49 protein-coding genes and 2 pseudogenes (1 of these 51 only partly in view) are annotated in these 57,671 nt (G+C 70.0%); 27 read left to right on the forward strand and 24 right to left on the reverse strand.

The annotated features are described in order from the left end of the window. The first annotated feature begins 160 nt into the window (after nt 1–160). The gene (locus KBO27_RS00785) at nt 161–1,351 is read left to right on the forward strand and encodes a DUF8462 domain-containing protein (RefSeq protein ID WP_210968091.1); all 1,191 of its coding nucleotides are present in this window, start codon (nt 161–163) and stop codon (nt 1,349–1,351) included. Between the two features lie 360 nt (nt 1,352–1,711). Here the strand turns inward: KBO27_RS00785 and KBO27_RS00790 are convergent, their stop codons facing one another. From KBO27_RS00790 to KBO27_RS00805, 4 genes and pseudogenes are all read right to left on the reverse strand, one after another. Beyond that, nucleotides 1,712–2,053, reverse strand: a complete 342-nt coding sequence (locus tag KBO27_RS00790) for a glycosyl hydrolase (RefSeq protein ID WP_307870225.1) — start codon at nt 2,051–2,053, stop codon at nt 1,712–1,714. A gap of 6 nt (nt 2,054–2,059) precedes the next feature. Then, on the reverse strand, nt 2,060–2,245 hold the full coding sequence (locus KBO27_RS00795) for a hypothetical protein (RefSeq protein ID WP_210968093.1): 186 nt from the start codon (nt 2,243–2,245) through the stop codon (nt 2,060–2,062). Nucleotides 2,246–2,425: 180 nt separating this feature from the next. Beyond that, on the reverse strand, nt 2,426–3,280 hold the full coding sequence (locus KBO27_RS00800; RefSeq protein WP_307870177.1) for a phosphotransferase: 855 nt from the start codon (nt 3,278–3,280) through the stop codon (nt 2,426–2,428). 247 nt (nt 3,281–3,527) lie between these two features. Further along, a pseudogene (locus KBO27_RS00805) lies at nt 3,528–4,652 on the reverse strand (MFS transporter); the annotation flags it as partial. On the opposite strand from KBO27_RS00805, the gene KBO27_RS00810 reads away from it, so the two are divergent. Further along, on the forward strand, nt 4,608–5,519 hold the full coding sequence (locus KBO27_RS00810) for a LysR family transcriptional regulator (protein WP_210968095.1): 912 nt from the start codon (nt 4,608–4,610) through the stop codon (nt 5,517–5,519). The pseudogene KBO27_RS00805 and the gene KBO27_RS00810 overlap by 45 nt on opposite strands. Nucleotides 5,520–5,521: 2 nt before the next feature. Here KBO27_RS00810 and KBO27_RS00815 read toward each other — a convergent pair whose 3' ends face one another. After that, a complete protein-coding gene (locus tag KBO27_RS00815) occupies nt 5,522–7,396 on the reverse strand; it encodes an arabinofuranosyltransferase (RefSeq protein WP_210968096.1) in 1,875 nt (624 codons plus the stop codon). Between the two features lie 175 nt (nt 7,397–7,571). Between KBO27_RS00815 and KBO27_RS00820 the strand changes: the two genes are divergently transcribed. The 9 genes from KBO27_RS00820 (at nt 7,572) to KBO27_RS00855 (ending at nt 18,874) form a co-directional block, all read left to right on the forward strand. Continuing rightward, nucleotides 7,572–9,416, forward strand: coding sequence for an NHL domain-containing thioredoxin family protein (locus KBO27_RS00820; RefSeq protein ID WP_307870178.1), 1,845 nt, complete (start codon nt 7,572–7,574; stop codon nt 9,414–9,416). Nucleotides 9,417–9,621: 205 nt separating this feature from the next. Then, nucleotides 9,622–9,942, forward strand: coding sequence for a GroES family chaperonin (locus tag KBO27_RS00825; protein ID WP_132672051.1), 321 nt, complete (start codon nt 9,622–9,624; stop codon nt 9,940–9,942). Between the two features lie 88 nt (nt 9,943–10,030). Beyond that, nucleotides 10,031–12,112, forward strand: coding sequence for a VanW family protein (locus KBO27_RS00830; RefSeq protein ID WP_210968098.1), 2,082 nt, complete (start codon nt 10,031–10,033; stop codon nt 12,110–12,112). 535 nt (nt 12,113–12,647) lie between these two features. Then, complete coding sequence (locus KBO27_RS00835; RefSeq protein WP_503454119.1) at nt 12,648–13,463, forward strand: transporter substrate-binding domain-containing protein; 816 nt, start codon at nt 12,648–12,650, stop codon at nt 13,461–13,463. A gap of 144 nt (nt 13,464–13,607) precedes the next feature. Next, entirely contained in the window at nt 13,608–14,405 is a 798-nt protein-coding gene (locus KBO27_RS00840) for an amino acid ABC transporter permease (RefSeq protein WP_210968594.1), read from the forward strand. Continuing rightward, the gene (locus KBO27_RS00845; RefSeq protein WP_307870179.1) at nt 14,402–15,154 is read left to right on the forward strand and encodes an amino acid ABC transporter ATP-binding protein; all 753 of its coding nucleotides are present in this window, start codon (nt 14,402–14,404) and stop codon (nt 15,152–15,154) included. The genes KBO27_RS00840 and KBO27_RS00845 overlap by 4 nt, the downstream gene beginning before the upstream one ends. Nucleotides 15,155–15,552: 398 nt before the next feature. Next, nucleotides 15,553–16,401: a hypothetical protein gene (locus tag KBO27_RS33350; RefSeq protein WP_246536085.1), complete on the forward strand. Its 849-nt coding sequence runs from the start codon at nt 15,553–15,555 to the stop codon at nt 16,399–16,401. Continuing rightward, entirely contained in the window at nt 16,398–17,828 is a 1,431-nt protein-coding gene (locus KBO27_RS33355) for a bactofilin family protein (RefSeq protein ID WP_246536086.1), read from the forward strand. The genes KBO27_RS33350 and KBO27_RS33355 overlap by 4 nt, the downstream gene beginning before the upstream one ends. Nucleotides 17,829–17,995: 167 nt before the next feature. Continuing rightward, nucleotides 17,996–18,874: an SGNH/GDSL hydrolase family protein gene (locus KBO27_RS00855; protein ID WP_307870180.1), complete on the forward strand. Its 879-nt coding sequence runs from the start codon at nt 17,996–17,998 to the stop codon at nt 18,872–18,874. 22 nt (nt 18,875–18,896) lie between these two features. On the opposite strand, the gene KBO27_RS00860 is transcribed toward KBO27_RS00855, so the two are convergent. Next, entirely contained in the window at nt 18,897–20,111 is a 1,215-nt protein-coding gene (locus tag KBO27_RS00860) for an ROK family transcriptional regulator (protein ID WP_210968099.1), read from the reverse strand. A gap of 121 nt (nt 20,112–20,232) precedes the next feature. Here KBO27_RS00860 and KBO27_RS00865 point away from each other — a divergent pair, with 121 nt between their 5' ends. The 3 genes from KBO27_RS00865 to KBO27_RS00875 are packed head-to-tail and all read left to right on the forward strand — an operon-like array spanning nt 20,233 to nt 23,284. After that, nucleotides 20,233–21,567 carry an extracellular solute-binding protein gene (locus KBO27_RS00865; protein ID WP_210968100.1) on the forward strand — a complete coding sequence of 445 codons (1,335 nt, stop codon included), beginning with the start codon at nt 20,233–20,235 and terminating at the stop codon, nt 21,565–21,567. Beyond that, entirely contained in the window at nt 21,513–22,445 is a 933-nt protein-coding gene (locus KBO27_RS00870) for a carbohydrate ABC transporter permease (protein ID WP_307870181.1), read from the forward strand. Before KBO27_RS00865 ends, KBO27_RS00870 begins: the two co-directional genes overlap by 55 nt. Then, the gene (locus KBO27_RS00875) at nt 22,445–23,284 is read left to right on the forward strand and encodes a carbohydrate ABC transporter permease (protein ID WP_210968101.1); all 840 of its coding nucleotides are present in this window, start codon (nt 22,445–22,447) and stop codon (nt 23,282–23,284) included. The genes KBO27_RS00870 and KBO27_RS00875 overlap by 1 nt, the downstream gene beginning before the upstream one ends. Before the next feature lie 51 nt (nt 23,285–23,335). Here the strand turns inward: KBO27_RS00875 and KBO27_RS00880 are convergent, their stop codons facing one another. The 3 genes from KBO27_RS00880 to KBO27_RS00890 form a co-directional block, all read right to left on the reverse strand. Continuing rightward, nucleotides 23,336–23,473, reverse strand: a complete 138-nt coding sequence (locus KBO27_RS00880) for a hypothetical protein (RefSeq protein WP_210968102.1) — start codon at nt 23,471–23,473, stop codon at nt 23,336–23,338. A 223-nt stretch (nt 23,474–23,696) separates the two neighbouring features. After that, a complete protein-coding gene (locus KBO27_RS00885; RefSeq protein WP_210968103.1) occupies nt 23,697–25,514 on the reverse strand; it encodes a phosphoenolpyruvate carboxykinase (GTP) in 1,818 nt (605 codons plus the stop codon). Nucleotides 25,515–25,948: 434 nt separating this feature from the next. After that, nucleotides 25,949–26,785, reverse strand: a complete 837-nt coding sequence (locus tag KBO27_RS00890; protein WP_210968104.1) for a DUF6802 family protein — start codon at nt 26,783–26,785, stop codon at nt 25,949–25,951. 280 nt (nt 26,786–27,065) lie between these two features. On the opposite strand from KBO27_RS00890, the gene KBO27_RS00895 reads away from it, so the two are divergent. Then, nucleotides 27,066–27,881: a S1 family peptidase gene (locus tag KBO27_RS00895; protein WP_210968105.1), complete on the forward strand. Its 816-nt coding sequence runs from the start codon at nt 27,066–27,068 to the stop codon at nt 27,879–27,881. 127 nt (nt 27,882–28,008) lie between these two features. On the opposite strand, the gene KBO27_RS00900 is transcribed toward KBO27_RS00895, so the two are convergent. The 3 genes from KBO27_RS00900 to KBO27_RS00910 form a co-directional block, all read right to left on the reverse strand. Continuing rightward, complete coding sequence (locus tag KBO27_RS00900) at nt 28,009–29,862, reverse strand: dynamin family protein (RefSeq protein WP_210968106.1); 1,854 nt, start codon at nt 29,860–29,862, stop codon at nt 28,009–28,011. A gap of 77 nt (nt 29,863–29,939) precedes the next feature. Beyond that, nucleotides 29,940–30,404 (reverse strand): nucleotide exchange factor GrpE, encoded by a 465-nt coding sequence (gene grpE, locus KBO27_RS00905; protein WP_372448818.1) that lies wholly within the window; start codon nt 30,402–30,404, stop codon nt 29,940–29,942. After that, nucleotides 30,404–31,888 carry a dynamin family protein gene (locus tag KBO27_RS00910; RefSeq protein WP_246536087.1) on the reverse strand — a complete coding sequence of 495 codons (1,485 nt, stop codon included), beginning with the start codon at nt 31,886–31,888 and terminating at the stop codon, nt 30,404–30,406. The genes grpE and KBO27_RS00910 overlap by 1 nt, the downstream gene beginning before the upstream one ends. A 180-nt stretch (nt 31,889–32,068) precedes the next feature. On the opposite strand from KBO27_RS00910, the gene KBO27_RS00915 reads away from it, so the two are divergent. The 3 genes from KBO27_RS00915 to KBO27_RS00925 all read left to right on the forward strand — a co-directional run bounded on the left by KBO27_RS00915 (nt 32,069) and on the right by KBO27_RS00925 (nt 34,705). Continuing rightward, nucleotides 32,069–32,866 carry an HAD hydrolase family protein gene (locus tag KBO27_RS00915; protein ID WP_210968108.1) on the forward strand — a complete coding sequence of 266 codons (798 nt, stop codon included), beginning with the start codon at nt 32,069–32,071 and terminating at the stop codon, nt 32,864–32,866. 172 nt (nt 32,867–33,038) lie between these two features. Continuing rightward, the gene (locus KBO27_RS00920; protein WP_210968109.1) at nt 33,039–33,983 is read left to right on the forward strand and encodes an ABC transporter ATP-binding protein; all 945 of its coding nucleotides are present in this window, start codon (nt 33,039–33,041) and stop codon (nt 33,981–33,983) included. Further along, the gene (locus KBO27_RS00925) at nt 33,980–34,705 is read left to right on the forward strand and encodes an ABC transporter permease (protein WP_132672038.1); all 726 of its coding nucleotides are present in this window, start codon (nt 33,980–33,982) and stop codon (nt 34,703–34,705) included. The genes KBO27_RS00920 and KBO27_RS00925 overlap by 4 nt, the downstream gene beginning before the upstream one ends. A gap of 571 nt (nt 34,706–35,276) precedes the next feature. On the opposite strand, the gene KBO27_RS00930 is transcribed toward KBO27_RS00925, so the two are convergent. Then, entirely contained in the window at nt 35,277–35,744 is a 468-nt protein-coding gene (locus KBO27_RS00930) for a universal stress protein (protein ID WP_307870182.1), read from the reverse strand. Nucleotides 35,745–35,977: 233 nt separating this feature from the next. Here KBO27_RS00930 and KBO27_RS00935 point away from each other — a divergent pair, with 233 nt between their 5' ends. The 4 genes from KBO27_RS00935 (at nt 35,978) to KBO27_RS00950 (ending at nt 40,735) form a co-directional block, all read left to right on the forward strand. After that, nucleotides 35,978–36,571, forward strand: a complete 594-nt coding sequence (locus KBO27_RS00935) for a hypothetical protein (RefSeq protein ID WP_246536088.1) — start codon at nt 35,978–35,980, stop codon at nt 36,569–36,571. 343 nt (nt 36,572–36,914) lie between these two features. Continuing rightward, a complete protein-coding gene (gene trmB, locus KBO27_RS00940; protein ID WP_246536171.1) occupies nt 36,915–37,559 on the forward strand; it encodes a tRNA (guanosine(46)-N7)-methyltransferase TrmB in 645 nt (214 codons plus the stop codon). A gap of 186 nt (nt 37,560–37,745) precedes the next feature. Continuing rightward, nucleotides 37,746–38,954, forward strand: coding sequence for a nitric oxide synthase oxygenase (locus KBO27_RS00945; RefSeq protein WP_210968111.1), 1,209 nt, complete (start codon nt 37,746–37,748; stop codon nt 38,952–38,954). Nucleotides 38,955–39,403: 449 nt separating this feature from the next. Then, nucleotides 39,404–40,735, forward strand: a complete 1,332-nt coding sequence (locus KBO27_RS00950; protein ID WP_210968112.1) for an amidohydrolase family protein — start codon at nt 39,404–39,406, stop codon at nt 40,733–40,735. Between the two features lie 48 nt (nt 40,736–40,783). Here KBO27_RS00950 and KBO27_RS00955 read toward each other — a convergent pair whose 3' ends face one another. Then, nucleotides 40,784–41,476: an SDR family oxidoreductase gene (locus KBO27_RS00955; protein WP_210968113.1), complete on the reverse strand. Its 693-nt coding sequence runs from the start codon at nt 41,474–41,476 to the stop codon at nt 40,784–40,786. A 131-nt stretch (nt 41,477–41,607) separates the two neighbouring features. Here KBO27_RS00955 and KBO27_RS00960 point away from each other — a divergent pair, with 131 nt between their 5' ends. Continuing rightward, nucleotides 41,608–42,909, forward strand: coding sequence for an MFS transporter (locus tag KBO27_RS00960; RefSeq protein ID WP_210968600.1), 1,302 nt, complete (start codon nt 41,608–41,610; stop codon nt 42,907–42,909). 141 nt (nt 42,910–43,050) lie between these two features. Here KBO27_RS00960 and KBO27_RS00965 read toward each other — a convergent pair whose 3' ends face one another. Beyond that, on the reverse strand, nt 43,051–45,108 hold the full coding sequence (locus tag KBO27_RS00965) for a PhoX family protein (protein ID WP_246536089.1): 2,058 nt from the start codon (nt 45,106–45,108) through the stop codon (nt 43,051–43,053). Nucleotides 45,109–45,617: 509 nt separating this feature from the next. Here KBO27_RS00965 and KBO27_RS00970 point away from each other — a divergent pair. After that, the gene (locus KBO27_RS00970; RefSeq protein WP_210968115.1) at nt 45,618–46,352 is read left to right on the forward strand and encodes a ribosomal RNA small subunit methyltransferase A; all 735 of its coding nucleotides are present in this window, start codon (nt 45,618–45,620) and stop codon (nt 46,350–46,352) included. Nucleotides 46,353–46,447: 95 nt separating this feature from the next. On the opposite strand, the gene KBO27_RS00975 is transcribed toward KBO27_RS00970, so the two are convergent. Then, nucleotides 46,448–46,672, reverse strand: a complete 225-nt coding sequence (locus KBO27_RS00975) for a hypothetical protein (protein ID WP_210968116.1) — start codon at nt 46,670–46,672, stop codon at nt 46,448–46,450. 34 nt (nt 46,673–46,706) lie between these two features. Here KBO27_RS00975 and KBO27_RS33360 point away from each other — a divergent pair. Further along, nucleotides 46,707–46,973: pseudogene (locus KBO27_RS33360) on the forward strand (Scr1 family TA system antitoxin-like transcriptional regulator); the annotation flags it as partial. A gap of 11 nt (nt 46,974–46,984) precedes the next feature. Further along, nucleotides 46,985–47,167 (forward strand): DUF397 domain-containing protein, encoded by a 183-nt coding sequence (locus tag KBO27_RS00980; protein WP_210968117.1) that lies wholly within the window; start codon nt 46,985–46,987, stop codon nt 47,165–47,167. Here the strand turns inward: KBO27_RS00980 and KBO27_RS00985 are convergent, their stop codons facing one another. The 8 genes from KBO27_RS00985 to KBO27_RS01020 form a co-directional block, all read right to left on the reverse strand. After that, nucleotides 47,168–49,198 (reverse strand): PhoX family protein, encoded by a 2,031-nt coding sequence (locus tag KBO27_RS00985; protein WP_210968118.1) that lies wholly within the window; start codon nt 49,196–49,198, stop codon nt 47,168–47,170. Nucleotides 49,199–49,260: 62 nt separating this feature from the next. After that, nucleotides 49,261–50,484: an MFS transporter gene (locus KBO27_RS00990; protein WP_210968119.1), complete on the reverse strand. Its 1,224-nt coding sequence runs from the start codon at nt 50,482–50,484 to the stop codon at nt 49,261–49,263. A 125-nt stretch (nt 50,485–50,609) separates the two neighbouring features. Continuing rightward, nucleotides 50,610–52,361 (reverse strand): hypothetical protein, encoded by a 1,752-nt coding sequence (locus KBO27_RS00995; RefSeq protein WP_210968120.1) that lies wholly within the window; start codon nt 52,359–52,361, stop codon nt 50,610–50,612. Nucleotides 52,362–52,492: 131 nt separating this feature from the next. Continuing rightward, on the reverse strand, nt 52,493–52,867 hold the full coding sequence (gene crcB / locus KBO27_RS01000) for a fluoride efflux transporter CrcB (protein WP_210968121.1): 375 nt from the start codon (nt 52,865–52,867) through the stop codon (nt 52,493–52,495). Beyond that, the gene (locus KBO27_RS01005) at nt 52,864–53,310 is read right to left on the reverse strand and encodes a fluoride efflux transporter FluC (RefSeq protein WP_210968122.1); all 447 of its coding nucleotides are present in this window, start codon (nt 53,308–53,310) and stop codon (nt 52,864–52,866) included. Before KBO27_RS01005 ends, crcB begins: the two co-directional genes overlap by 4 nt. 135 nt (nt 53,311–53,445) lie before the next feature. Next, on the reverse strand, nt 53,446–54,042 hold the full coding sequence (locus tag KBO27_RS01010) for an OmpA family protein (protein ID WP_210968123.1): 597 nt from the start codon (nt 54,040–54,042) through the stop codon (nt 53,446–53,448). A gap of 198 nt (nt 54,043–54,240) precedes the next feature. Beyond that, nucleotides 54,241–55,041: an ABC transporter permease gene (locus KBO27_RS01015; protein ID WP_210968124.1), complete on the reverse strand. Its 801-nt coding sequence runs from the start codon at nt 55,039–55,041 to the stop codon at nt 54,241–54,243. Continuing rightward, nucleotides 55,038–55,988: an ATP-binding cassette domain-containing protein gene (locus KBO27_RS01020; protein WP_210968125.1), complete on the reverse strand. Its 951-nt coding sequence runs from the start codon at nt 55,986–55,988 to the stop codon at nt 55,038–55,040. Before KBO27_RS01020 ends, KBO27_RS01015 begins: the two co-directional genes overlap by 4 nt. A 240-nt stretch (nt 55,989–56,228) precedes the next feature. On the opposite strand from KBO27_RS01020, the gene KBO27_RS01025 reads away from it, so the two are divergent. After that, nucleotides 56,229–57,671 carry the 5' portion of an acyl-CoA dehydrogenase gene (locus KBO27_RS01025; RefSeq protein WP_210968126.1) on the forward strand. It continues 399 nt past the right edge of the window, so 1,443 of the gene's 1,842 nt are visible here — the first part of the coding sequence; its start codon is at nt 56,229–56,231; the stop codon falls past the right edge of the window.

Raw genomic sequence — 57,671 nt, forward strand, 5'->3', positions numbered from 1 at the left:
CCGGAGACCGGTCCGGAGTTCCGCTGAAGTCGTGTTCCCGATTTCCACTGAGATCCGGGACCGCACCGGGACCGGCGCGGGTGGGGAGGCGAACACGCCTGTACCGGAATCTCGCCAAGTATCGAGTCTGAGCTAGAAACGCGGATACAGTCCGACGGTTATGGACCCGGTCCGCAATCCCTTCGCCCCCGGCGCCGGACAGCGACCGCCTGAACTGGCCGGACGCACTCGCGAGCTGGACGCCTTCGAGGTCGTGCTGGAACGCGTCGCCCGCGGCCGTCCGGAGCGGAGCCTGGTGCTGACCGGACTCCGCGGCGTCGGCAAGACCGTGCTGCTCGGCGAGCTGCGCTCGATGGCGGTCCGCCGCGGTTGGGGCGCGGGCAAGGTCGAGGCGCGTCCGGAAGCCGGTCTGCGCCGGCCGCTGTCGGCCGCCCTGCACCGCGCGATCCGCGACCTGGCCGTCCGCCACCGCGCCCCGGACCGGGTCGAGGAGGTCCTGGCGGTGCTGAAGGCGTTCGCGCTGAAGGCCAACCCGTCCGACGCGAAGCTGCGCGACCGCTGGCAGCCGGGCATCGACGTGCCCGCGGCGGTGGGTCGTGCCGATTCCGGCGACATCGAGATCGACCTCGTCGAGCTGTTCACCGAGGTCGCCGACCTCGCCGCCGACGTGGGCACCGGCATCGCGCTGCTGCTCGACGAGATGCAGGACGTGCAGGCCGAGGACGTCTCCGCGCTGTGCGCGGCGTGCCACGAGCTGTCCCAGTCCGGCGCGCCGCTGGTCGTCGTCGGTGCCGGCCTGCCGCACGTGCCCGCCGTGCTGTCGGCCAGCAAGTCCTACTCGGAGCGGCTGTTCCGCTACGTCCGCATCGACCGGCTGGACCGCTCCGACGCCGACCGCGCCGTGATCGCGCCGATCGAGCGCGAGGAAGCCGAGATCACCCCGGCCGCGCTCGACACGCTGTTCAACGTCTCGGGCGGGTACCCGTACTTCGTCCAGGCCTACGGCAAGGCGACCTGGGACGCGGCCGTGCGCGCCGCGATCGCCGAGGAGGACGTCCGGCTGGCCGCCCCGGAGGCGGAGTCGGAGCTGGCCGTCGGCTTCTTCGGCTCCCGCTACGAGCGGGCGACCCCGGCGGAGCGCGAGTACCTGCGCGCCATGGCGGAGCTCGTCGAGGGCAAGGACGAGCCCGCGCCCACGGCCAAGATCGCCGAGTACCTGGAGCGACGTCCGTCGTCGTTGTCCCCGGCCCGCGACGCGCTGATCAAGAAGGGGCTCGTCTACTCCGGCGAGCGCGGGCAGATCGCCTTCACGGTCCCGCACTTCGGCCGCTACCTGCTGACCCAGGACTAGCGGTCCATCGCGACCTCTAGCCTCGTATAGGAACAGCGCTAGATCGCCGAATACGAGGCGATGGACGGTCAACATCGACACGGGCCGTGCGGGTTCGGCGACCCTCCGCCGCCGGAGCGGGTGAATAACAGTGACCTGAGACACATCGTGCAACGTGTGTAACGAACCCAGGGTGGGTGTCGATATTCATGATGACCCCGCGGTGCTGTCGGACCCCCGACCTGGCAGCATCGCGGGGCTTTCCAATTTCCGGGGCCCTTCAACCCGGCTCCGAAGCTCAGGCAGATCCCCGCCGTGAGCAGCGCGTTCATCCCGGCTCCGGCCTCGTGCGCGGTGAACGCCGCGAGCATTTCGCCGCTGTCAGCCCCGCATCTCGTCGAGGACGAGGACTTGGTCGTCCCAGTAGGTGCGCTGGACCTCGGCGAGGTCGTTCTGGTCGAGGTACTCGGCCCAGAGCATGAAGTACGACCAGTCAGGCTGGGCGTCGAGGAGCTCGGGCGCGGGGACCGCACCGACCTCCCCGAGCGCGATCGGCCGACCGGCGGCGACCTGCCGCATCGCGTCGTAGTCGGCCTGCGACGGCGTCGACTTCTCCCAGACGTCGATGCTGGCGACGTCCACCCGGTCATCGGTGGGCCAGTAGTCCCGCAGCCCGGTGATGCTGGAGTCCTTGACGTTCCAGTTCCACACCAGGTTCGTCAGCCCCTGCTACAGGAAGTCCCCGGCCCACAAGCCCGGGTGGTCGCCGGTGATGTCGTGGATCTTCTGCGTCCACCGCGTCGGGTCCGACAGCGGTTCCTTGTTGTGCTGACCGGACAGCGTGGTGGTGCCGGAGATCGACTTCAGGTACTCCAGCGGGTCCGCCGGAGGCGCCGCGTTGGCCGGTGCCGACAAGACCGCCAGGCAGGCGGCGGATGCGAGCAGGGCGAGGCACGACGGCGCATGACGTCTCCTGATCTTCTCGGAGGACCAGGAGTCTCCGCAGCGCGCGCACGCCGGGGAACGGCGTTGGCGGGTATTCGCCGCGCACTGCTCCGATCGCCGCGCCGTGCCCGAGCGCGAGGGCTCACCGGTTCAGCCGCTCAGGCCCCCGGCGAACGGCGTGCTCCGCCACTGCTCGATGGCGGGACGCACCGCGTCGGCGAGCATCGGCAGCTGCGGCACGAGGGCCAGGCACGCCACCGACCGCAGCGCGCCGACGGCGTTGACGAACCGCAGCACGCGCTGGTCGAGCTGCCGCAGGCCCAGCGTCCGCGCGCGGGCGTCGTAGGCCGCTTCGCACTCGGGACCGAAGGCCGCCAGGTCCCATTCGACCGGACCGAGCGTGACCAGCTCGAAGTCGGCGCAGAGCTCGCCGTCGGGGGTGCTGACGATGTTGAACGGCGGCGCGTCACCGTGGATGGGCTGGAGCTCCGCTCCGAACTCCGCCTCGAACGCCTCGCGGGAGCTCACCAGCGGTTCCAGCACCGCCCACTCCCGCCGGGCGCGGTCGAGATCGGCCGGGTCCAGCAGATCTCGCCGCGCTTCGAGGTTGACCAGGGCATCGGTGATCATCTGCGGTTCGGCGGCCGACAGGAACGGCAGCTCGCCGGGGTAGCCGCGCAGCGCCCGGTGCAGGTCGGCGACCAGGCCGGCGTTGCGCGCGTAGTCGGGTTCGACGGCGTCGAGGATCTCGGTGAACCGCCAGAACGTCATCGAGAACCCGTCGCGCTGGACGGGTTCGGCGGGCACCAGCGGACTCGGCGGGATCACCGGATGACCCTGCTCAGCCAGCCACGCCACCACGTCGAGCTCGGTGCGCTGCCGCGTCGCCTGGACCGCGGTGCCGCTGGACCGGGGCAGCACCACCGGCACCCGGACGACCACCGGCGCCGGTGCGAGGTGCACGACGACGGAGAACAGGTCGTGCAGCACTCGCGCCTCGCTCACGTCGAGGCCGAGCTCCCGGCCGGCGGCCACCGCCGCGCTCAGCGCTCGTGAAGTGCGTTGTCGATCGTCCGCTCGCATCCCGCTGATGGTGCCGGGCGGAGCGGCCCGGCGCGAGCGATTTCGCGACCAGCAGGGTCAGCAGCACGAGTCCGGCCGCCGCGACCGCGACCCAGGACGTCGCCGTGCCCAGCGGTGCTCCGAGCGCGATGAGCCCGACCGCGATCGCCGGGCAACCCGCCCCCAGGTAGAAGGCGAGGTAGAGCGCTCCGGTGATCGCGCCGCGCTGCGCCGGAGGCGCCGTCCGCTCGACGGCAGCAGCGGCTCCTCCGTACGCCAGCCCGTGCCCGGCGCCCGCCGTGACGGCCGCGACCAGCGTGACCAGCGCGGAGCCGCCACCGGCCAGCGCCAGCAGCACGAGGCTGACCAGCAGCGCGCACAGCCCGTGCAGCTGCGCCCGATGCGCTCCCCAGCGGCTCACGAGCGGCTGGGTCAGCACCGAGCAGATCAGGACCGCGCCGAGCACGGAACCGGACACCGCCAGGTCGGTGTGGCCCGCGCGGTCGAGCAGGGACGGGATCAGCGAGAGGAACAGGCCGACCACGGTCCAGGCGAGGAACCCGGTCGCTGCGGAGACGCCGAACACCGACCGCATGCCCGCCGGGATCCGCGGTCGGGTCGGCCGCCACCGGCCGCTCGGCGCCGAGGTCGGCAGGGAGGAGACGCGGGACCAGCCGTACCCCAGCGCCGCCAGGTGCAGGAGGAAGGGCAGCACGAACGGCGCCGGGGCGTGCTCGGCGAGCACGCCGCCCACGATCGGCCCGGCGGCGGTGCCGGCCACGAAGGCGGTGCTGGCCAGCAGCGCACCCCGCTCGCGGGCGTTCTGGCTGATCAGCACGCTCGCGGCGCCGGTCGCCGTGCCGAGCGCGATGCCCTGCGCGGCACGCCCGGCCACCAGCCACAGCGGCCCGGAGGCGAGCGCGAACAACAGCGAGGCCACGGCTCCCGCGATGAGGCTCGCGCGCAGCACCGACCGCGGGCCCACGACGTCGGTCGCCGGTCCCAGGAGCAGCAGAGCAGGTGCGCTGACCAGCGCGAACGTCGCGTAGATCAGCGTCATGGACAGGTCGCCGAAGCCGAAGTCGTGCTGGTACCCGGGCAGCAGCGGGCTCGGGAGGTAGGCGCCGATGGTGAGCACGACGAGGACGTAGAGGCCGGTGCGGGTCGAGCGGGACGGGGCGGGAGCTGTGAGCGTCACGGTGCCAGCTTGCCGAGGATGAACGCTGAGGAAAATCAAACGTTTCTCGGCAGGACCGTGCAAAATGGTCGTATGATCGATCCTCGGCTCAAGGTGCTGCAGATGGTCTCCCACCACGGCACCGTCACGGCCGCCGCAGCCGCGCTGAACTACACGCCCTCGGCGGTGTCCTACCAGCTCCGCCAGCTCGCCGACGAGCTCGGAACGGAGCTGGTGATCCAGTCCGGTCGCGGCATCAAGCTCACCGCCGCCGCCCGGACCGTGCTGCGCCACGCCGAGCTGCTGCACGCCCAGGTCGAGCGCGCCTACGCCGAGCTCGCCGCCACGGCCGAACAACCCAGCGGCTCGTTCGCGCTGTGCGGCTTCTCCACCGCCGCCACCCGTCTGCTGCCCCCGGCCGCGGCGGCGCTGCGCGAGCACTACCCGCAGGTCCAGGTCCGGGTGATCGAGGCTGAACCGGCGCGCTGCTTCGACCTGCTGCTCTCCGGCGACGCCGACCTCGCGCTGGTGATCAACACCGCGGATCTGCCGCCGTCCGCGGATGAGCGCTTCGAGCAGCAACAACTCCTCGACGACCCGCTGGACCTGGTGGTGCCGGTCGGTCACCGGCTGGCCGAGCGCTCCCGGGTGTCGCTGGCCGACGTCGCCGACGAGCAGTGGATCGTCGGGCGCCCCGGCAGCACCTACCACCAGCTGGTCCGCGCCGCCTGCATGTCAGCCGGGTTCAGCCCGAACGTCGCGCACTACGCCGACGAGTGGGACACCGGAACGGCCCTGGTCGCGCACCACTTCGGCATCATCCTGGTCCCCCGGCTGGCCCGCCTGCACGACTGGCCGGTCGTGCGCATCCCCCTGCGCGGCGAGCCCGCCCCGGCCCGCAGGATCCTCGCGGCCACCCGGCTCGGCGGAAGCAGCCACCCGCTGGCCGAAACGGCGCTCGCCGCGATCACCACCACGGCGCAGACCCTGCTGCCCGCGCCCTGAGCTCAGCGCACCCCGATCACCGCGAACGGGCCCACGTCCTGCCGGACGAACCCGGGCGAGTCGAACAGGGCGGGGTCGAACCGCACGTCGTAGACCTGCACGTTGGGCTGGTGCGGGAACGCGTCGTGGGACAGCGTGATGTGCAGGCCGTCCGGCTGCCGCCGCAGCACGAACGCGTTCGGCGCCGCGAAATCGCCGCGTCGCAGCAGCTCCCGCAGCCTGCCCGGATCACCGGCTCCGGCCCACCGGGAGATCTCGGCGGAGCGGTCCTCGTACCGGGACAGCGGGTTGGCGTAGTGCGGGGTCTCCTGCTGGAAGCCCCAGAAGGGCGCGAAGGAGAGCAGCGGGTAGTGGGCCGTGAGCAGCACGGTGTCCGAGGGTGCGCGGCCGGTCGTCTCGCGCACCGCCCGCAGCAGGTCGTCGTGCCAGGCACCGTCGACGGCGGGGTCGTCCTGGCGCTGCGCGTTGCTGCCCGTCGGGTAGTAGTCGGTGTGGGCGGGCCGGGCGGCTTCGGCGATCTCGGAGGTCAACGCGGTCTCCACGACGCCGACCGAACCGGCCAGTCCCAGCAGGAACGCCAGCGCCGCGGCCTGAACCCGCACGGGATCCGGTACCAGCGGCTGGATCCGCCGCCGCAGCTCCAGGAGCCCCAGCACGCCGGCGACGGCCAGCGCCACGTCGAGCACCACCGCCACGCGGAACGCCAGCAGCGTCGTGTGCGCCGCGACGGCCACCGTCGACAGTCCGAACCACAGGTAGACCACGCCGGTGAGCACCAGCAGCGCCGCTGCTACCTCGCTGTGCCGGATGGCCAGCACCGACCAGCAGAAACCGGCCAGGCACAGCATCCCGAACAGCGAGGGATCCAGGAACGGCAGCGGCGGCACCGACTCCGGCGGCAGGTAGTTGTTCGCCGCTCCCGCCGACGGCGCCCCGCCCAGCCGCGCCACCAGGAACGGTCCCCAGCTGATCAGCGCCACCAGTCCGGCGACCGCGCCGATCCCGAGCACGCGGGGTGCGAGTTCCCAGGCGGGACGGATCCGCCGCGCGGCGAGCACGACCGCCATCGTCACCACCACGGCGGTCGCGAACGCCAGGTGCAGCGCGTAGGTCAGCCCCGCGAAGCCGAGGAACACCCCGACGCCGATCACGGCCCCGACGTGCCGGTGCGCGCGGCAGCGCAGCAGGTGCCAGGCCACGACGGCGACCGGTGGGAGCCAGGCCGCCGCCATCCAGGCGTACGGCTCGTCGAAGCCGTGCAGCAGTCCGGACAGGCCGGTGGCGATCGCGGCGAGCACCGCGATCCGCCGTCGCAGGACCACGCTCCACAGCACGAAGGCGACGACGGCGGTGACCGCGACGGTCATCAGCGCGAACGGTTTGAACGCCGCCCAAGCGGGCATCCCGGTCAGCTCCGCGAAACGCCCGCCGAGCCAGAACCAGCCCGCCGGGTAGTACGGCGGCAGGTCCGCGTAGTTCATGTCCGCGAGCACCGGCGAGTCCGCCAGCCGCGTCAGGTACTGCGTCCGGAACATCTGGTCGATCGAGGTGCCGCCGTAGTAGAGCCGGGTCGGTTCCAGCGGCCAGGCCAGCACGGAGGTGACCAGCGCGGACAGCGCCACCCACACCGCGGGGACCAGCGTGCGGCTCGCCGCGCCGAGCAGCGCGCCGCCGAGCAGCAGCGCGAGGAGGACGACCGCGCAGGCGGTGGCCGCGACCTCCGGCAGGGCGGTCGGCTCGCTGAGCCCGAACCGCGCGATCGGCAGCTGCACCGCCAGGCTCGTGGCCGCCGCGACGACGACCGCCGCCCCCAGCTCACCGATCAGCCGCGCCGCCGACCGCGACCGAAGACACCCCTGCGCAGCCAAATGTTCCACGATCAAGGAACCCTAGGTGATCAACCCCGCACCCCGAGCTCGCAAACGGAGTCCCTCGTCCGCCCGATCGCCCCAGCAGCCCGCACCCGTTGCCGCCCGCGATCAGCAGTGAGGCGCAACTCAACAACCCCTGCCCCTGGGAACAGTCGCCGCGGAGGTGTTGTTGACTCCGGTTGTGACTGAGCAGCAGAAACGTCGGGGTCGGGTTCGCGCCGCCGAGCTGGTGGGGCGGCAGTGGTTGAACACCGGGGGCAAGGAGCTCCAGCTCCAGGACTTCCGGGGCAAGGTCGTCGTCCTGGACTTCTGGACCTTCTGCTGCATCAACTGCCTGCACGTGATCGACGAGCTCCGCCCGCTCGAAGCCGAGTTCGCCGACGAGGTCGTGACCGTCGGCGTGCACTCGCCGAAGTTCGAGCACGAGGCCGATCCGGACGCCCTGATCGCCGCGGTCGAGCGCTACGCCGTGCACCACCCGGTGCTCGACGACCCCGAGCTGACCACCTGGCAGAACTACGCCGTGAAGGCCTGGCCGACGCTGGTCGTCATCGACCCCGAGGGCTACGTCGTGCACGTCGCCGCAGGTGAGGGCCACGTCGAGGCGCTGCGCAGCGTGATCACCGAGGTCGTCGCCGAGCACGAGGCCAAGGGCACCCTGCACCGCGGCGACGGCCCCTACGTGCCACCGCCCGCTCCGGAGACGACGCTGCGGTTCCCCGGCAAGGTCATCGCGCTGAACAGCGGGAACCTGCTGGTGTCGGACTCGGCGAACCACTCGCTGGTGGAGTTCGAGCCCGACGGCGAGACCGTGGTGCGCCGCATCGGCACCGGTGAGCGCGGACGCGCCGACGGCGTGCGGCCGACGTTCGCCGAGCCCGCCGGGCTCGCGGCGCTGCCCGAGGACGTGGCGGCGGCGGTCGGCTACGACGTGGTCGTCGCCGACACCGTGAACCACCTGCTGCGCGGCCTGCGGCTCTCCGACGGCACCGTGACGACCCTGGCCGGTACCGGCGAGCAGTGGCGGGACGGGTCCGACAGCGGCCCGGCGCTGGAGACACCGCTGACCAGCCCGTGGGACGTCGCCTGGTGGGAGCCCGCCGGCGGCGTGGTGATCGCGATGGCCGGCAACCACACGCTCGGCCTGTTCGACCCGAGCACCGGCGAGGTCCGCCGGTTCGCGGGCACCACCGTCGAAGGACTGCGCGATGGTGCCGCTGACCAGGCGTTCTTCGCTCAGACCTCCGGTCTCGCCGACGGCGGCGACCGGCTGTGGATGGCCGACTCGGAGACCTCCGCGCTGCGCTGGGTGGAGGCCGACGGCGACGGCTTCGCGATCCGCACCGCCGTGGGGACCGGCCTGTTCGACTTCGGCCACGCCGACGGTCCGGCGGGCGAGGCGCTGCTCCAGCACCCGCTGGGCGTTGCCGTGCTGCCGGACGGTTCGGTCGCGGTCTGCGACACCTACAACGGCGCGATCCGCCGCTACGAGCCCGCCACCGACGAGGTGTCGACGCTGGCCACCGAGGTCTCCGAGCCCTCCGGCGCGGCCGTCGTCGACGGCGAGCTGGTCGTGGTCGCCTCCGCCGCCCACCGGCTGGAGCGGCCCGTTCCGCCCGGCCTGGCCGCGAAGCTGATCAGCGGCGCGTCGCAGCAGGTCAAGCGGCCCGCGACCGAGATCGCCTCGGGAGAGGTGGAGCTCGCGGTGGTGTTCACGCCGCCGCCGGGCACCAAGCTCGACGAGCGCTACGGGCCCTCCACCCGCCTGGAGATCACCTCCACGCCGGAGGACCTGCTGGTCGAGGGCGCGGGCGTGGGCACCGACCTGACCCGTCGCCTCGTGCTGGCCGACGGGATCGAGCAGGGCGTCCTGCACGTCGTCGCCCAGGCCGCCAGCTGCGACGACGACGATGAGGTCGAGCACCCCGCCTGCCGGCTGACCAGGCAGGACTGGGGCGTGCCGATCACGATCTCGGCCGGCGGCCCGGACCGGCTGCCGCTGGTGATGGGCGGTCTCGACGCCTGATCGGCGCTGCCGAGGCGAATCGAGACCGATCTGGTATTCGAGCTCGAAACCCCAGGTCATGGGGATGTGGACGGGGTCGCTCCCGGTTGGGGGCGGCCCCGTCGTCGCGCGCTGCCCAGGAAAATCGAGAATTGCGTGGTCAAGGGCGTGTTGTGAGGGCCCCCTGGTCCCCGGGTCACCCGGTGGTGGCAAGTAAACTTTTCGGGTGACCGATGCCAAGCTCGAAATCCAGATGCTGCACGACAGGGTCATGGTGCGCATCGCCGCTGAATCCGGGGAACGCCGCAGCAGCGGCGGCATCGTGATTCCGGCGACCGCGCAGATGGCCAAGCGGCTGATCTGGGGAGAGGTCTTCGGCGTGGGAAGTCACGTGCGGACCGTCAAGGTCGGCGACCAGGTCCTGTTCAACCCCGACGAGCAGTTCGAGGTCGAGGTCCAAGGGCAGGCGTACCTGGTCATGCGGGAGCGGGATCTGCACGCCGTGGCCACGGAACAGACCGAGCAGGGCACGGGCCTGTACCTGTAGTCGGCGCCCCGAGCCGGGACCCCGGCGAGCGCGGGCGAGCGAGCACTTCCACGCCCCCACCGCACGACCGACAGGAGAAGGGGAAGCGGTGCCGGAAAACCACGACAACCGCCCTGGTGCGGACCCGTCCACCGAACGGCTGCGCACCGACTCGGACCAGCAGAACGCGTCCGACAACGAGACCACGCAGGTCTGGCCCGTCCAGGACCCCCAGGCCCAGGGCGGATCACCCGCGCCGGAGTCGGACAGCGAGCGCACCCAGCAGATCGCCGCGCTACCCGCGGACTTCAGCGGCTTCCCCATCGGCGCCACGCAGACCATCGCTGCCGTGGGCTCCGATCAGCCCACCGCCTACCACGGTGCCGAGCAGGCCAATCCCGGTGCGACGCAGATGTTCGGCGGTCAGCAGGGCGGTGTCGGGGGCAGCCAGCTGGGCTGGAACACCTCCGACGAACCCACGCCCGCCGACGAGAAGCGGCAGAAGCTGCTCAAGGGCGGCCTGATCGCCAGTGCCGCCGCCGCTGCCCTGGTGCTGCTCTACGTCGGCGACCTGCTGTTCACCAGCGGATCGCTGCCGCGCGGCACCGTCGTCGCCGGTGTCGACGTCGGCACCCTCGACCCGGCCGCCGCCGAGAGCAAGCTCCGCGACGAGCTCGAACCCGGCCTGAGCAAGCCCGTGCGGCTGCAGGTCGGTGACCGCGGCGCCACCGTCAAGCCCGACGAGGTCGGGCTGCAGATGGACTGGGCCGAGACCGTCAAGAAGGCCGACGACCAGCCGCTGAACCCCTTCACCCGGATCGGCTCGCTGTTCAGCACCCACGACGTGACCCCGGTCAGCAGCAGCGACCGCGAGCAGCTGGTGGCCGCGCTGCAGGAGGTCAGCCCGCAGCTGGGCCTGGAGCCCACGGACGGCAACATCCGCTTCGAGGGCACCACGCCGATCCCGGTGAACCCGGTGCCCGGCCAGAATCTCGACATCCAGCACGCCGCCGACGCGGTGCAGGCCAAGTGGGCCGAGGGCCGGCCGATTTCGCTGCCGGTCACCCAGCTCCCGGTGAGCACCACCCGCGAGGGCGTGCAGAAGGCGCTGCACGAGATCGCCGAGCCCGCCGTGGCCTCCCCGGTGACCGTGCGCGGCCAGGGCAAGAACGCGACGCTGGCGCCGGAGGCGATCGCCGAGGCGCTGCGCTTCACCCCCGACGGGCACGGCGGTCTGAAGGCGAGCCTCGACGGTCCCGTGCTGGTGGGCGCCATCGAACCGCAGCTGCGCGACACCATGAAGCCCGGCAAGAACGCCGAGATCAAGCTGGAGAACGGCGCTCCGGTCGTGCACCCGTCGGAGGACGGCGTCGGCGTCGACTGGGAGAAGAGCCTGACTCCGCTGCTCGACACCCTGCGCAAGCCGCAGCAGCGCGCGATCCAGGCGGTCTACGTGCCGGCTCCGGCGCAGTTCACCACCGACCAGGCCAACCAGCTCGGCATCCGCGAGGTCGTCGGCGAGTTCCAGACCGGCGGTTTCGAGCCGGCTTCCGGCGTGAACATCCGCCGGGTCGCCGAGCAGGTCAACGGCGCGGTGCTGCGCCCGGGCGAGACGTTCAGCCTCAACGGCTACACGGGACCGCGCGGTGTTCCGCAGGGCTACGTGGAGTCGGGGATCATCGAGGACGGCCACCCGGGCAAGGCCGTCGGCGGCGGCATCTCGCAGTTCGCGACGACGCTGTACAACGCCTCGTACTTCGCGGGCATGAAGGACGTCGAGCACAAGGCGCACAGCTACTACATCAGCCGCTACCCGGCCGGTCGCGAGGCCACGGTGTTCCAGAGCCCGAACGGCAAGAGCATCATCGACGTGAAGTTCAAGAACGTCGCCAAGAGCGGCATCATGATCACCACGGAGTGGACTCCGTCGTCGATCAAGGTGAAGCTGTGGGGCACCAAGCAGTTCGACGTGCAGTCGTCGACGGGCCCGCGCACCGAACCGACGCCGCCGACCGAGAAGCCCGGTCCGACGACCGGTCCGTGCAGCCCGAGCAAGGGCGCGCCCGGCTTCACCGTCGTCGACACCCGCACCATCCGGGATATCACGACCGGCGAGGTTCGCACGGAGAACCAGAAGGTCAAGTACAACCCGCAGCCGATCATCCACTGCCCGCCGCCACCGCCGCGCTGATCAGTGACGACGAGGGCCCCTCCCGCTCCGGGAGGGGCCCTTTCGTCGTCGAGGCGCCATGTCGACATGCGGGTCGTGGGCACTTGTCGACATGGCGGCAACGGCGTGGTCCGAACCCGTCCATGATCAACGTCCTCTTCGTCCGGACGGTTCGGACCAGAACCGCTCGCGGGACCGGGACGGCTCGCTCCGGGTGAGCGCTCGCGCGGGTGGCGGGATGTCGACATATCGGTCTGCAACGCTCCGCTTCGGCCACTGTGCGTGGCGGTCGCTTGGGTTCGGAGCGTGGTGGTGGACACAGATCCGCGGGGTTCGGGCTGGTGGGGAGGCTGTGGTTCTGGTGCGAAAGCGGCGCGAGCGCCGAAAATCCTTTCGCTCGGCCGGTCCTGGTGAGGCAGGTTTGCCGCGCCGTGGCCGATGGGTGGATCGCGGATTTCGACGAACTTGATGGATTCGCAACACGAGGTATTGGGTTTACGTCCGATCGAGTGGCACCATTCGAGCACCCGCGTTCTCACCTACTAGGAGTTACATCGTGGCGCGTCGCAGAACCCTCCGTGCGCTGGCAATGCTGCCCGCGCTGACCCTGGCTGTGGCAGTGACAGGTTGTGTCGAATCCACGACGAGCGGCGGTGCCCAAGGCGGCGAACTGAGCCTCATCGCTCCCGATTCGCTGACCACCTGCACCCACCTCCCCTACGAGCCGTTCCAGTTCCCCGGCGAAGGCGGCAAGATCGTCGGCTTCGACGTTGAGCTGGTCGACCTGGTCGCGCGCGACCTCGGTGTGCAGCAGAAGATCGTCGACGCGCCCTTCGACGAGGGCATCCAGTCGGGTGAGTCGCTCAACAGCGGCCAGTGCGACGTGGCCGCCGCCGCGATGACCATCACCGACTCCCGCAAGCAGAACCTCGACTTCTCCGACCCGTACTTCGACGCGGAGCAAGCCCTGATGATCAAGAAGGGCGCGGGCGTCACCGACCTGTCCCAGCTGCGCGGCAAGAAGCTGGGCGTGCAGGTCGGCACCACCGGCAAGGACTACGCCGAGGCGCACAAGGCCGAGTTCGGTTACGAGGTCGTGGACTTCGACGACCTGGCCCTGCAGCAGACCGCCGTGAAGACGGGCGCGGTCGACGCCGCGATCAACGACAACGGCGTGCTCTACAACTTCGCCAAGAACAACCCCGACACCGAGGTCACCAAGGAGTTCGTGACCGGCGACAAGTACGGCATCGGTGTCCGCAAGGGCAACACCGCGCTGCTGACCAAGGTCAACGAGTCCCTGGCCAAGGCCAAGCAGTCCGGTGAGTACGACCGCATCTACGAGAAGTGGTTCGGCAAGAAGCCGGAGTGACCCGCTGATACGTGGCACCTCGGGGCCGGCGTCGAACACGCCGGCCCCGAGCGGTGCAGCGGGGCCGCGAACACCGTCGCGGTAGCCCGCCGGACACATGGAGAGAAGTCGATGACAACCGAGATCGAGCGGCCCAAGGCAGGCATGGGCCGACGACAGCGGGCGCGGCTCAACCTCGGAATCCAGTACGCGGTGCTGGTCGTGGTTCTCGCCCTGGTGATCTTCATCGCGGACTGGGGTTCGATCGGCCGGGCGTTCTTCAACGTCGAGGTCGCCAAGGCGCAGTTCCCCGACGTGATCACCACCGCGCTGCTCAACACCCTCATCTACACCGCGGTGGGCTTCGCGTTCGGCCTCGTCCTGGCGATCGTGCTGGCGCTGATGAAGATGTCGCCGGTCGCCCCCTACCGGTGGATCGCCACCGGCTACATCGAGCTGTTCCGCGGACTTCCCGCGCTGCTGGTGTTCATCGCGTTCGGCTACGGCATGCCGATCGCCTTCGGGCTGAAGTTCAACAACCTCTCGACCGTGATGCTCAGCCTCGGCCTGGTCGGCGCCGCCTACATGGCCGAGACCATCCGGGCGGGCATCCAGGCGGTGCCGAAGGGACAGGTCGAGGCGGCCCGCTCGCTGGGCATGTCCTCGAGCCGCACGATGGTGACCGTGGTGCTGCCGCAGGCCTTCCGGATCATCCTCCCGCCGCTGACCAACGAGCTGATCCTGCTGACCAAGGACTCCTCGCTGATCTACCTGCTGGGTCTGTCGGTCGGCCAGTACGAGCTCGCCAAGTTCGGGCGCGGCGCGCTGAACCAGTACCAGTCGCTGACGCCGATCCTGATCGCCGGTCTGTGCTATCTGATCATCACGATTCCGCTGTCGCGCGTCTCCGACCTGCTGGAGCGCAAGTTCGGCGGCGTCCGGACCAAGGGGGCCACCAAGTGAGCGACGTGATGATCGAGCTCTCCGGGCTGAGCAAGTCCTTCGGCTCGCTGGAAGTGCTGCGCGACATCGACCTGCAGGTCGAGCGCGGCGAGGTCGTGTGCGTCATCGGACCGTCCGGGTCCGGCAAGTCGACCCTGCTGCGCTGCGTGAACCTGCTGGAAGAGCCGTCGGCGGGCAAGGTTTCGGTCGACGGCGCCGAGCTGACCGACCCGGACACCGACCTCGACGGCTCCCGGCGCCACGTCGGCATGGTCTTCCAGCAGTTCAACCTCTTCTCCCACCTGTCGGTGCTGGAGAACCTGACGGTGGCGCAGCGCAAGGTGCTGGGCCGCTCCAAGGAGGAGGCGGAGAAGGTCGCCGAGGAGAACCTGGCCAAGGTCGGGCTCTCCGAGAAGGCCGGCTCGATGCCCGCGCAGCTCTCCGGCGGTCAGCAGCAGCGGGTCGCGATCGCGCGGGCGCTGTCGATGAACCCGCACGTGATGCTCTTCGACGAGCCGACCTCGGCGCTGGACCCGGAGCTGGTCGGCGACGTGCTCGGCGTGATGCGGCAACTCGCCGACGAGGGCATGACGATGCTGGTGGTGACCCACGAGATGCAGTTCGCCCGCGAGGTCGCCGACCGCGTCCTGTTCATGGACGGCGGCGGCATCGTCGAGCAGGGCCCGCCGGCCGAGGTCATCGGCAATCCGAAGGAAGAGCGCACCCGCACCTTCCTAGCCCGAGTCCTGGATCCTATTCACACGGATTAGGTTTCCGTGGTCGTTTTGCGTGGCGGTGCGGGTGGGGGGACCTGAGCGGCTCCGTGGTCTCCGCGCGCCACTCCTTGAGTATGTGAATACGCGGCGTCGCGGCGTGCTCGCCACGAAGCCGCTGGAGAACCCCCGGCGGTGCGAGCTGCTCAGGTGGGGCAAGGAGAAAGCGGCTTGGCCGCTTGCCTGACGTGGGATGGTTTTGAAGTTGATCTGAGTTGAGGTGCGGGGCGGCCTCGGCGTGTTGGTTTGCGACACGCCGGGGCCGTTTCACGTGGAACGGGAGGTCAAGTACGCCATCCCGGTGTTTTCCGGCGCGGGGCGAAACCTCTTGTCGTGGTCAGACGTCCTAATAGGTAGATGATCGACGACGCGTCACGCGGTTTCGGGGGCTACGGGTGCCTAGCGGCAAGGTGAGGGAGAACGGCAACGGTCCGCTGACCGCGGCCGAGCGACGAGTGGACGAACTGCTGCGGCAGGGCAGACCGGAGACGCCGGAAGGCGAACCGCTCGACGTGCTGGCCGAGGAGTTCGAGGCGGACAAGGAGATCCGCGGCGAGTTCCTCACGCGGCGGCTGATCGACTCGCCGGACGAGGCGAGCTGGCGGCCCTTCACCCGGAGAGCCCGGCAACAACCGGTGATCCTCATCGAGGACGCGGTGATCAGCGGCTGCCTGGACCTGCGCGCCGCCGAACTGCCCTACCTGCTGGAGTTCGTCCGCTGCCGGTTCCTCGAAGCGCCCGACGTCCGGCAGGCCTCGTTGGCCGGGCTGGTGCTGCGGAACTGCCTGCTGCCGGGGATGCGGGCGCGGAACCTGCGCACCACCAGCGACACCCACCTGCTGCACTGCACGAGCCGCGACGGCGTCATCGACCTCGCCGACGCCGAGCTCGGCGGCTCGCTGCTGCTCAACGGCAGCGACCTGAACAACCCCGGCCGGCGCGCCATCTACGCCGACCGGCTGACGGTGGCCGGGGCGATGCTGGCGATGGGGATCACCGTCGCGGGCGAGATCCGCATCCCCGGTGCCAAGATCGGCGGCAACCTCACGCTGGCCGGTGCCACGCTGCGGAACCGGGGCCGGTTGGCGCTCAACGCCAACGGCATCCAGCTCGGCGGTTCGCTGCGCTGCGACGCCGACCCGAACACCGGCAAGTCCTTCACCGTGGCCGGGCTGGTGTTCATCCCGAGCGCGAACATCGCCGGTGACCTGCGGATGCGCGACGCCGTGCTGGAACCCGGATGAGTCCTCCGAGGCGCGGCGAGTCGCCCTACGACGACCCGACCAGCACGCTCATCGCCGATCGCAGCCACGTGCACGGCGACGTCGAGATGGACGAGAACTTCCGCAGCGGCGGGACGATTCGCATGGTCAGCGCCCGCATAGAAGGCGACCTGCGGTTGTCCGGCGCGCAGATCGACCTGACCTGGGCGCAGTCCGCCCGGGCCGCGGTCGACCGCTCGCTGCGCGCCCTGCACATCGACGGCACCGAGATCCGCGGCAACCTCGCGGCGGGCCGGGTCAACGTCTGGGGCGAGTGGCGGATGACCGACGTCCAGGTGCACGGCAGCTTCCAGCTCAACCGGGCTCGGCTGACCGGCGCGCGCACCGACGTGCTGCAGGCGAGCCGGATGACCGTCGGCAGCAACTTCGACTGCCGGGAAGCCGACATCAGCGGGTCGATCCAGCTGCAGGGCGCGTCGATCGGCGCCAACCTCGACCTGCGGGCCAGCGAGCTCACCAAACCCGCCTGGCACCGCCACAAGCTCGCCTACAAGCCCTCGGTGGACCTGCGCGGAGCGCGGATCGCGCGGGACCTGGTGTGCGCTTCGGGCGTCCGGCCGTTCCTGGCCGAGGGCGAGGTGCAGCTGCGCCGGAGCGAGATCGGCAGGCAGGCCAACTTCTGGGGAGCCCGGCTCGGAGACGGGTTGAGCCGCAACGCCATCAACGGGTTCGGCCTGGTCGCCCAGGAGCTGACGCTCAGCGTCGAGGACCCGCCGAAGGGCCGGATCCTGCTGCGGCAGGCCCAGTGCGAGCTGCTCGCGGACAACGCGCGGCTGTGGGAGGCCAGCGGCGGGGTCGACGTCGAGGACTTCAGCTACGACAACTTCACCGACAGCGTCGAGCCCACCGACGTGGACAAGGTCAAGGAGCGGCTGGCCTGGCTGCGCGCCAACTCCGGCGACCGCTACCAGCCCGGTTCCTACGACCAGCTCGCGCACGTCTTCAGCGGCAACGGCAACGAGGAGCACGCGGTCACGGTGCTGATCGAGAAGCAGCGCCACCGCTACAAGGCGATCGCGGCCTCGACCCGGCCCGCGTTCCGCCCGCCGGTCCGGTTGTGGAGCCTGCTGCAACTGGCGACGGTCAGCTACGGCTACCGGCCGCTGCGCGCCCTGATCTGGCTGGTGCTGCTCACGGCCGCGGGCACCACGTGGTTCTCGGTGCACGGACCGCTGCAACCGGTCAACGACGAGGACCACCCGCACTGGAGTCCGCTGCTCTACACCGTCGACCAGCTGGTCCCGATCATCAACCTCGGCCACGACGTCATGTGGCGGACCCAGGGCCCGTCGCAGTGGATCACCGTCGCGCTCATCGCCGCGGGCTGGATCCTCGCCACCACGGTCGCGGCCGGCATCACCAGAGCCCTCCGCCGCGACATCCAGTGACCCCTCACCCGGCCGGGACGGGCGGATTCGAATTTCGCGCGAAATTCGAAAAGGCCCGCTCCTTCGGGGGATTCCTGCCCTCCGTGCGGGTGGAATCCGGTTTTCGCGGGCTGATCTCGTGCTCAGATCGAGGAGTTTGGTCGCCTTGATCGGTTCGGGAGGTCTTCGTGGTGGGGTTGCGGTTGCCGGTGCTCGCCGGTGTCGGCGTGATGGCGTTGCTGTCGGCGGGAGTTCCCGCCGCGGCGCAGGAGGACGCGTTCGAGTACGTGGCGATGGGGGATTCGGCGGCGGCCGGTCCGCTGGTTCCGGGTCCCGACCCGAACCTGCTGTGCTTCCGCTCGACGAGCAACTACCCGCAGGTCGCGGCGGCCCGGTTGGGCGCGCAGCTCAACGACGTCACGTGCTCCGGGGCGGAGACCGAGGACTTCTCCGGGCGTCAGCACCACGTGCTCCCGCCGCAGTACGACGCGCTGAGCGAGACCACCGACCTGGTCACGGTGACCATCGGCGGCAACGACATCTCCCTGGTCCAGGCGGCGGTGTCGTGCCTGAACGCGTTCCCGGAGCCGGTCGGCTCGTCCTGCGCGGACGGCTTCACCGCCAACGGCGACGAACTGGCCGAGCGCATCGACGCGTTCACCCCGGACTTCGAGGAGGCGCTGGAGGAGATCACCGACCGGGCGCCGAACGCGCGGGTCGTCGTGGTCGGCTACGGCACCTACCTGCCGCCGGGCGGCTGCTACCCGAAGCAGCCGATGTGGGCGCGCGACGCCGACTACATCCAGTCCACGGTGGACCGACTCAGCGCCCGGCTCGGTGAGCGCGCTCGCGCGCACGGCGCGACGTTCGTCGACCTCGGGCCGGTCAGCGAGGGCCACGACGTCTGCCAGGCGCCGCAGGACAAGTACTTCGAGGGCGTCGTGCCGACCTCGTGGGCCGCTCCCCTGCACCCCAACGCCAACGGCATGACGGCCTTCGGCAACGCCGTCGCCGACGCGGTGTCGGAAGCGTCGACGAACCGCGTGCGAGCGGCGCAGGCCAACTGAGCAGCTGGGTGAGAGCAGACCCTCAGGAGCCCAGCAGCGTGTTCAGGCGGGGCGAGTAGGCGTGGTCGAACACCAGTGACGCCGCGCCCACCGCTGCGGCGTCCTCGCCGATCAGCGCGTTCTCCACGCGCACCGGGCGCACCTGCGGTGCCCACACCTGCGCGGTGATCACCTTCGACACCCGGTTGCGGACGAGGTCGGAGACCTGCCGCAGCGCGGGTCCGCCGAGCACCACGCGGTCCACGTCGAGGACGCTGACCACCGAGGCGAGCGCCTGGCCGAGGCGGGTCGCGGTCTGCCGCAGCACCTTGCGGGCCGCGACCTCCCCGGCCACCGCGTCCCGGCACAGCTGGTCGTAGGCGGCGGCGACGGAGGTGGGCGCGGGCCGGCCGATGGCGGTCCGCCAGTCGGCGACGATGGAGCGCATCGAGCAGTACGCCTCCAGGCAGCCGCGCTTGCCGCAGTGGCACTCCCGCGATCCCCCGCTGTGCACGTGGCCGATCTCGCCGGCGTTGTTGCTGACCCCGCGGTGCACCTGGTCGCCGAGCACGACGCCGATGCCCACGCCGGTTCCCAGGTAGACGTAGACGAACGAGCCGGATCGCTGCGCGCAGCCGGCCCAGCGCTCGCCGATCGCGGCGGCGGTGGCGTCGTTGTCCATCACCACCGGCAGCCCGAACCGCTCCTCGACGAGGTCGGCGAGCGGAACTTCCGTCCAGCCGTCGAGGTTGGGCGGGTCGAGGACCTTGCGGTGCGCGGGATCCAGCGGTCCGGGCACGGCGAGCCCCGCGCCGAGCACGCGGTCGGGTTCGAGCCCGGAGCGGCGCACGAGCTGCTGCCCGATGCGGGTCAGGGCGGCGGCGACCGAGGCGGGCGTGGCGTCGGCGGGGAGCCTGCGGGTGGTGCGCAGCCGGACGCCGCCGGCGAGGTCGACGAGCACTCCGGTGATGCGCTCGGGGTCGAGGTGCAGGCCGACGGCGGAGTAGGCGTCGGGCACGACCTTGAGCAGGACGCGGCGCTTCCCTCCGGTGGAGGGGGCGTGGCCGTTCTCGGTGACGAGCCCGTCGTCCATCAGGGCCCGCACGATGTTGGACATGGTCTGCGCCGTCAGCCCCGTGCGCTGGGCGAGTTCCACGCGGCTGATCTCGCCGTGGCGGCGGATCGTGTCCAGCACGACCGCGCGGTTGAACCCACCGACTCGGGGCAGGTTGGTGCCTTGCCACGACGGATTGGTCATGCAGCGCTCCTCGTTGAGACCCGCAAGATCATTGACTTGTGCAAACGTTTGGACTTATGTTGCCCCCGAGTGTGATCCGGATCTCAGGTTAGTCGCAAGCGTCACAGGCCGGAGGAGCCAGATGCGCCGGAGAACCGCGTTAGCCGCCATCCTCACCGCTGCCCTGGGCCTTTCCGCCTGCGGCGGATCCGCCGAGGACCCGAACACGATCAGCGTCGCCTACCACCGGTACGGCAACACGCTGCAGGTCGACGCGCTGATGCAGCGCGTGAAGCAGCAGTACGAGCAGGCCAACCCCGGGAAGTTCGTCAAGCTCGACCCGGTGGTGGCACCGGAGAGCGAGTACCTGTCCAAGCTCCAGCTGCGGATGCGGTCGGAATCCACCGCGCCCGACGTGCTCTACGAGGACAGCTTCAACGTCAACTCCGACGTCGAGGCCGGATACCTGCTGGCCCTGGACGACCGGCTCGCCCGGTGGCCTGACTGGAACTCCAGCTACATCGGCACCACCAAGCAGGCGGGCAAGGCCGCCGACGGCCGGATCTACGGCGTTCCGCTCGACACCGACACGCGAGGGCTCTGGTACGACCGGAGGCTGTTCGCCGAGGTCGGGCTGCCGGAGGAGTGGAAACCGCGCACCTGGGACGACATCCTCGCCGCGGCGCGCCAGATCAAGCAGAAGCGTCCCGACGCGATCGGCATCGACATGCCGCTGGGCAAGGCCGAGGGCGAGTCGGTGAGCATGCAGACCGTCGAGATGCTGCTCTACGGCACCGAAACCGGCACCCTCTACGACGAGCAGCAGCGCAAGTGGGTGGTGCCCAGCAAGGGGTTCACCGACGCGATGGGCTTCATCTCCACCGCGGTCGGCGAGAACCTGACGCAGAGCAAGCCGCAGATCGCCGACGCCCAGTACGACAAGAACCAGCGCGACCAGCTGGCCCGCGAGGGCAAGGTCGGCATCCGGCTCGACGGCAGCTTCGCCTCCGGCAACTGGCAGGACTCCGGTTGGACGGACTGGACGAAGACCATGTCCGCGACACCCATGCCCACCCAGTTCGGTCAGGCGCCGGGAACCGTGACGCTCTCGGGCGGCTGGACGCTGGCGGTCAGCGCGGCCAGCGACAAGCCCGACGACTCCTTCGCGTTCATCACGCAGGCGTTGAGCGCGGACAACGTCGTGCAGTACTCGGCGGCCACCGGCAACCTCCCCGCGCGGGCCGATGCCGCGGCCGATCCCCGGGTGACCGAGGCCAACCCGCTCAACCGGTTCTGGATCGGCCTGCTGGCCAACACCCACTACCGGCCGGCGCTGCCGGAGTACCCGAAGGTGTCCGAGGAGATCCAGAAGTCCGTGCTCGACGTCGTCGCCGGGCGACCGCCCGCCGAGGTGTCCGACCAGTGGTCGCAGCAGGTCTCGCGGATCGTGGAACCGGCCAACACCCGGGCGGGCTGACGATGTCGGCGGTGCGGCGGTGGCTGGCGCCGATGGCCCCGGCCGTGCTGCTGCTCGGGCTGTTCGTGATCGGGCCGATCCTGTGGAGCGGCTACGTCTCGTTCACCGACGCGGCCCTGACCGGAGCGGCGGCCAGCGATCCGGAGTTCGTCGGGCTGGACAACTACCGGCGGATGTTCGCCGATCCGGCGCTGTGGCACGCGGTGTGGGTGACCGTGGTGTTCACCGTGGGATCGGCGGTGATCGGGCAGAACTGCCTGGGCATGTTCATCGCGCTGCTGACCCGGCACCGCAACCGCTGGCTGCGCAACGCCGTCGGCATCGCCGTCGTGTCCGCGTGGGTGCTGCCGGAGCTGGTCGCGGCGTTCGCGATCTACGCGTTCCTCAACTCCGAGGGCACCTTGAACAACCTGCTGGTCGCGGTGGGCCTGGAGGGCGTGGACTGGCTGTACCACGCGCCGGTGCTGGCGGTGGTGCTCGGAAACGTCTGGCGCGGCACGGCGTTCTCGATGCTGGTCTACCAGGCCGCGCTGGCCGAGGTGCCCAGCGATCTCACCGAGGCCGCCGAGGTCGACGGCGCCGGGATGCTGCGCCGGTTCTGGCACGTCACGCTGCCGGTGATCCGCCGGACGATCGCCACCAACCTGATGCTGATCACGTTGCAGACCATCGGCGTGTTCACGCTGATCTACGTGCTCACGGCGGGCGGGCCGAACGCGGCGACGCAGACGCTGCCGCTGCTGATGTACGACTCGGCGTTCGAGTTCGACGAGATCGGCTACGGCGCCACGATCTCCTTGGTCCTGCTGGCGATCGGCGGGCTGTTCGCCGTGCTCTACGCCGTCAGCCTCGGTGATCCGGACGAGGAGGGGGCGTGATGGCCGGAGTCACCGTCGCGAGGCGGCGATCGGTGTCGGTGGTGGTGCACCTGGTGCTGGCGGTGGTCGCGCTGGCGTTCCTCGCACCGCTGCTGTGGCTGCTCACCGCGTCCTTCGACGCCGAGGCGCCGCTGTCGGCGCGGGTGCCGAGCGCGTTCACCCTGGACAACTTCGCCCAGGTGCTCACCTGGGAGACCAGCATCCGTCCACTGTGGAACGGCTTGCTGATGTGCGGTGGCGCGGCGCTGGTCTCGGTGGTCTCGGCCGTGCTGTGCGCCTACCCGCTGTCGCGCTACCAGCTGCGGTTCCGGAGACCGTTCCTCTACCTCGTGCTGTTCGCCTCCGGGCTGCCGATGACCGCGGTGATGGTCCCGGTCTACAGCATGTTCGTGCAGGTGGAGCTGGTGGATTCGATGTTCGGGACGACGCTGTTCCTGGCGGCCACCTCGTTGCCGATCGCGATCTGGATGACGAAGAACTTCATGGACGGCGTCCCGATCAGCCTCGAGGAGGCCGCGTGGGTCGACGGCGCGTCGGCGATGCAGGCGCTGCGCTCGGTCGTGCTGCCGCTGATCGTCCCCGGCATGGGCGTGGTCGCGATCTTCACGTTCATCAACGCCTGGGGGAACTTCTTCGTCCCCTTCATCCTGCTGCTCGACCCGGCGAAGCAGCCCGCCTCGGTGGGAGTCTTCGCCTTCTTCGGTCAGGGCGGGCTCATCGCCTACGGGCAGCTCGCCGCCTACTCGATCCTCTACACGGCACCGGTCATCGCCCTCTACCTGGTCGTGTCCCGCTACCTCGGCGGAGCCTTCAACCTGGCCGGGGCCATCAAGAACTAGGCGGGAGACCGGGTCGCGTGCCGCCGTTCTCGCGCCACCCGGTCTCTCCGGTCATCGCTCGACGGACGCCGCTCGATCGCGGTCGTCGCTCTCGATCGGGACGGTCGCGCCGTCGCCCTCGAGCCGCAGCGAGACGTACACCGCTGCCGCGGCGATCAGGAACAGCACCAGAAATGCCAAGCCGGCCATGAGACACCCCCTCGTCCGATGGGCCGCTGCGCAATCGCAGATGTCCTCAAGACGCGCGCGAGGGGCGGTCGGTTGCTCGGCTGCCCACGACAACGCGAAAGCGGCGCCTCCCCTCGCGAGAGAGGAGGCGCCGCTTCGGGAACGCGCACGATGGACGTCCGCGTCAGGCGGGTGGGGTACCGGAGCTTCCCACGACGATCCGGTACCGCCGCCCGCCCAGGTCTCAGCCCAGGCGCTGCTTGAGGGCTTCGAACTCGTCGCGCATCGAGGTGGGCAGGTCGTCACCGATGGTGTCGAACCACTCCTGGATCAGCGGCAGCTCCGCCTTCCACTCGTCGACGTCGACGTTGAGCGCGGTCTCGATGTCCTCGGCCGGGGTGTCCAGGCCGGTGACGTCGATCTCGGAGGCGGAGGGCACGCGGCCGATCGGGGTGTCCACGGCGGCGGCGTTGCCCTCGATCCGCTCGACGATCCACTTGAGCACGCGCGAGTTCTCGCCGAAGCCCGGCCACACGATCTTCTTGCCGGACTCGTCGCGGCGGAACCAGTTGACGTAGTAGATCTTCGGCAGCTTGGAGGCGTCGGCGTCCTTGCCGGTGTTCACCCAGTGCTGCAGGTAGTCGCCGACGTTGTAGCCGATGAAGGGCAGCATCGCCATCGGGTCGCGACGCACGACGCCGACCTGGCCGGACGCGGCAGCCGTCGTCTCCGAGGACATGGTGGCGCCCATGAACACGCCGTGCTGCCAGTTGAACGACTCGTTGACCAGCGGAACCGTGGTCTTGCGGCGCCCGCCGAACAGGATCGCCGAGATCGGCACGCCCTGCGGGTCGTCCCACTCCGGCGCCAGGATCGGGCACTGCGACATCGGCGTGCAGTAGCGGGAGTTCGGGTGCGCGGCCTTGACGTCGCTGTCCGGGGTCCAGTCGTTGCCCTTCCAGTCGGTCAGGTGCGCGGGCGTCTCGCCGCCCATGCCCTCCCACCAGACGTCACCGTCGTCGGTCAGCGCGACGTTGGTGAACAGCGAGTTGCCCTTCTCGATGGTGCGCATCGCGTTCGGGTTGGTGTGCTCGTCGGTGCCCGGTGCGACGCCGAAGAAGCCGGCCTCGGGGTTGACCGCGTACAGGCGGCCGTCCTCGCCGAAGCGCATCCAGGCGATGTCGTCACCGAGGGTCTCGACCTTCCAGCCCGGGATGGTCGGCTGGAGCATCGCCAGGTTGGTCTTGCCGCACGAGGAGGGGAACGCGGCCGCGATGTAGTGGACCTTGTTCTCCGGGGAGATCAGCTTGAGGATCAGCATGTGCTCGGCGAGCCAGCCCTCGTCGCGCGCCATCGCCGAGGCGATGCGCAGCGAGTAGCACTTCTTGCCCAGCAGTGCGTTGCCGCCGTAGCCGGAGCCGTAGCTCCAGATCATCCGCTCCTCGGGGAAGTGGGTGATGTACTTGGTGTCGTTGCACGGCCACGGCACGTCTTCCTGGCCCGGCTCCAGCGGCGCGCCCACGGAGTGCAGGGCGGGTACGAACGGGGCGTCGGTGCCCAGGCGCTCCAGCACCTTCGCGCCCATCCGCGTCATGATGTGCATCGAGACCACGACGTACTCGGAGTCGGTGATCTCCACGCCCAGCTTCGGCTCTTCGGCGCCCAGCGGGCCCATGCAGAACGGGATGACGTACATCGTGCGACCACGCATGGAGCCCCGGTAGAGCTCGGTCATGGTGGCCTTCATCTTGGCCGGGTCCATCCAGTTGTTGGTGACCCCGGCGTCCTTCTCCTCGACCGAGCAGATGTAGGTCCGCTCCTCGACGCGCGCCACGTCGGACGGGTCGGACGCCGCGTAGAACGAGTTCGGCTTCTTGTCGAGACGTTTGAAGGTGCCGGCCTCCACGAGGCGGTCGGTCAGCCGCGTCCATTCGTCCTGCGAACCGTCACACCACACCACGCGATCGGGTGTGGTCAGCTCCGCGACCTCACGCACCCACGACAACAGGCGCTCGTGCTTGGTCGGGGCCTGGTCGAGACCGGGGATGGTCACTGCGGTCATCGCGACGTGTCTCCTGACTGGGCGCCACAGCCCGGATTGTTCGCCGACGGGCCCGCCCGCCGACGTTTGCAGGGAAAGCTTCGCCCGGCCCGGAGAGCCGGGCGAAGTGGAAAAGGGATGCAACGAGGCTAACGGGGATAACGGCGCGCAATGAAGATCGGGGTTGTCGGTTCTCTCACAGGAACGATAAGGGAATCGATTCAGTTCGCATTTCCTTCCGGGTGCTCCCGGAAATCTCATCGCCGGTCCTGCCAGGGGTGCCAGATTTTCCGGCGAAGCGGACACGAGTGCGAACGACCGGTGAACCGGGGATAGCCGCCGAATGGCGGTTGCCGGATGCAGAGCCCTGAGATGAAAAACCGCCCGATGGCCTGAGAATGAGGCCACGGGCGGGTGGTGGAATCACATTCCGTCGCGAATTGTGCGACGCCGCGTCACACCCAGGAGTCGTCCTTCGCGGGGCGCGACGGTTCGCCCTCGCAGGGCGCCGGAAGACCGGGGCCCGCGGCCGGGGCGGGGGCCGGGGGCTTCGGCTGGAGCTCGGGCTCGTCGAAGGTCCAGGTCGCGTCGTCGGTCGCGGAGGCGAACTCGTTCGGGGCGTACTGGCCGTTGTCGCCGATCTGGCCCTGCTCGACCACCGTCCACTCGCCGTCACCGGTGTGGTGCGAGATGGTCACGTCGCCGGTCTGGGTGATCTCGACGACCTGGTCGGCGGACCCGTCGCCGTCGACGTCGGTGACCAGCACGGTGTTGCCGTTCTCGGACTGCACGACCGCCGTGTCGGCGACGCCGTCGGAGTTGGTGTCCTCGGTCGCCGGCCCGACCTGCACGTCCCCCTGCGGGGTGTCCATGACCATCTGCTTGCCGTCGTCCGGACGTCCGTCACCGGCACCGCCCGGGTGCTGGTGCGGGGTTTCGGCGGTCCACTCGCCGGTGTCGGCGTGGAATCGCGCCTGGTCGCGGACCTGGCCCTCGTTGCTGATCGACTGCATCAGGTCCGCGTGGCCGTCGGCGTTCTCGTCGATGTAGGCGACGTAGCCGTCGTCGGTCATCACCGCGACCGTCTCGTCCAAGCCGTCGCCGTCGAGGTCGTAGTTGGCCTCGGCGGTGTACTCCTCGCCGTCGACGGTGACCTTGATGTCCCCGTCCCCAGCGCCGGTCTCCTCGATGTACACGTCGGCACCCTCCGCCGCCTTCACCTGCAAGCCGTTGGACGCAGCGTAGAGCCCCGGGGTTCCCTCCAGGAACCACCCATCGCTCAGGACCGCCATTTCGTCGCCGGCGAACCGGATTTCAGTGGAAGTCCGATCCCCGATTTCCACTGAAATCCGGTTCCCGAATTCAGTTGAAATCTGAAAGACCAGCCGGTCGTGCGACGTCAGAGGCGTGGGTGGGGTCAGCAGCGGGATTCCCGGGCCGTCTCGGGTGATCGGTGGAGGTCTTCGGAGCGGTGATCGGTGGGGGGCTTCGGGGTGAGTCGTGGGGGGCTTCGGGGTGCGTTGGGGGTGTGACCCCGATCCCGTGATCGGCGGGGGCGATCACGGTGGGTGCATGAGGAAATCGATGTGGTTGCCGGTGGTCGTGGCCGCCGGCCTGGTGCTGAGCGCGGGTCCGGCGGGCGCGATCGTCGGAGGTCAGGAGACGACGACGGATCGCCACCCGTGGGTGGTCAACGTGATCAACGAGAAGCCGCCGGTGCCGATCCCCTGGCGCAGCGGCTGCGGTGGAGCGCTGGTCGCGCCGGACAAGGTGATCACCGCCGCGCATTGCGTGGACGAGAACCCGAAGGAGGACTTCACCGTCGCCGCGGGGCGGACCGACCTGCGCACCCAGGACGGCCAGGAGCGGAAGGTCGCGAAGATCTGGATCCACCCGGACTTCCGCCACGAGGCGCCGCCGCCCGGCCAGCTGCCCGAGCAGGGCTCGGACGTGGCCGTGCTGACGCTGGAGAGCCCGCTGCCGGGTCCGACGATCCCCGTCGCCGACGAGCACGACGCGGACCGCTACCTCCCGGGCCGCGAAGCGGTGGTGCTCGGCTGGGGATCGCTCACCGCGCCGCCCGAGCAGGCGGTGGCGACGCCGTTGCTGCACGAGGCCCGGATGTGGATCACGCCTGATCAGCCGTGCCTGCGCGCCCACGAGGAGGACGAGCTGAACCCGATGACCTTCGACGCGGCGAAGCACGTCTGCACCCGAGACCCGTTCGACGGCTCCACCACGGGAGGCGGCGACAGCGGCGGCCCGCTGGTCGTCGACGGCGAACTGGTGGGCGTGGTGGTAGGCGGTTCCTCCAGCCTGGACGAGGACTACGCGAGCTTCACCGACCTCAGCGCCTTCCACGCAGACCTCGAAGACCCGCTCTCCTGACCACCGAACACCGCACGTCGTGCGCGGGTGGTGACGGAATACTCCCGCAATCCGTCGACGGAATACGGGAGTAATCAGGTGACGGAATACGGCCGTGTTCCGGGTCCTCAGGGGTGACCGGGGCGGGTCAGGACACCGTGTCGCGGAGGTTCCTGATGCCGGCGAGGAGGTGTTCGGCTCGCTCCCGGCCGGTGGTGGACTCGGTGAGGCGGCGGTCGACGGTCTGCAGGCGGCGGCTGCGCTCGGCCGCGTCCATCTTCAGGGCCTTGTCGACATCGCGGAGCTCGCCCTCGATCGCCTCGATCCGCCTGGTCAGCGCGTCGTCGAGGGCCAGCGAGAGCTGCTGCTCGGCTTCGATGAGCTGCTCGGCGACGAGCTGGTCGAGGGCCGACCGGGCGTCGGCGATGGCGTCGGTGAGCCACTGCTTGAGGTGCTGCTTGTCGGCGGCGTGCTTGCGGGTGCGGGCCATCCACCAGCCCGCGCCCAGCCCGAGCACGATCGTCACCGGCAGCACGACGGGGTTCAGCGCCGCGACCCCGAGCCCGGCCAGCGGCATCGCCGCCGCGCGGCCCACGCCCAGCCCGCCGGAGACGCCCATGAACACCAGCAGCTTGTCCTCGGCGGTGGGCGGTCGCTTGTCCGGCGGGCGCAGCGCGATCGGAGCCTGCACGCCCCGCGCGAACTGGGAGCGGATCACGTCCAGCTCCTCGGCGGAGAACAGGTCGTTGAGCGCCTGCTCGGCCACGGCCGCGAGCCTGGTCGAGAGCATCGTGGCGATGCGCGTGGAGGCCATCTGCAGCGCGATGTCGACTTGTCGAGGCAGGTCGTTGATGTCCTTGCGCCCGGCGTTGTCGATGGACCGGCGGAACCAGTTCTGCACGTCGCGCACCTGGCGGCTGACCTCGTGGCTGGTCTCCACGCGGGTGCGCTGGATCTCGCCGCGCAGCTTGACCTGCCAGCCCCGGGTCGACGAGCGGCGGGCGGTGCTCAGCTCGTCGCGGCGGGCGCGCAGCGACTCGGCCTCGTCCTCGCCGACGGTCAGCGCGCGCTTCTCGGCCTCCAGGGTCGCGGTCAGCTCGCCCAGCACGCTGGACAGGGCCCGCATCGTGTTGGCCTCGCCGAGCATCGCCGACCGGCCGGCGATGAGCCGTTCGAGCTCGTCGCGCAGTTCGACCACGCCGGACTTCTCGCGCAGCAGCGCCGCGTTGGCGGATTCGGGTGCTCGCGCGGCGCGCAGGTGCATGCGGGCCGAGACCGGGAAGATCGGCACCTCGGCGAACCGGGGCGCGTGCTCGGCCAGCAGCTTGCGGTCCTCGGCCAGCACCTGCCGCCAGCCGCGGTGCTGATCGGTCTTGGCCAGCGCGAACAGCACGGTTTCCACGCGTTCGCCGACCTGCTGCAGGAACTCCAGCTCACCGCGGGTGAACGGGGAGGAGGCGTCGACGACGAACAGCAGCGCGGTCGCCGACACGGCCGCCTCGCGGGCGAGCTCGCCGTGCAGCTCCTCCAGCCCGCCGACACCGGGAGTGTCGACCACGGTCAGCTCGGCCAGCGCGTCCAGGGGCGCGGTGACGCGCACGTAGCGCGGCGGCAGCTGCCCCTCGGGCAGCTCGCGGCCCGCGCTGGTCCAGTTCGGCAGCTCGTCGAGCTCGAAGGGCACGGGGTCCTGCTGCCCGGGGTAGCAGGCGTGGGCCGTCCACTGCTCGTCGTGCTCGAACTGCAGGTAGGTGGCGGTGGCGACGTCGGCGTCCACGGGCGAGAGCCCCGGATGCTCCATCAGGGCGTTGACCAGGGAGCTCTTGCCCCGGTTGGTCTCGCCGACGACCACCACGCTGGGCGTGGCCGGACGACTGCGGCGGACCTGCTCGACCCATTCCCACGCCGCGGGGTCGGCCTCGCGCAGGAACCCCAGGAGCTTGTCGCGGGTCTGCTTGACCTGCTGGGGAAGCGCAGCGGCGACCGCAACACCAGGTGCCGTCATGCGCGTCCTCTCCGTTCTCGCAGGTCGACTCTCGCAGGTGGTGGAGGAGCGCACCACGAGCGTCGAAGGTACCCGGATCAGGTGCGGAGTTGGTAGACGGTGACGACCGGCGCCCGCAGGACGCGGTCGTGGTCGGCGAACCCGAGGAGCTCGGTCTCGGCGATGACGCCGTCGAGAGCGGGGTCGTCGGTGGGCAGGGTGCCGCCGGCTTCGTGGAAGGCCGGGTCGAAGCGCTGCCCGTCGGGCCGCAGCGGGGCCACGCCGATGCTGGTGAGCCCGTCGGCGAGCCGTTCGGCGACTCCAGCGCTGCGGGCGCGGTCGACCGCGTACACGCACAGCTGGATGAGCGCGGCGCGGTCGGTCAGCGCCTGCTCCAGCGGATCGATGACGGTTTCGCTGGTCACGGCGGTCATGTCTGTCCCCTGATCGGCGGCAGCGTCGCAAGCCGGATCACCGGCTTCTGGGAGAACAGACGAACCCGAAAGGTGCTCGGTTCCGCTTCCGAGTGACTTCTTCGGTCGTCGCCAGCCCCGCACGGTGATCACCTGGTTCGCAGTTGCTGCCAGATCAGGAAGTAGGCCCGGTGCACCACGTGCGCGACCCGGCTCTGCGCGGGCGTGGCACCGAAGGAGGAGAAGGACCGCCACCAGTTGGCGCGCTCCAGAGCGAGCTCGGTCAGCTCGGCCTGCGGCAGTTCGGGCCGGCCGAGCTGCTCGGCGGGGTCGGTGCTGCCGCCCACCTGCATGACCTCTTCGGCCAGGTCCGGCGGCATCTCCACCGACCCGGCCGCGACCAGCGTCAACGCCTCCAGCACGCGCAGCTGGTGGGCTTCCGGCCTGGCCAGCAGCCCTTCGATGGCGTCGTGCACCTTCTGGCGCTCGTCGCGGTCGCCGGAGGACTGCGCGAGCGCGGTGATCGACGCCAGCGCGGCCGCGGCCTTGATGCCGTCGGCGCGCGCCCGGAACACCGAGTCCAGCCGGCCCAGCACCGAGGCCAGCCCGGAGGCGTCGCGGATCCGCCGCCGCAGCTCACCGGCGGTGATGTCGGGCTGGGCGTCCAGGGCGTCCAGCGCGCAGCGCACGCCGTGCAGGTCCATCCGCTCCAGCAGGTGGGTGCGGGTGCCCGCCGGGACGTCGCACTCCCAGCTGGTGAACAGGTCCGCCGACAGCAGCAGGGTCTCCCGCGTCGCCTCGTCGAGCTCGGCCAGCGATCGCAGCGCCTCGGCGTCCGGAGCGGTGAAGCCGCCGGTCTCGGAGGTCTCGGCGAGCAGCCCGATCACCGGCAGCACGTCGGCGACCTTGGGCTTGAGCAGCTCCGACTGCTTGGTGGCCAGGATCTCGGCGGCCTTCCACACGTCGTCGTCGGCGCCGTCGACGGTGTCGGCCTCGATCATGTCGGCCTTGTTGAGCAGCGCGATCGCGTTGACCGGACCGGCTTCGCGGCTCGCGGTCGCGGCGGTGAAGGCGGCCAGCGCCTGCTCGTCGTCGGCGCGAACGCCCTGGGTGACGACGTAGAGCACGGCCTCCGCGCCGATCACGGCATCGCGGGAGACCGGGTCGAGCTGCTGAGTGCCCAGCGCCTGCTCGGTGCGCGCGACCGAGGCCGAGTCCAGCGAGCCCAGACCGGGGGTGTCGATCACGGTCAGATCGCGCAGCACCGCATTGGTCAGGTAGGCCTCCAGGTGGGAGACCTCGTCGAAGTCCACGCCCAGGTCGGCGGGGATGCCGCCGCCGGGGTCGAACGGGATCGCCTGCTTGCGGCCGTCGTGGAACACGACCTCGACGCGGTCGACCGTGCCGTACTGGAAGCGGGTCACCAGCCGCGTGCACTCGCCGACGTCGGTGGGTGCGACCCGCCGTCCGATCATGGCGTTGACCAGCGTGGACTTGCCGGACTTGATCCGGCCGGCGACGGCGACCTGCAGCGGGGCGCCGAGTCTGCGCAGCACCTCGTCGAAACCTTCGGAGGTCTTGTCGGACAGCTGCGGTTGCAGCCCCGCGCACAGCCGGGCGACGGCGGCCGACAACGGGCCTGCCCACCTCTGCTGCTCGGGTGCCGTGTTCAAGGTGCCCTCTCGATGGAGTCAGACATTCCGGACTTCCCGGGAATCCGCCCGCACCATCCTGCCACGTCCCACCACCCCTCCGGTCGAAGTCCACAAAGGACGATGAACGACCGGTTCACCCGACGCGGCTAACCTGCGGGCGTGAGCGTTGACTTCAAGCCCGACCTCGTCGCCCTCGACATCGACGGAACCCTGCTGGACCCGGACACCGACACCATCTCCGACGCCGTCAAGGCCGCCGTGCGCCGCGCGGTGGACTCCGGCGCGCAGCTGGTCCTGGCCACCGGGCGCGCCTTCCTCGGCACCGCACCCGTGCTCGACGAACTCGGCCTGACCAGCGGGTTCGCGCTGTGCTCCAACGGCTCCGTGCTGGTGGACGTGGCTCGGCGCGAGCCGGTCTCGGTGGCCTCGTTCGACGCGGCGCCGGTGCTGCGGGCGCTGCAGGAGCACCTGCCCGGCGCGATCTTCGCCGCCGAGGACGTCGGGGTCGGCAACCTCGTCTCCGCCCCGTTCGACCCGGACAAGCTGCACGGCCCGCAGCGGATCACCCCGATCGACGAGCTGACCGCGCACCCGGTGCCCCGGCTGATCGCGGAGTGGACCGAGCACGACCCGGCCGAGCTCGCCGAGACGCTCGCCGGCGTCCGGTTGCCGAGCTGCACCATCTCCGTCGACACCTACGAACCGTGGGTCACCGTCGTCCCGGAGGGTCTGTCCAAGGGTGCGGCCCTGGAGAAGCTGCGCACCGAACTCGGAATCGCCGCGGGTCGCACGTTCGCCGCGGGCGACGGCACCAACGACTTCGAGATGCTGAGCTGGGCGGCTCGCGGCGTCGCGATGGGCCAAGCGCCCCTGGACCTGCGCGCCACGGCCGACGACACGATCGGCACGGTCGCCGAGGACGGTCTCGCCGTCGAGCTCAACCGCCTCTTCGCCTGAGCGCCCGTTCTCGCAGCTCGCGGCTCGGTCGTCCGCGAACCGCCCTGGAAGTCCACTGTGGACCGAAGGGGCAGGACCGGGGTGCCGCTCCGGGAGAACCCTGAGGTGCGTCATCCTCGGAGTCGATTCACTACTACCGGCACGGCTCCGCGTCCCAGCAACAGGAGTGATCATGATCGAGGCGAGTGGCCTCACCAAGCGCTACGGCCAGAAGGTGGCGGTGGACGACCTGTCGTTCACGGTCAAACCCGGTCACGTCACCGGGTTCCTCGGCCCCAACGGCGCGGGCAAGTCCACCACGATGCGGATGATGCTCGGGCTGGACAACCCCACCTCCGGCGAAGTGCGCATCAACGGCAAGCGCTACGGGGAGCTCCGCAACCCGCTGCGCACCGTCGGCGCGCTGCTGGACGCCAAGTGGGTGCACCCCAACCGCTCGGCCCGCGCGCACCTGCGGTGGATGGCGCGCTCCAACGGGATCCCGATGCAGCGCGTCGACGAGGTCCTGGAGCAGGTCGGCCTCACCGATGTCGCGCGGCGCAACGCGGGCGGGTTCTCGCTGGGCATGTCGCAGCGCCTGGGACTGGCGACCGCGCTGCTCGGCGACCCCGAGGTGCTGCTGTTCGACGAGCCCGTCAACGGCCTCGACCCGGAGGGCATCCACTGGATCCGCCGGTTCATGCAGGGCCTTGCCGCCGAGGGGCGCACCGTCTTCGTCTCCAGCCACCTGCTGTCGGAAATGGCGCTGACGGCCGAAGAACTCGTCGTCATCGGCCGCGGCAAGCTGATCGCGCAGTGCAGCACCGCCGAGTTCGTCGACAACGCGGGCAGCAGCTCGGTCCTGGTGCGCTCGCCGGAAGCACCGCAGCTGCAACGGCTGCTCGGCGACGAGCAGATCACCGTCCGCTCCTCGGAGGCCGACCGGCTGGTCATCGACGGCGCGACCACCGAGCAGATCGGTGAGCTGGCCGCGCAGCACCGGATCGTGCTGCACGAGCTCACCGCGCAGCGCGGCTCGCTGGAGGACGCGTTCATGCAGATGACCAGCGACTCCGTGGAATACCAGACCACGCTCGGCGAGGCGACCGAGCTGACCGCCCAGGGGGTGGCCCGATGACGTTGCTCGCCGTCGAGCGCATGAAGCTCTTCTCCACCCGTTCTCCGTGGTGGTGCATGTTCCTGGCCCTCGCGCTGCCGATCGGGTTCACCGCCCTGATCGCCGCCGTCTCCGACGGGATGTCGCTGAGCACGACGCAGTTCGGCTACCAGTTCGGGCTGATGGTCACGCTGGTGCTGGCCGCGCTGGCGATCACCACCGAGTACCGGTTCGGCACCATCCGCGCGACCTTCCAGGCGGTGCCGAACCGAACCGCGGTGCTGCTGGCCAAGACCGCGGTCGTCGCGGTGCTGGCGCTGATCATCGGCGAGATCGGGGCGTTCGGCTCGTGGGCGATCTCCACGGTGCTGCAGCCCAGCTCGGACCTGGCGATCACCACCGCCGAGCAGTGGCGCGAGATCGCGGGTGTCGGACCGGTGTTCGCGTTCTCCGCGATCTTGGCGGTCGGCGTCGGGATGCTGGTGCGGCAGACCGCCGGCGCGGTGACCATCCTGCTGCTGTGGTCGCTCATGGTGGAGAGCCTCATCGCTCTGGTGCCCGAGGTCGGGCAGGACATCCAGCAGTGGATGCCCTTCGTGATGGCCGACCACTTCCTCAAGGGCGGCGGGAACATGGCCATCGACATGCCGCTGGGGCCGTGGGGAGCGCTCGCGTACTTCGCGGCGGTCACTGTGGGTGTCTGGTTGATCGGATTGGCCGTGACGCACCGGCGCGATGCCTGACCAGCGGATTTGATCATGACTCCGAAAGGCCTTGATCAAATCGGGAATGCCCAGCTGGGCCCGGGATAGCAAAACGTTACCGAGCCCGGCCGAGAGTCTGATCACGCCGACCGATAGGATCGACTTGCAAGATCGAGCGGTCGTCATCGGCACGCCGATCGCACCGGGTCACATTGGACACGGCGCGTCAGCGGCGGATCACCCAGTGATTCGAGAACGCTGAAGCACAACCAAAGACGACCGACTGCAGTAGCGCTCGGGGGCGCCGGCGGTCGGGACGGGGGAGGGCCCCGGGCTGTCATTCGGGGGATGGCCCGGGGCCCTGTGCTTTCTACGCTCTCCACGTCCGGCGCAGCCCGCTTCGTTCAGTATTTCTCGGGTTGATCGTTGGGGTCTTGCTTCGCTCGGCGGTGCGGGTGGCGGAACCTCAGACGCCGCCTGGGTCCGGGCGCCACTCCTGATGGATGCCAATTGCGCGGCGTCCTCCCCGGACGACGTCTGAGAACCCGCAGCGGTGCGAGCTGGGTCCCACGCTTGAAACGTGCGGCCACGGCCGCATTCCTGGCAGCCGCTAGACCATCGGGCGCACGACCAGGACCGGGCAGGCCGCGTGGCGGACGCACTGCTCCGCGACGGATCCGAGCATCAGGCCGGAGAACCCGCCTCGACCCCGGTGGCCGACGACCAGGAGGTCCGCGCCCTTGGACGCCGAGAGCAGGGCCTGCGGCGAGGGCGAGTGGACCACGTGGATCTCCACGGTGACCTTCGGTGGATCGCCGAGCTTGTCGGCGACGATCTTCGCCGTCTCCCGCTCCACTTCCTGCTGGAACGCTTCGGTGCTGGGAACGGCGTTGGGCGGGCAGTCGGCGGGACGCGGCGCCGTGCGCATGCTCCAGGCCCGCACGACGTGCAGCACCGCGTTGCGGCGCTCGGCCTCCTCCGCGGCCACGATGAGGGCTCGCAGTGACGACGCCGAGGTGTCGAGTCCCACGACGACTCCGCTGTTGATCTCCACGCGTTGGAACGTCTGATCCGGCACGCCTCTACTCCAACCGCCACGGCTCCCGTTGTCGAGCCAGCGCCCATTAGGTCAACCGAACGAGTTTTGCCTGTGATTGCAATCACATTTTACACGCTTGTCTCATTCGTCGGTTTGGCTGTGGTAAGGCATAAGTAGAGGTGTCCCGCAACCAGCGTCGCTTGGGGGCATGCGCTGGCCGTGGGCGAGTACTTCAGCTCGCGTCTATCTCCACCACAAGAGGAGTGGGCCACATGCTGTCTTCGCAAGAGCGCGCACTGTCTTCACAAGAGCGTGCGCTGATCGACGCACCGCGCGGTGGCGTTCGCACCAAGCGCACCGGCAACGACGTCCAGCTGGAGCCGGTTCCGCGGCTCGAGTGGTCGCTGGCGACCGAAGCCCACCCGCCGGCCACCGAAGCCGCGACGCCCGCATCGCTCCGGCGCAGCTGGATCCACACCGCTTCCGAGCGGCAGGTCCTGGAGCTCTTCCGCAAGCTCAACGGCGCCAAGCGCCGGTTGCCCGCGCCCTGGTGGCTGCGCGCGCTCGACCGCGGCGACCTCGCTTCCCGCGCCGAGGCGTTCCAGATCGAGGACCAGGTGCACGCGGTGCTCTCGGCCCGTTCCGGCTGGGTCTTCGTCCCCTGGGTCGGCATCAGCGAAGCCGGGTACTGGGAATACGCCCCGTCCGACCGCGGCTCGGTGAAGATGCCCACCGCCATCGTCCTGACCGACGAGCACGAGGGCTGGCTCAACGTCGTCCCCGCCTACCGCGACGAGGAACCGCTGCCCGTGCCGACCAGCACGACCACGTTGCTCTCCCTGCTGCCGCAGGTCGAGGTGTGGTGACCTCGAACATCCGTGGTCGTTCTGCTCGGCGGTGCGGTCAGCGGAACCTGAGGCGCCTTCTGGACTCCGTGCGCCACTCCTGATGTATGTCCAATACACGGCGTCGCGGCGTACTCGCCAGAAGACGCCTGGCGAACCCGCGGCGGTGCAGGTTGCGAGGGTGGTCTGCCCGCCTCGCGGCTACGCCGCTTGCGCAGGGGCTGACGTTGGAGTCTCAGGTGGGACTCCAACGCGGTGGTCGGGGGCTGCCGCCGGTTTGCGATAATTCTTCCTCGTGAATTCCTCTGACCAGCAGGTTCCGTTCCGCCGCACCGTTGTCAGCTACGTCCAGCGAGGCGAGCGGATGACCGTGGGCCAGCAGCGGGCCTGGGATCGCCACTGGGCGGAGCTAGGCTCCGACGTCACCGCGCTGCCCGAGGGCCCGTTGGACGTGGAGTCCTGGTTCGGCCGTTCCGCGCCGGTGGTGCTGGAGATCGGCTCGGGCATGGGCGAGACGACCGCGCAGCTCGTCGCGGCTCAGCCGGACGTCAACTACCTGGCGGTCGAGGTCTACAAGCCCGGTCTGGCCCAGCTGATGCTGCGCGCGGAGAAGCTGGAGGTCTCGAACCTCCGCCTGCTGCGCGGCGACGCGATCGTGCTCCTGCGCGAGCACGTCGAGCCGGGATCGCTGGACGAGGTGCGGATCTACTTCCCGGACCCGTGGCCGAAGAAGCGCCACCACAAGCGCCGCCTGGTCCAGCCGGAGTCGGTCGAGCTGATCACCTCGCGGTTGCGCCCCGGCGGCGTGCTGCACCTGGCCACCGACTGGGAGAACTACGCCGAGCAGATGCGCGAGGTCTGCGAGGCCGAGTCGCAGCTGAGCAACCGCTACGCCGGTGAGCCCGGCGGTTGGGCTCCGCGTCCCGACTGGCGTCCGGTCACGAAGTTCGAGAACCGCGCGCACGACGAGGGCCGCGAGATCCACGACCTGATCTACGAGCGGGTCTGACTCCTGATGGGCGATCCTTGATCGGCCGAGATGTTCACTCGGATGGTCGATCAAGGGTTCCGTCAATCGCGTCGAAACTAGTTACATCGCGTCAACGGCCACCTGTTCGTGGCGGCTCAAGATCACCGGAAAGAGAACGGCTCTGAGCTGCCCAGGCAGCAGGTTTCGCGACTACGTTCGCACGGCGTGACGGCTATTCGCGAGGAACTCATCCCGAGCCAGACGAGCCCGTCGGAAACCGCCGCCGAGGACTTCCTGCGCTCCTTCCACTCCGCCCACCCCGAAGCCGGTTCCCTGCGCGAACGGCTCGCCGAAGTGCGGCGCAGCATCGCCGAGACCGGCACCTACCGGCACACCACCGCCGAACTCTCCTACGGAGCCCGCGTCGCGCTCCGCGACAGCGGCTGGTGCACCAGCGGCCTGCCCTGGCGACGGCTCAAGGTGCGCGACCTGCGCGGCCTGCGCAACGCCTCGGCCATCGCCGGCGAGTGCTTCGAGCACCTGCGGCTGGCCACCAACGCCGGCCGCATCCAGCCGCTGATCACCGTCTTCGCCCCGGACTCCCCCGAGGCGTCCGGCCCCCGGATCTGGAACGAGCAGGTCGTCCGCTACGCCGGGTACTCGCTGGCCGACGGCGGTGTCCTCGGCGACGCCCGCTACCAGGGCTTCACCGCCACAGCGCAGAACCTCGGCTGGAAACCCCCGCCGGAGCGAGGCCGCTTCGACCACTTACCGCTGGTCGTCGAGACCGAGCACGAGGGCGTCACGCTCGCCGCGGTGCCGCGCGACGTCGTCCAGGAAGTCCCGCTGGAGCACCCCGACCACCGCTGGTTCGGCGAACTCGGGCTGCGCTGGCACAGCGTCCCGCTGATCAGCAACATGCAGCTGCTCATCGGCGGGATCCGCTACCCGGCCGCGCCGTTCAACACCTGGTTCGTGGGCACCGAGATCGGTACCCGCGGCCTGGCCGACGACCAGGCCTACGGTCTGACCCGCCAGGTCGCCGAACGGCTGGGCATGGACACCTCCACCGAGCGCAGCCTGTGGCGGGACCGGGCGATCGTCGAGATCAACCGCGCCGTGCTGCACTCCTTCGACGCCGCTCGCGTCACCATCACCGATCACCACAGCGAAGCGCTGCACCGGCTCGAATGGCTGCGCTCGGGACGCCGTCCCGGCGGGTCCGCACCCGCGTTCACGGTCAGCAAGGCCGCGGCCCGCCGAGCCAGAACCGGATCGGACGATCGACCAGCGCCGGAGGCGCGGGTAACCGCCCGCCGGGAACCGGCCGCAGCTGAGCGGGACGCGTCTCCAGAAGAGCGAAATCGCCCCCGCTACGACGTTCTTGCCCGGATGAGCCGCCGTTGTCTGGGCACGGACCTGCCCCAGGAGTGAAGCCGTTCTCGCGGCGCTTGCGCTCGCCACCGCCGTAGTTCTCCAGCAGGTCCTGCAGCACCGAGCTCAGCGCCATCAGCAGCAGCGCGATCATCGCGATGGCGGCGGCGATGGCGGTCATCGTGGTCTCGAACATGGTGAACCTCCCCGACTCGGGTTCGTCGCTCCCAGCGTGGCTGCTGCGATGCCTCGTGCGGATCGGCCAGCTGGGGATGTTTTCCCTGATCATTCGGTTGGCCCATCAGGGCTCCGCCCCTAAGGGCGGGGTCCTCGTGCGGCCTGGTTCCAGATTCGGGCATCGGCGCGAAAACCGGTATCGGCCTGCAGGCCAGGGATCGAACCGCTCAGATCGGCCGATCGGCCAGGTCGTGTTGACCTTTCGGCCAAGGTCGCGCCGGCCGGGGAACGAGGCCGTCCGGTTGCGGATCGCTGTGCGGCAGAATGCGGTCATGCCGACCGCACTCCGCCTGCACGCACCGATGGCCCTGCCCTGCGACGCGACCTGCTCGGTCGTCCGGGACGCCGTCGTGGACGTCGACGACACCGGCCGCATCAGCTACTGCGGCCCTCGCCAGGGCGCACCGGAACGGTCCAACGACGTGATCGTCCGCGAATGCGGCGGAATCCTGCTGCCCGGCCTCATCAACGCCCACGCCCACAGCCCGATGACGCTGCTGCGCGGCATGGGCGCGGACCTGCCGCTGCTGCGCTGGCTCAACGAGGTGATCTTCCCGGCGGAGGCCAGGCTCCGCCCGTCCGACGTGCGCGCGGGCATGGAGCTGGGATGCGTGGAGATGCTGCGGGCCGGCATCACCACCAGCGCCGAGATGTACTTCATCGCCGAGTCCATGGTCGAGGCGACGCTGGCGGTCGGTTCCCGCGCGGTGCTGGCCTCCGCCGTGATCGACACCCCGGCCCTGGAGGCGCTCGGCGGCTGGCGCGGCGCGGTCGAGGGCATCGACCGCTGGATCGACGCCGACGGCCTGCGCTTCGGTCCTGGCGAGCGCATCGAGCTGGCCTACGGCCCGCACTCGGCCTACCTGCTGCCGCCGGAAGCGCTGCAGACGATCGGCGAGTCCGCGCAGCAGCGCAACGCGCTGGTCCACACCCACGTCGCGGAAACCCTCGCCGAGGACACCGCCCAGCGCGAGGAGTACGGCTCGGTCCCGGCGCTGCTGGACAAGCTCGGCGTGCTCGAAGGCCGGGTCATCGCGGCGCACGGCGTGCACCTCAGCGACGAGGACATCGAGCTGTTCGCGCGGCGCGGTGTCGGTGTCGCGCACTGCCCCGGTTCCAACGCCAAGCTCGCCTCCGGCACCGCTCGGCTGGTCGAGCTGCTGGCGGCGGGCGTCCCGGTGGGACTGGGCACCGACGGGCCGTCCAGCAACGACGACCTCGACCTGTGGGAAGAGGTGCAGCTCGCGGGCCTGTTCGCGCGCACGGTTACCGGCGACGCGACGGCGCTGAGCGCGCGGGCCGCGCTGCTGGCCGCGACCCGCGGTGGTGCCGAGGCGCTGCACCGCGACGACATCGGTGCGCTGGAACCGGGCCGCTGGGCCGACATCGTGCACCTCGACGTCGACAACCCCGCATTCGCAACGGGTCTGGACGCACCCGACGAGCAGGTGATGTCGAACGTGGTGTGGGCGGCCGGTTCGCGCAGCGTGCGGGACGTGTGGGTCGCCGGCGAGGAGGTCCTCAACGACCGCGAACCCACCCGGGTCGACCGCCGCACGGTCCAGGCCGCGGCCCGCACCGCCGCCCAGCACGTCCGGGGCTGAGCACGACGGAGCCCCGGACCGCGCAGGCCCGGGGCTCGATGTGAATGATCAAGCAGCGGCGGGGCGCACGATGATCTCGGTGAGGTGCGAGTCCGGGGTGGCGTTGACGGCCGAGATGATCGGCTTGGCCACGGACTCGGGACGCAGGTAGCGGTCGGCCTCGAAGGTTCCGCCTTCCTGCTCGCGGACGGAGCGCTGCATGTCGGTCGCGGTCCGGCCGGGGAACACCGAGGTCACGCGCACGCTGTTGGACGCTTCCTCGGCGCGCAGCACGTCGGCGAACGCGCGCAGCGCGAACTTGCTGGCCGCGTAGGCACCCCAGTTCGGCTTGGCGCTCAGGCCGGAGCCCGAGTTGACCAGCACGACGTGGCCCTGCGCGGCGCGGAGCTGGGGCAGCAGCAGGCGGGTGAGCTCGGTGACGGCGAAGAGGTTGACCTCGAAGGTGCGCCGCCAGGAATCGCCGGTGGCGTCGGCGATGTGGCCGAGCTCGACGAGTCCGGCGCAGTGCACCAGGACGTCGACTCGCTCGATGTCGGTGGCGGCGTCGGCCAGCGCGGCGTGGTCGGTGAGTTCCACCGGCCACTCGCGGGCGGCGCCGGGCAGTTCGTCGATCAGGGTCTGGATGGCGTCGGTGTCGCGGCCGCCCAACAACAGGTCATGAGTGTTGGACAGCTCACGCGCGACCGCGGCACCGATACCTCGTGAGGCGCCGGTGACCAGGGCAATCGGGCGTTCGGGCATGGCTGTAACGCTACAGGTGGCATATTTCACCGGGGCTACCGGCCGTCCCACCCTCCGGTCGGGTCTTGACCTGATGGGCGGGCTGCGCGTATGCCCATCCGGTGAGCAGCGCCAACGTAGCCCCTGCGGAGATGCAGAACCGGATCCTGCGCAAGGTCGCGATCCGGTTGATGCCCTTCCTGTGCCTCCTGTACTTCGTCAACTACCTGGACCGGGTCAACATCGGCTTCGCCGGCCCGAACGGCATGAACGACGAACTGGGCATGACCGCAACGGTCTTCGGGTTCGCCTCGGGCATCTTCTTCCTCGGCTACCTGGTGCTGGAGGTGCCGAGCAACCTCGCCCTGCACCGCTTCGGCGCCCGCAAGTGGCTGGCCCGGATCATGATCACCTGGGGCATCGTCGCGACCGTGATGGCCTTCGTGCCGAACGCGACGACGTTGGTGGTGCTGCGGTTCCTGCTGGGCGTCGCCGAGGCCGGGTTCTTCCCGGGCATCATCCTGTACCTCACGTACTGGTTCCCCGCGGTGCAGCGGGCCAAGGCGGTCGCGCTGTTCATGGCCGCGGTCCCGGTCTCCAGCGCCATCGGCGCGACCGTGTCGAGCGCGCTGATCAGCAGCGGGCACGGCGTTCTCGGCCTGTCCGGCTGGCGGTTCATGTTCCTCGTGGAGGGCGTGCCGGCGATGCTGCTGGCGGTGGCGACCTGGTTCTACCTGACCGACCGGCCCGAGCAGGCCAAGTGGCTCAAGGACGAGGAACGCGAGTGGCTGTCGGGTCAGCTGGAGGCCGAGCGCGCCGAGACCGAGGCCGCGCACGCCTGGCCGCTGCGCAAGGCCCTGACGCATCCGCGGATCCTGGCGCTGGCCTTCGTCTACTTCGGCATCGCCTACGGCCTGTACGCGCTGGGCTTCTTCCTGCCCACGATCGTCAAGGGCTTCGAGCAGCAGTACGGCACGGAGCTGTCCACGATGGAAGCCGGCCTGGTGACGGCGGTTCCGTACGTGATCGGCGCGGTGGCGATGGTCATCTGGGCCGCGCACGGCGACCGCACCCGCGAGCGGGTCTGGCACGTGGCGCTGCCGATGCTGATCGGCGGCGTGTCCATCCCGATCGCGCTGTACCTGGGCAACCCGTTCATGGCGATGGTCGCGGTGACGATCTGCGCGGTCGGCGTCTGCGCAGCACTGCCGACGTTCTGGGCGCTCCCCAGCAACTTCCTCGCCGGGGCTGCGGCCGCCGGCGGCATCGCCCTGATCAACTCGCTCGGCAACATCAGCGGCTTCGCGGCTCCCTACATCACCGGAGCCCTCGCCGACGTCACGGGCTCCCAGCGCTCCGGCCTCTGGGTCGTCGGCGTGGTCATGATCGCCGCGGCCTTCACGGTCCTGGCCCTCCGCGCAGTCCCCAAGGAATCCCCCACCTCCCCAACCTGACCCCACCCGCCCCACCGGATTTCAGTGGAAATCCGGTCATGTGAGGGGACCGGGTGCCGAGGGACCAGGGCCCGGGTGGGGGGAAGACGCAACGAGGGTCCCTGGCCGTAAGGCCGGGGACCCCCGCGCTCGCAAGGTGGATCAGCCGCGGCCGATCTCACCGCCGTCTTCACGCCAGATCGCCACGACCGACGGGCGGGGCTGCGAGGTGCCGCCGTCCGGCCAGTGCGATGCCGGGTTTCCCGCGTTGTGGCCGTCGATCTCGCCGGGGTGCTGCACCGACACGGTCACCAGCTTGTCGCGCACCACGGGACCGCAGGTCTCGGCACCGTTGGGCACGGTCAGGAACTGCTTGACGAAGCCGCGCTCCGGTCCGTCGACGGGCACCGCGAACAGGCCGTCGTTGGAGTCCAGGGCGTTGCCGTCGGTGGAGATCCACAGGTTGCCGTGGCGGTCGAAGGCCACGTTGTCGGGGCACGAGATCGGGCTGACCTTGCTCTTGTCGAACCCGCCGAAGTAGGTGCCCGCGTCGTTCGGGTCGCCGCACACCAGCAGCAGGTTCCAGCCGAAGCGGGTGCCCGTGGTGTCGTCGTCGATCTCCAGCACGTGACCGTGCTTGTTGCCGACGCGCGGGTTGGCCTCGTCCGGAGCCGCGTTGCCCTCGCTGCCGCGGTTGCTGTTGTTGGTCAGCGCGCAGTAGACCTTGCCGTTGACCGGGTTGGGCTGGATGTCCTCGGGCCGGTCCATCTTGGTGGCGCCCACCGAGTCGGCGGCCAGGCGCGTGAAGACGTAGACCTCCTCGGCGGTGAAGCCGGGGACGAAGGACTCCTTGCCGCTGGCCAGCGCGATCCACTCGCCGATGCCGTCGAACTTGCCGTCCGCGGGCAGCTTCCCGGTGCCGTCGATCTCGCCGGCGGGGCTGTTGCCGGTGAACTTCGCGACGTAGAGCGTGCCGTCGTCGAGCAGGGTCATGTTGTGCCGGCGGGCCAGCGCACTGGTGCCCTGCTTGACCTTGCCGTTGGAGACGAACTTGTAGATGTAGTCGAAGCGCTCGTCGTCACCGCTGTAGGCCACGACGCGGCCGTCGTCGGCGATCTGGACCGCTGCGCCCTCGTGCTTGAAGCGGCCGAGCGCGGTGTGCTTGACCGGGGTCGAGGACGGGTCGTTCGGGTCGATCTCGACGATCCAGCCGAAGCGGTTGGCCTCGTTGGGCTCCTGCGCGAGGTCCCAGCGCTTGTCGAAGCGCTCCCACTTGCGGGTGCTGGCAGTGCCTTCGAAGCCGTAGCGGCCGAGGCGCTCCTTGGCGACCGGGTCGGTGACGCTGTCGGCGTTGGCGAAGTACTGGTTGAAGTTCTCCTCGCCGGACAGGATCGTGCCCCACGGGGTGAGGCTGCCCGCGCAGTTGTTCTGGGTGCCGAAGACGGTCGTGCCGGTCGGGTCGACCGAGGTCTTCAGCAGGTCGCTGCCCGCTGCGGGTCCGCGCAGCTCGAACGGGGTGTTGAGGGTGATGCGCCGGTTGTAGCGGCTCGGCGCCGGCTTGAGGCTGCCGTCGTCCTGGCGCTTGACCATCACCACCGAGAGACCGTGGGCGGCCCAGGCGATGCGGGCCTGCTCCTCGGTGGGGTTGTTCTCGTCGTAGCCGAGGAACATGTGCTCCTCGGTGGTGTACTCGTGGTTGCACACCAGGAGGCTTTCGGCACCGGTCCGGTCGAGCGCGATGAGCTCGGCGAAGTCGTTGTTGTAGCCGAACTGCTTCTCCTGCGCGGCGGCGCTCTGGTTGGCGAAGTCGAATTCGGGCGCGCCTTCGACGACCGGGTCACCCCACCGGATCACGACGCCCTGCCGGTAGCCGTCGGCGACGACCACGGCGTCCTGGGTGTTGGGCGCGACGGGCGCGAAGTCGGTGCCGGGCACGGCGCCTCGGGCCGGCGCGGGCCGGGGCGCGGCAGCGGCGGTGCCGTTGAGCATGGCGGCGCCGCCCACCGTCAGCGCGAGCGCGCCGGTGGCCTTCAGCGCGCCACGACGGCTGAGCACGGCCTCGACGATGTCACCGAAGTAGGCGTTGCCGGAGGTGTTCGGCGCCTCGTGCTGGCAGGCGTTGCCGCAGCGGTACTTGCAGGTGACCGAGGAACGGCTGGCGCTGTGGTGGGAGATGAGAGGGAGCGGGATGACCCGCCCGCTGTCCGATCGGGAAGACAAGCGGACCTCCATGGGATTGGTATGGAACACCCGAACGTTAGACAGATCGGGCGATGTCCTCGGTACATCTGGGTGAACAGAAACCGAACAAGCAACGCAGAGTCGCCGACGCCGGGCGCTGCAGGTCGTCCGCTGAGTGCTCGGCGTCACCACGAGGCGGTCCTGGTCCGAACCGCCCATGATCCATGTCTCTTCTGCCCGGTCGGTTCGGATCAAAACCGCCTGCTGCCCCCTCCCTCGAACCCGAGCCGGGTGCCGAAGCCGGGCGCTGCGAAAAAATCGGTTTCGGGTCGAGGTGGGGGCTTGTAGCTTTGTCGACATGGGGCTTTGCTCTGCTGCTTTCTTCATCCGGCTGCGTTCCGCCTAGGCGGCGCGGCCAGTAGATCGCGTCGCCGTTCGCGTCCGGGTCTCGTTCCCCGACGCGCGGCCGATGCTGCGGACGTTCATCCGCCGGCCTGTGCGCGCGAGACCCGGTTCCCATCCGGCTCGCGAGTGCAGGAGCAGTCCCCATGTCTTTCCGCCGCAGGTCGGCGCGCGATCGCGCGCGCCGCGAACTCAGCCAGAACTTCCTGATCAACCCCCGCGCGGCCCGCCGCATGGCCCGCGCGCTGATGCCGTCGCAGGACCCCGTCGTCGAACTCGGAGCGGGCCGCGGCGCGCTGACCCGAGAGCTCGTCGACCTCGGCCGTCCGGTGATCGCGGTGGAGCTCGACCCGCGCTGCGTCGAGCGCCTGAGCGCCGAACTCCCGCAGGTGCGCCTCCACCACGGCGACATGCGCGAGTTCCGGTTCCCGGTGAGGCCGCACGCCGTGGTCGGCAACCTGCCGTTCGGCATCACCACGACGATGACCCGCAGCCTGCTCACCACCCAGCACTGGACCGAAGCGGTGCTGCTGGTCCAGCACGAGGTGGCGGTCAAGCGGGCGAGGGGCGGTAGCCAGCTCAACGCCCAGTGGGCGCCCTGGTTCGAATTCCGGCTGCTGGGCGAGGTTCCGGCGCAGCACTTCCGGCCGATCCCGGCGTGCAGCGGCGGAATCCTCCACATCACCCGGCGACAACTCCTCCCGGTGGAGCGCAGGAGCGACTACCAGACCTTCGTCCGGGCCGTCTACCAGGCGAGGGGCCGATCGCTCGCGGAGATGATCCGCAACGTCACCGGCCACCGCCTCCACGACCTACCGCCCCTGCCGAAAGACCTGACACCCCAGGCATGGGTGCGCCTCCACCGACGGATCAGGAGCTGATCACCGAGCGGGTGGACGGGCGCTGTTCGGGGGCACGGGCGCCCGTCCACCCGTGGGGTCCGGCCTCGGGGGCATGCCGGACCGGCTGGAGAGGTTCAGGTGTGGCGGGAGGCGATCGCGCGCCAGCAGGTCATGCAGGTCTGCTCGGTGATCCACGCGATCTCGTCGGGGAGCCGCTGCACTCGTCGGGCTTCGACCTCGGTGTCGCAGAAGGACTTCACCACGTCGTCCGGGTCGGCGCGCTTGGCGTCGACGCCGAACGCGTGCCTGCCGCTTCCTATCGGACGCCAGAACCAGTCGACCCCAGCGGCTTTGAACATCGTCGCTCCTTCTGATCAGTAGGAGCATCTCCTCGCTGCAAGTAAGAAGCCGGACATCAAGATCCAGGTTCTTCCGTTCAGTGCGGGCCTTCACGAATCTGCATCGGGCAGTTTCACGTTGCTCGATTTCCCGCACGAGACCTGGCCGCCATCGGCTTACCAGGAGTACGCCGTGGGCGGACACCTCGTTGATGACACCGCGGCGGTGACGGCGTTGAGTACGGTCTTTGAGCGGTTGTGCAAACGTGCGCTGGGTGAACGGCTGAGCAGAGACGTGATCACCCAGTACGTGAACGGGTGAGAGGTGCGGCGATGGAGAACTGGCGGAAGTCGAGCTACAGCGGAACCCAGTCGAACTGCGTCGAGGTGGGGCGTGCTTGTGATCGGGTGGGGATCCGGGACACCAGGAACCGCGAGGCCGGGCACTTGGCCGTGCCCGTCTCGCGGTTCCTGGACTTCATCGGGGCCGTGAAGGACGGGGCCTTCGAGCGCTGATCAGCGCCAGACCGCGACCACCGAGGGCCGGGGTTGGGTGGTGCCTCCGTCAGGCCAGTGGCTGGCGGGGTTGTCGGCGTTGGCGCCGTCCAGCTCGCCCGGGTGCTGGGCCGAGACCAGCACGAGGTCGTCCTCGATGACCGGCCCGCAGGCTTCGGCACCGCGCGGGACGCTGAGGAACGCCTTGACGTGGCCGCGTTCCGGGCCTTCCAACGGGACGGCGTAGAGGCCGTCGTTGAAGCCGAGCGCGCCGCTGGAGTCGGTGGTGATCCACAGGTTGCCCTGGCTGTCGAACGCGACGTTGTCCGGGCAGGTGATCGGGCTGACCTGCGACTTGTCGTACCCGGCGAAGTAGGTCGACGGGTCCGCCGGGTCGCCGCAGACCAGCAGCAGCCGCCAGGTGAACCGGGTGCCCGCCGGGTCGTCGTCGAGTTCCATGACCTGGCCGTGCTTGTTGGTGTTGCGCGGGTTCGGCTCGTCGGCGGGCGCCTTGCCGTCGGTGCCGCGATCGGAGTTGTTGGTCAGCGCCGCGTAGACGCGTCCCGTCTTGGGGTGCGGCTGGACGTCCTCGGGCCGGTCCATCTTGGTGGCGCCCGCCTTGTCGGCGGCCTGGCGGGTGAAGACGTAGACCTCGTCGGCGCTCATGCCGTCGACGAAGCTGGTGTCGTTGTGCGCCAGCGGGATCCACTCGCCGACGCCGTCGAACTCGCCGTCGGAGGGCAGCTTCCCGGTTCCGTCGATCTCGGCGGGGTTGTCGCCGGTGAACTTCGCGACGTACAGGGTGCCCGAGTCCAGCAGCGACATGTTGTGCCTGCGGGCGTGCCCGCTGCCGCCCGGCTTCATCTTCCCGTCGGAGACGAACCGGTACATGTACTCGAACTTCTCGTCATCGCCCATGTAAGCGGCGACGCGGCCGTCGTCGAGGACGCGGATGTTGGCGCCTTCGTGCTTGAGCCGGCCGAGCGCGGTGTGCTTGACCGGGGTGGAGGACGGGTCGTTCGGGTCGAGCTCGATGATCCAGCCGAACCGGTTGGGCTCGTTGGGCTGCTGGGCGAGGTCCCAGCGGGAGTCGAAGCGCTCCCACTTGCGGTCGGTCGCGCCGCCGGAGATCCCGTAGCGCGCGAGGCGTTCCGCGGTCACCGGGTCGGTGACACCGTCGGCGTTGGCGAAGTACTGGTGGAAGTTCTCCTCGCCGGACAGGATCGTGCCCCACGGCGTGACGCCGCCGGAGCAGTTGTTCATGGTGCCCAGCGAGCGCATTCCCGTCGGATCGGCAGGGGTTTTCAGCCACTCGCTGCCCGCGGCGGGTCCGCGCAGCTCGAAGGGGGTCGTGAGGGTGATGCGCCGGTTCAGCGGGTCGATCACCGGCTTCTTGTCCTCCAGCACCACGACCGAAATCCCGTGCGCTGCCCAGGAGACCCGGGCCTGCTGCTCGGTGGGGTTCTCCGAGTCGTAGCCGCGGAAGACGAACTCCTCGGTGACGTACTCGTGGTTGTTGACCATCAGCCTGCGCCCGTCGGGCAGCGGCAGCAGCGCGCAGAAGTCGTTGTTGTAGCCGAACTGGCCTTCTTGCGCCTCGGGCGACTGGGCGTCGAAGTCGAACTCCGGTGCGCCGGGCAGGATCGGGTCTCCCCAGCGGATCACGATCTGCTGCTGGAAGCCCTCGGGGATCACCACCGCGTCCTCGGTGTTGGGCCGGATCGGCACGAAGTCCAGGCCGGTCGCGGCGGCCGCTTCGCGGGAGGCGAGCGCGGGAACGGCGAGCGCGGCCGTGGCCACCGCTCCGGCCTTGAGCAGGCCGCGACGGCTGAGCACCTGGTCCAGGACCTGCCCGAAGTAGGCGTTGTCCGAGGTGTTCGGCGGGTGTTGGGAGCACTGGTCGCCGCATCGGTAGCGGCACGTGACGCGGGCACGTCCGCCGGTGAGCAGCGGCAAGAGTCGACGTTCGGGAGCCACCAGGACCTCCAAGCTGTTCGAGAACGGCTTGGAGCGTAAGCGAACGTCAACGGTGTGCAAGCGCTTGGCGAACATTGGGCGACAAAAACGGAGGGGCGCGCGGATCGAGTCCGCGCGCCCCTTTCGTCGTCGTTCGATCAGACCTCTTCGCCGACCACTGCCGCTTCGGCGGGGACCTGCTGGGCGTCGGCCTTGCCGCGCACGTCGGTGACCAGCAGCAGCGCGGCGATCACGCACAGGCCCGCGCCGACGGCGAACGGGGCGTGGTTCGAGCCGAACCAGGTGGCGACGTGGCCGACCAGCGTGGCGGCAGCGGCGCCGCCGAGCCAGCGGCAGAAGTTGTAGCCGGCGCTGGCCACGGGGCGCGGGGCGTCGCTGACGCTCATCGCCGAACCGGTGAACAGCGTGTTGAGCAGGCCCGAGGCCAGTCCGCTGAGGATCACGCCGACGACCACGACCGGCTTCGAACCGAACGCCATGACGCCCAGGATCACCGCGTAGAGCAGGACCGCGATGATCGTGCCGCCGACCTCGCCGAAGCGGGCCGCCAGCTTCGGCGCCAGCGTCACCCCGGCGACCGCGACGCACAGGCCCCAGCCGAAGAACACCAGGCCGACCGCGATCGCGCCGAACTCCAGCACGAACGGCGACCAGGCCAGCACGATGAAGAAGCTCGCGGTGTAGAACGCCGAGCCCAGCGAGGTGCGCAGCAGGCCACCGTGCTTGAGCGCCTTGATCGGGTCGAGGATGCCGATCTTGGCGCGGGTCGAGCGATCCCCGTCCTTGGGCAGGAAACCGGCGGCGAGGATCAGCGCGACGGCCATCAGCGCCGCGGTGCCGGCGAACGGGCCCCGCCAGGAGATGTTGCCCAGCAGGGCGCCGAGCAGCGGCCCGGTGGACAGGCCGATGCCCAGCGCCGCCTCGTACAGCAGGATCGCGGCCTGCTGACCGCCGGAGGCGGCGCCGACGATCACCGACAGCGCGGTGGCGATGAAGAACGCGTTGCCCAGGCCCCACACCGCGCGCAGCGCGACGAGCTGGCCGATGGAGCTCGCCAGCGCGCACGCGATGGTCGCCAGCACGATCAGGACGAGGCCGGTGACCACGGTGCGCTTGGGCCCGAAGCGGGCGCTGAACGCACCGGTGATCAGCATGGCCACGACCTGAACGCCCAGGTAGGACGAGAACAGCAGGGTGACCTGCTCCGGTCCGGCGTTCATCGCCTCGGCGATGGACAGCAGGATCGGGTCGACCAGGCCGATTCCCATGAAGGCGATGACCGCCGCGAACGCGGTGATCCACACCGCCTTCGGTTGTCCCTTGAAGACGTCGAGTAACCGAACTTCGTGCCCGGCGCTCATCGCCACGCCACCCCTCATCAACGGCGTTGGCAGCTGCGGTTGCGGCTGCTGTGAAGTCAAACCGTTCGCAATGCTAAACAATTCTCGTTAGCAGAACAAACGGACATGAGGAGCGTCACCGGGGGTCAGGAGTCCAAGGCGCTGCGCGCAGCCGCCGCGACCTCCTCGTCCTCGTGGTTGTCGGCCAGCGCCGCCAGCAGCGCGCGGGCGTGGGAATGCCCGCTGCCGGCCACCTCGCCCACCAGCTGCAACTGCTCGTCCTCCGGCTGCTCGGCCACGTCACCGACGAACAGGTCCACGTCGGTCTCCAGCGTCACCGCCATCGCGTCCACGCTGAACAGCAGCTGATCACCGTCGCGCGCCACCTGCTCGTCGGTGGCGGCCTGCAGCCACACCCGCACCGCCGCGCCGCACACCGGGTCGTCGACCAGCCCGCGGGCCGCGGTCACGCCCTCCTCGCCGGTCGCCTCCAGCAGCGCCAGCGCGGGCATCCGGACCACCGGGTCGTCCACCAGCTCCAGGAGCCCGGTCAGCTCGTCCGCGGCCTGCTTCGGGCCGCGGTCCTCGACCCAGCTCGTCGCCAGCGCCTGCTGGACCGGCGCCGGGGCGGCGGCGAACAGCAGCGCCACCAGCTCGGCCGGGGCCAGGCGCAGCGCATCGGTCGTCGGCACGTGGAAACCGAACGCCCGCAACGACTCCCGCGCGGCCCACACGCCCGCGGGCAGCAGCTCCACGAACATCTCGACGGGCAGCGCGGTGCCGTCCTCCTCGGTCGCCGGCCGGGTGCGCAGCGCCCCCATCGCCTCCCACTGCTCGACGATCCGCTTCACCAGGGCCAGCACCGGGCTCGGGTCCTCGGCACCCAGCACGTCGGCGGCGGTGAAGGCCACGACCTCCAGCGGCACCTCCTCGCCGGCCGCGTAGAGCACGCTCAGCACCGACTGCACCAGCTCGGGCAGGTCGTCCTCGTCGTCGTCGGAGTCGGCGGCGATGTTCTCCAGCCCGTCGCGGAAGACGTCGTCGAGCAGCACGAAGCTCTGCCACAGCTTCGTCCACAGCAGCTCCGGCTCGGCCAGCAGCGGAGCGGCGATCAGCGTCGGAACGACCCGCTCGCCGGAGACCCGCAGCAGGCCCGCGCGCTGCGCCCACTCCAGCAGCAGACCTGCGGTGGCGGTGTCGCTGCCCAGGCTCGCGGCCAGCTTGTCGACGTCGCCGTCACCCGCGTGCTCCACGACCGCGCGGATGCGGTCCATGATCGGGGCGCCGGCCGCGATGTCGCGGTGCGGCTCCGACTCGGTCAGCTCCACCGGGCTCAGCCACAGCTTCGGCTGCTGCTCGGGCTCGGTGGCCTCGCGCGCGGTGATCTCGTCGGCGGTGTCCTGGTCGACGTCGAGCTCACCGGCGTCCACGGCGTCGTGGAACTCCTCCACCGCGGCGTCGTCGGAGTCGTCGACCCCCAGCTCGCGCATGGTGGTCGTCCAGAACTTCTCCGAACTCCACTCCGTCGGATCGGCCATCGCGCTCAGGTAGGCGGGCGTGGCCGCGTCCACCGCGTCGTGCAGCGCGGAAACCGGATCGGTCGAGGTCAGGAGGCGCTCCTCGGCCAGGAAGTCGAGCCACCGGTGCAGCAGGTCCGGCGTCGCCGACCACTCGCGGGTCAGCACGGCCCGGCGCGGCACGACCTCTGTCAGGACGCGCACGAGGTCCTCCTCGCTCCAGTGCGCGAGCATGCCGTCGGCGAGGAACTTGTCGTCGAGCAGCAGCTCGACCAGCTCCGCTGCGTCGAGCTCGGGGTGGCGGCGGGTGAAGCGGTCGATCAGTTCGGCGCTGGCCTCGTCGAAACGTTCCTGCTCGCCGTGGATGAAGACGGTGCGCATGGTGACCCCATTCGCTCACGTGTGCGGATCTCGTGCCCCAAGGTTAGAGACAACCCGAACCGAATCCGGGGAGCGCGAGCGGGGTCGTGCACTCGTGTCGTGATCGCCCGTTCGGGTGCTGTTTCCCGGGGTCAGTGCCAGATCGAGGCGGCCAGCACGACGCCGAGCACGCCCGAACCCAGCCCCACCAGCACCGAACCGACCACGTTGAGCAGACCGAACAGCCGCTGCCCGCCGGTCAGCAGGCGCACGCTCTCGTAACCGAAGGTGCTGAACGTCGTCAGCGCGCCGCACAGACCCACGCCCAGCGCGGTCTGCAGCACCGGCAGGGACGCGCCGAACAGGGCAGCCCCGGCGAGGAAGCCGAGGATCAGCGAACCGATCGCGTTGACCACCAGCGTTCCCCACGGGAACCCGGTGTCGTGCCGGGCCTGGACCCAGCGGTCGGTGAGGAAGCGCAGGCTCGCCCCGGTGGCGCCGCCGAGCGCGACGAGCAGGAGCGTCACGCGGCCTCCCGTCGCAGTCCCCGCGACAGAGCTCGGGTGGCGGTCATGCCGACGAACACCGCGAGCAGGCAGCACAGCACCGTGGCCAGCAGATAGCCCAGCGCCGCCAGCGGCGCCGACAGCGCCAGCCGCAGCGCGTCGGTCACGTAGGTGGAGAACGTGGTGAAACCGCCGAGCACGCCCACGCCCAGCAACGGTCGCAGCAGGCGGTGCGGGGTGACCAACTCGGTGATCACGCACATCAGCACGCCGATGGCCAGGCAGCCCAGCACGTTGACCAGGAACGTCGAAACGGGGCCCGGCCACACCAGGCTCGTCGACCAGCGCAGGACCGACCCGATCGCGCCGCCGGCGGCGACCGCGGCCGGCACGTCCCAGGTGGTCGCGGAGGCGGCCTTGCCCGCGGGCTCGCGGACCGTCCGCGCCTCGGCGGGAGAAGCCATCGACACCTCCGTGACTGCTCCCGCCGAGGGTACCGGGCCGGTTGCCCTGACCAGCACCGATCGCGACCGAGGTCTCACCGGCCGCGCACGAGGAAGCGGGGCGGCCGGTTCCGGCCGCCCCGCTGGTGGAACCGCTTACTGAACCTTGATCTCGACCTTGCGGGACGCGGCGGGGTCGCCGCCCGCGTCGCCCTCACCGGTGGCCTGCAGGCGCTCGGCCGGGATCCCGGACTGCGTCAGCTGGTCGACGACCGCCTGGGCGCGAGCCTGCGACAGCTCCTTGCTGTCCTGGCTGGAGCTCGTCCCGGACGCGGTGAAGCCCGCGACCTGGAACTTCATCTCCTGCGGAGCCGACTTGAGCATCTCGGCGGCCTTGGTGACCGTCTCCTTGCCCTGGTCGGTGAGCTCGCTGCTGTCCGGGTCGAAGGTGATCGGCGAGCTCTGGTTGAGCTGGTCGAGCTGGCCCTGGAGCTGAGCCTTGGCCTGGTCGCCGCCCTGCTCACCGCCGCCCTGCTGACCGCCGCCCATTCCGCCCGGCTGCTCGCCACCGGGCGGAGGCTGCTGCTCGCCGCCCGGCTGGGGCTGGCCCGGCTGCGGCTGGCCGGGCTGCGGGGCTCCGGGCACTCCCGACGGCATTCCCGGCACGCCCTCTGGTGCACCACCGCACCCGGCGAGCAGTGCCGAGGTGCAAGCGATCACTGCAGCGGCGTATTTGACGTTCGTTCGGCGCATAACCCACCTCGCGGTCCGTGGTGCGTATCTCGGAGACGGGCAGATAGTGCGGTCTGATCGACCCGAAAACGCGCAACCACTGCGCGAGTCCGGCGCTGTTCACACTTTGGAGTTAACTCCGAAGTGCGGTCCTGCCAGGCAAAACGTGCTCATGCGACGCACTAACGGCTGTCCCCTGTGGACATCCTGAAGGACCTTTCACCTACTCGCCACGCGACGGTAGCGAGCCACCGCGAGCGGGATGAAGATCGCCAGGATCACCAGCGCCGACGCCACCGAGTACAGCACCGCGTGCTGCGCGGGCCAGCTGTCCGGAGGCGGACCGGTCACCCGGAGCGGGTTCCCGTAGAGCTGGCGCAAGGCGTCCGAGTAGACCGTGATCGGATTCCACTCCGCGAACGTCCGCAGTGGACCGGGCATCGATTCCGCTGGCACGAAGGCCGAGGACACGAACGTCACCGGGAACATCCACAGCAGACCCGCGCTCTGCGCGACCTCGACGCTGCGCGCGACCAGGCCGATGAACGCGCCCACCCACGACATCGCGAACGAGAACAGCAGCAGGAGGCCGAAGGCCAGCAGCGCGTCGAGGACGCTGCCCCGGATCCGCCAGCCGACGATCAGCCCGCACAACGACATGATCACCACGGTCAGCACGCTGACCAGCAGGTCGGACGTGGTGCGCCCGAGCAGCACGGCCACCCGCGACATGGGCAGCGACCGGAACCGGTCCATCATGCCCTTCTGCAGGTCGTTGGCCAGGCCGATCACGGTGAAGGCGCTGTTGAACGCCACCGTCTGCACGAAGATCCCGGCGATCAGGAACTCCCGGTACGCCTCACCGCCGAGGCTGCCGCCGAAGACGTAGGCGAACATCAGCACGAACATGATCGGCTGCGCCGTGCTGGCCAGCAGCAGATCCGGGTTGCGCTTGATGTTCATCAGGTTCCGCCACGCCACGACGTTGCTGTCGCGGAGGCTCACCGCCAGCGCGTTCATCCCTGCTCCTCCTCGGCGTGCCGACCGGTCAGACCCAGGAACACATCGTCCAGCGTCGGCCGGTGCAGCCCGACGTCGTTGACCGCGACGCTGTCGGCGTCGAGCCTCCGCAAGGCCTCGATCAGCGCCTTCGGCCCGGTCTCCACTGCCACCGTGACCCGCCGCAGCGCCACCTCCACCTGCGGCTCGGCCACGCCGACATCGCGCAGCACCCGGGCCACCGAGGGCAGGTCGGCGGCGTCCTGCGCGATCAGCTGCAGGCGCTCGCCGCCGACGCGGGACTTGAGCTGGTCGGCGGTGCCGCTGGCGATGACCTCGCCGTGGTCGATGACCGCGATGGAGTCGGCCAGCTGGTCGGCCTCCTCCAAGTACTGGGTGGTCAGCAGGACCGTGGTGCCGTCGGCGACGAGCTCGCCGATGACCTCCCAGGTGTCCATCCGGCCGCGCGGGTCGAGCCCGGTGGTGGGCTCGTCGAGGACCACCACGGGTGGCGCGGCGACCAGCGCGCCCGCGAGGTCGAGCCGCCGGCGCATGCCGCCGGAGTAGCCCTTGGAGGGCCGGTCGGCCGCGTCGTCGAGCTTGAAGCGGTCGATGAGCTGCCGGGCTCGCGCGGAGGCGTTCGAGCGGGTCATCCCGTAGAGGCGGCCGACCATGTGGAGGTTCTCGTAGCCGGTCAGGTTCTCGTCGACCGCGGCGTACTGCCCGGACAGGCCGATCGAGCGGCGCACGGCGTGCGGGTCGGCGAGCACGTCGTGCCCGGCGACGAACGCGCGCCCCGAGTCTGGCCGCAACAGCGTGGTCAGGATGCGGACCGTGGTCGTCTTGCCCGCACCGTTGGGGCCCAGCAGCCCGAGGACTTCACCGCGGGGCACTTCGAGGTCGATCCCGTTCAGAGCGCGGGTGGAGCCGAAGCTCTTGACCAGTGCCTCCGCGCGTACGGCGGTCATCTGTACCCCCAGAGTGAGGTCCGGATCGCCCACTGTAGGGCGCAGGGGTGACAGGGCGCCTTCGAATTTATCCCGATAGGCGAATTTTGCGGAAGGGAACGCAGGTCAGAAGGGGTGCGAGGGGAGGGTGGCACAGGTCGCCTCGACAGAAGTTACCGCCAGGTAATACCCTTCTTGTTACCGACGAGTAAGGGCTCGTAGCCGGGCCCACCCGCAGCAGCGTGCAAGAGGGAGCCTTCGATGGGCCACTACAAGAGCAACGTCCGAGACCTCGAGTTCAACCTCTTCGAGGTCCTCAAGGTGCAGGACCGACTGGGCAAGGGCGCCTTCGAGCAGTCCGACCAGGACACCGTTCGCGGCGTGCTGTCCGAACTCAACGACCTGGCCACCGGCCCGCTCGCCGAGTCCTTCGTCGAAGGTGACCGCACCCCCGCGCACTTCGACCCGGCCACCCACTCGGTAACCCTGCCGGAGTCCTTCAAGAAGTCCTACCAGCAGGTCATGGACGGTGAGTGGTGGCGGCTCGGCCTGCCGGACGAGCTGGGCGGCTACGGCATCCCCCCGACCGTCACCTGGTCGGCCGCCGAACTCATCCTGGGCGCCAACCCGCCGGTCTACATGTACATGGCGGGCCCCAACTTCGCGACGATCCTCTGGAAGAACGGCACCGAGGAGCAGAAGAAGTGGGCCGACCTCATGATCGAGCGCGGCTGGGGGGCCACCATGGTCCTCACCGAGCCCGACGCCGGTTCTGACGTCGGCGCCGGCCGCACCAAGGCCGTGCAGCAGGAGGACGGCAGCTGGCACCTCGACGGCGTCAAGCGCTTCATCACCTCCGCCGACCAGGACATGACCGAGAACATCATGCACCTGGTGCTCGCCCGTCCCGAGGGACCCGGCATCGAGGCCAAGCCCGGAACCAAGGGCCTGAGCCTGTTCCTGGTGCCCAAGTTCCACTTCGACGGCGAGACCGGTGCGCCGGGCGACCGCAACGGCGCCTTCGTCACCAACGTCGAGCACAAGATGGGCCTCAACGCCTCCGCCACCTGCGAGGTCACCTTCGGCCAGCACGGCACCCCGGCCAAGGGCTGGCTGCTCGGCGAGGTCCACGACGGCATCGCGCAGATGTTCCAGGTCATCGAGTACGCGCGGATGATGGTCGGTACCAAGGCCATCGCCACCCTGTCGACCGGCTACCTCAACGCCCTCGACTACGCCAAGGAGCGCGTCCAGGGCGCGGACCTCACGCGCAGCACCGACAAGACCGCCCCGCGCGTCGCCATCACCAACCACCCCGACGTGCGCCGCGCGCTGATGCTGCAGAAGGCCTACGCCGAGGGCCTGCGCGCCATCTACCTCTACACGGCCGACTACCAGGACCAGATCACCCAGGGCAAGCACGAGGGCAGCGACGTCACCCTCGCCGAGGCCGTGAACGACCTGCTCCTGCCCATCGTCAAGGGCGTCGGCTCCGAGCGGGCCTACGAGATGCTCACGCACTCGCTGCAGACCCTCGGTGGCTCCGGCTACCTGCAGGACTACCCGATCGAGCAGTACATCCGCGACGCCAAGATCGACAGCCTCTACGAGGGCACCACCGCGATCCAGGCGCAGGACTTCTTCTTCCGCAAGATCGTCCGCAACCAGGGCGCGGCCATCGGCCACGTCGCGGCCGAGATCCAG

Source organism: Saccharopolyspora endophytica (genome assembly GCF_018070075.1).
GTDB lineage: Bacteria > Actinomycetota > Actinomycetes > Mycobacteriales > Pseudonocardiaceae > Saccharopolyspora > Saccharopolyspora endophytica.

Coding starts and splice junctions, on each gene's coding strand:
- KBO27_RS00785 (WP_210968091.1), top strand. CDS start 161: ATGGACCCGGTCCGCAATCCCTTCGCCCCCGGCGCCGGACAGCGACCG.
- KBO27_RS00810 (WP_210968095.1), top strand. CDS start 4,608: ATGATCGATCCTCGGCTCAAGGTGCTGCAGATGGTCTCCCACCACGGC.
- KBO27_RS00840 (WP_210968594.1), top strand. CDS start 13,608: ATGGGCCGACGACAGCGGGCGCGGCTCAACCTCGGAATCCAGTACGCG.
- KBO27_RS33355 (WP_246536086.1), top strand. CDS start 16,398: ATGAGTCCTCCGAGGCGCGGCGAGTCGCCCTACGACGACCCGACCAGC.
- KBO27_RS00860 (WP_210968099.1), bottom strand. CDS start 20,111: ATGACCAATCCGTCGTGGCAAGGCACCAACCTGCCCCGAGTCGGTGGG.
- KBO27_RS00865 (WP_210968100.1), top strand. CDS start 20,233: ATGCGCCGGAGAACCGCGTTAGCCGCCATCCTCACCGCTGCCCTGGGC.
- KBO27_RS00875 (WP_210968101.1), top strand. CDS start 22,445: ATGGCCGGAGTCACCGTCGCGAGGCGGCGATCGGTGTCGGTGGTGGTG.
- KBO27_RS00880 (WP_210968102.1), bottom strand. CDS start 23,473: ATGGCCGGCTTGGCATTTCTGGTGCTGTTCCTGATCGCCGCGGCAGCG.
- KBO27_RS00885 (WP_210968103.1), bottom strand. CDS start 25,514: ATGACCGCAGTGACCATCCCCGGTCTCGACCAGGCCCCGACCAAGCAC.
- KBO27_RS00890 (WP_210968104.1), bottom strand. CDS start 26,785: ATGGCGGTCCTGAGCGATGGGTGGTTCCTGGAGGGAACCCCGGGGCTC.
- KBO27_RS00895 (WP_210968105.1), top strand. CDS start 27,066: ATGAGGAAATCGATGTGGTTGCCGGTGGTCGTGGCCGCCGGCCTGGTG.
- KBO27_RS00900 (WP_210968106.1), bottom strand. CDS start 29,862: ATGACGGCACCTGGTGTTGCGGTCGCCGCTGCGCTTCCCCAGCAGGTC.
- KBO27_RS00920 (WP_210968109.1), top strand. CDS start 33,039: ATGATCGAGGCGAGTGGCCTCACCAAGCGCTACGGCCAGAAGGTGGCG.
- KBO27_RS00925 (WP_132672038.1), top strand. CDS start 33,980: ATGACGTTGCTCGCCGTCGAGCGCATGAAGCTCTTCTCCACCCGTTCT.
- KBO27_RS00935 (WP_246536088.1), top strand. CDS start 35,978: ATGCTGTCTTCGCAAGAGCGCGCACTGTCTTCACAAGAGCGTGCGCTG.
- trmB (WP_246536171.1), top strand. CDS start 36,915: ATGACCGTGGGCCAGCAGCGGGCCTGGGATCGCCACTGGGCGGAGCTA.
- KBO27_RS00950 (WP_210968112.1), top strand. CDS start 39,404: ATGCCGACCGCACTCCGCCTGCACGCACCGATGGCCCTGCCCTGCGAC.
- KBO27_RS00955 (WP_210968113.1), bottom strand. CDS start 41,476: ATGCCCGAACGCCCGATTGCCCTGGTCACCGGCGCCTCACGAGGTATC.
- KBO27_RS00960 (WP_210968600.1), top strand. CDS start 41,608: ATGCAGAACCGGATCCTGCGCAAGGTCGCGATCCGGTTGATGCCCTTC.
- KBO27_RS00970 (WP_210968115.1), top strand. CDS start 45,618: ATGTCTTTCCGCCGCAGGTCGGCGCGCGATCGCGCGCGCCGCGAACTC.
- KBO27_RS00975 (WP_210968116.1), bottom strand. CDS start 46,672: ATGTTCAAAGCCGCTGGGGTCGACTGGTTCTGGCGTCCGATAGGAAGC.
- KBO27_RS00980 (WP_210968117.1), top strand. CDS start 46,985: ATGGAGAACTGGCGGAAGTCGAGCTACAGCGGAACCCAGTCGAACTGC.
- KBO27_RS00985 (WP_210968118.1), bottom strand. CDS start 49,198: ATGTTCGCCAAGCGCTTGCACACCGTTGACGTTCGCTTACGCTCCAAG.
- KBO27_RS00990 (WP_210968119.1), bottom strand. CDS start 50,484: ATGAGCGCCGGGCACGAAGTTCGGTTACTCGACGTCTTCAAGGGACAA.
- KBO27_RS00995 (WP_210968120.1), bottom strand. CDS start 52,361: ATGCGCACCGTCTTCATCCACGGCGAGCAGGAACGTTTCGACGAGGCC.
- KBO27_RS01005 (WP_210968122.1), bottom strand. CDS start 53,310: ATGGCTTCTCCCGCCGAGGCGCGGACGGTCCGCGAGCCCGCGGGCAAG.
- KBO27_RS01010 (WP_210968123.1), bottom strand. CDS start 54,042: ATGCGCCGAACGAACGTCAAATACGCCGCTGCAGTGATCGCTTGCACC.
- KBO27_RS01015 (WP_210968124.1), bottom strand. CDS start 55,041: ATGAACGCGCTGGCGGTGAGCCTCCGCGACAGCAACGTCGTGGCGTGG.
- KBO27_RS01020 (WP_210968125.1), bottom strand. CDS start 55,988: ATGACCGCCGTACGCGCGGAGGCACTGGTCAAGAGCTTCGGCTCCACC.